This window comes from Pantoea sp. Tr-811 (genome assembly GCF_011752535.1).
Taxonomy (GTDB): Bacteria; Pseudomonadota; Gammaproteobacteria; order Pseudomonadales; family Pseudomonadaceae; genus Aquipseudomonas.
Genome location: NZ_VWXJ01000002.1, coordinates 113,029 through 170,333, shown reverse-complemented (window position 1 = coordinate 170,333; position 57,305 = coordinate 113,029). Strand labels below are relative to the sequence as shown.

The window sequence follows — 57,305 nt, the reverse complement described above, 5'->3', positions numbered from 1 at the left end:
TCTGGCCGTAAAGCCGTCGCCTACCCTGTGCTAATATCCTGCCCCTGTTCACTATTGTCATATGGGTTGCCCATGAAGTTGTCCATGCCGCGTTTCGATCAAGCCCCGGTATTGGTGGTCGGCGATGTCATGCTCGACCGCTACTGGCATGGCGGTACTTCGCGTATTTCGCCGGAAGCGCCGGTGCCGGTGGTCAAGGTCGACCAGATCGAGGATCGCCCCGGCGGCGCGGCCAACGTTGCCTTGAACATCGCCGCCCTCGGCGCGCCGGCGTCGCTGATTGGCGTCACCGGCCAGGACGAGGCCGCCGACAGCCTGGCCAACAGCCTGCAGGCTGCTGGCGTGCGCTCGGTGTTCCAGCGCATCGCGCACCAGCCGACCATCGTCAAGCTGCGGGTCATGAGCCGTCACCAGCAGCTGCTGCGTATCGATTTCGAAGAACCGTTCGCCACCGACCCGCTGTCGCTGGGCGCTGAAGTCGACAACCTGCTCGAAGGCGTCAAGGTGCTGGTGTTGTCCGACTACGGCAAGGGCGCGCTGAAGAACCACCAGAGCCTGATCCAGGCTGCCCGGGCCAAGGGCATTCCGGTTCTGGCCGACCCCAAGGGCAAGGATTTTTCCATCTACCGTGGCGCCAGCCTGATCACCCCGAACCTCAGCGAGTTCGAAACCATCGTTGGCCGCTGTGCCGACGAGGCCGAGCTGGTCGCCAAGGGCCTGCAGCTGCTGCAGGACCTGGACCTGGGGGCCTTGCTGGTCACCCGTGGCGAGCATGGCATGACCCTGCTGCGCAGCGGCCAGCCGGCGCTGCACCTGCCAGCGCGTGCCCGTGAAGTGTTCGATGTGACCGGTGCTGGCGACACGGTGATTTCCACCCTGGCAGCGGCCATTGCTGCCGGCGAGGACTTGCCCCACGCGGTGGCCCTGGCCAACCTGGCTGCCGGTATCGTGGTTGGCAAGCTGGGTACTGCCGCTATCAGTGCACCGGAGCTGCGCCGGGCGATCCAGCGCGAGGAAGGTTCCGAGCGCGGCGTGCTGGGCCTGGAGCAACTGCTGCTGGCCATCGATGATGCGCGGGCGCACAACGAGAAGATCGTGTTCACCAACGGCTGCTTCGACATCCTGCATGCTGGCCATGTGACCTACCTTGAGCAGGCCCGGGCCCAGGGTGACCGCCTGATCGTCGCGGTCAACGACGATGCCTCGGTCAGCCGCCTGAAAGGGCCGGGCCGGCCGATCAACAGCGTTGACCGGCGCATGGCCGTGCTGGCGGGCCTGGGGGCTGTAGACTGGGTCATCAGCTTCCCTGAGGGCACCCCGGAAAACCTGCTGAGCCAGGTTCGCCCGGATGTGCTGGTCAAGGGCGGTGACTACGGTATCGACCAGGTGGTGGGTGCCGACATCGTCAAGGGTTACGGCGGTACGGTGAAAGTGCTGGGCCTGGTGGAGAACAGCTCGACCACGGCGATCGTCGAGAAAATCCGCAAGAACTGAGGTGGGGTTTGGGGCCGCCTTGCGGCCCATCGCGAGCTTTGCTCGCTCCTACCGGGCCGTGCGCGATGCCCGGAATACGCGAATCCCTGGTAGGAGCGAGCAGAGCTCGCGATGGGCTGCAAAGCAGCCCCAGCACCCGCTATTTCTGCAATGACGTCCGGGCCCGCGCCAACAACGCCCGCGCCTTGTCGCCAAAGCGTTGCAGGTGCGTCGCCGGCGTTGCCTTGCGCTCCACCAACCCCTGCTGCTTCACCCAGTCCTTCCAGCGAATCCGCTCATCGGCTACCACCCAGCCTTCCTGAAGGGCAAAACTCTCGGCCAAATGCACCCCTCGGGTACTCGCCGGTACCAACTCATCCTTCTTCAAGGTGTACAGCTCGGCCTGGGGCTGGCCATCCTGCACCGGCATCAGGTACAGGTCGGGCCGCTTGCGGTTCAGCCTTGCTACCAGCTGGTCACCCTCCAGGCGCTCATCGACATGGAACAGGCTGAGCTTCTTGGCTTCTTTGGGCACCTGCAGGCGCATGTCGTAGATCAACTGCAGCGATGCGGTGGGCAAGTGCACATAGGCCCGTGGCCGCTCCAGCAGCATCAGGTTGGCACAATGCACCGGGCGGGCGGCGCCAGACTGTGGCGCGAGCACGAAGGCCAGGTCTTCGCGGTAATGCAGCGCGGACGCATACGGCGCGGGCAGCCAGGTTTCATGGAAGCGGCCGCTCAGCCAGCCTTCCGGTGTTTCCAGCAGGCACTCCTCGGCCACCTCCTGCACGGCAGTGTGCAGCGGCAGGTTGAGCTCCTGGGCGGGCACGTAGCCGGAAATCAGCTTCAGTACCACATCGCCCCGGTCCTGGCGGCGCTGGCGCACCAATACCCAGTAGTCACGGTGCTGCCAATGCAGGGTCAGGCGAACCGAAACCCCCAGGTTGGCCAGTTCGACCACGAAGCGCTGCTTGTCGGGCAGCTGGATGGCGCGGCGGCGCTGCTGGGTTTGGGCGAAATTCAGCGGCATGCCGATGCTCTGGTAGACCAGGCCTTCGGCCGTCGCTTCCACATGCAGGGGCAGTGTCTTGAAGTTGCTCGGGTTCTTGCGGATCAGCGTACGCGGCACGAGGCTCCTCCTTGCGTCGGGGCAGTCACCAGGCCCTCGGCGGAGGGCGGCGGCTCAATGCTGGCCCAGTATGCGGGCGACGGTGGCCACGTTATGGGCCAGGTGCAACGGGTTGATGGTGCCGACGATAGCACTGCTGACGCCTGGGTGGGCGAACAGCAGCTCGAAGCTGGCCTGCACCGGGTCGACACCGGGGGCAAGGCAGATATGCCCGCTGGCCAGGGCCTTCTTCACCAGGATGGCCTTGCCGTGTTCGGCAGCGTAGTCCAGTACCGGGCGTTCCGCCTGCTCGTTGAGGTTGTAGGTGACCATGGCGCAGTCGCCCTGCTCCAAGGCCTTGAGGCCGCCGGCTGCCGTCTTGCCGGACAGGCCATAGCCAAGAATCTTGCCTTCCTGCTTGAGCTCGGCCAGGGTCTGGTAGACCTCCTGTCGCTCCAGGATGGCCAGGTCGTTGCCATCGGAATGCACCAGCACCAGCTCGATGCGGTCGGTTTCCAGGCGGCGCAGGCTGCGCTCCACTGAGCGCCGGGTGTGGGCGGCGCTGAAGTCGAAACTCGATTGGCCGTTGGCGAATTCTTCACCCACCTTGCTAACGATCACCCACTGGTCGCGCTGGCCACGCAGCAACGGGCCCAGGCGCTCTTCGCTGCGGCCATAGGCCGGCGCGGTGTCGATCAGGTTGATGCCCAGCTCGCGGGCCTGTGCCAGCAGCAGGCGGGCTTCGTCGTCATTGGGAATGGTGAAGCCGTTGGGGTACTTCACGCCCTGGTCGCGGCCGAGCTTGACCGTGCCCAGGCCCAGGGGCGATACGCGCAGGCCGGTGCTGCCCAGGGGGCGGTGAAAATCGTGCAGGGTCGGCAGGCTCATGGCAGCAGTTGCTCCCAGGCCGGCACGCCCACGGCTGGGCGTGGCAGGCCGGTGAGGTCTGCCTGGGCGGCCGGGCGAATGCCGTCGCGCTCAAGGTTGGCCAGTACCCGGTCGCTGAAGTCTGGCGCCAGCGCCAGCTTGGTCGGCCAGCCCACCAGCAAGCGTTGCTGCTCGGCGAGGAAGGCGTTGTCTGGGCGCACCAGGCCCGATTGGGCAGGTTCGGCGCGGTCGACACGCAGGGTGGCCCAGCGTACCTGGGCCTGGTCGACCCAGGGCAGCAGGCTGGCAATTTCCTTCTGCGCCGCGGCAATCTGCGCCGCAGGCTCTCGGGCCACGCCATCGGCTTCGGCGATATCGCCGCCCAGGTACCAGACCCACTGGCCGTCGGCGGCCGGGTGGGTGGTGACGGTAACCCGTGGCTTCGGCCCGCCACCCAGGCAATGGGCGTACAGCGGCTTGAGGTTCGGGCCCTTGGCCATGACCATGTGCAGCGGGCGGGTTTGCATCGCCGGCTGCTGCAGGCCCAGGGCGTGCAGCAGGCCTTCGGTGCCGGCACCGGCGCTGAGGACGATGCGCTGGGCGCGAATGTCGCGATCGTCCACGCGCAGGCCGACCAGTTCGTCGCCTTCGCGCAGGGGTTCGATGCGTTCACCGGCCAGCAGGCTGTCGCCGGCCAGTTCGGCCAGGTTGTTCAACAGGCTGGGCACGTCGATGACCAGTTCGGCCAGGCGGTACACCTTGCCCTTGAAGGCGCGGTCCTGCAGGGCAGGCGGCAGTTGCTCGCCCTTGACCTGGTCAACCCGGCCACGCACGGCCTTGCTGGCGAAGAAGCTGGTGAGGTTGCCGGCCAGGGTGCCGGGCGACCACAGATAATGGGCGTCGGACAGCAGGCGGGTGTGGGTCAGGTCCAGTTCGCCGCTGCCGGCCAGGGCCTCGCGCCAGCGGCGGGGCATGTCGGCGATGGCTTCCGAGGCGCCGGTCAGGGCACCGTGCAGGGCGTACTTGGTACCGCCGTGGATGATGCCTTGGGACTTGATGGTCTGTTCGCCACCGAGGCTGGCGCGTTCCACCAGCACCGTCGAGTAGCCCTGGCGGCGCAGCCGGGCATTGAGCCAAAGGCCAGCGACCCCGGCGCCGACGATCAGCACGTCAGTGGAAATGGCGGATGGCATGGCGGTACCTCGAAGACTGGGACAGCTGCCAAGTATACAGGGTCAGGGTTGCTGTTGGCCCGGAGCGCCAGCACCCGCACCGTAATACCCTGTAGGAGCGGCGGTGCGGCGACCCGACTTGCCCCGCGAACACCGGCGCAGCCGGTGCCATCCACCGCGGCGCTTGCTTCGCGGGGCAAGCCCGCTCCTACAGGATTGCCAGTTAAATAGATTGCTCAATGCCCGGCCGTTTTGGAAAACAACTGGATCACCACCACGCCACCGACAATCATCGCCATGCCCAGCATCGCCGGCACATCCAGCTTCTGCCCGTACACCACCAAGGCCGCCACGCTGATCAGGACGATCCCCAGCCCCGACCAGATCGCATAGGCGATACCCACCGGAATACTGCGCACCACCAAGGTCAGCATCCAGAAGGCAATGCCGTAGCCGACCACCATCAACAACAACGGCAACGGCGTGCTCAAGCCCTTTACGGCCTTCATGGAAGCCGTGGCGATGACTTCGGCGCAGATGGCGATGGCGAGGTAGGTGTAGGCATTCATGGCAGGATTCTCCGGTAACTGGGTGGGCATTCTAGACCTAACCTGGATGCGGTAAAGTCATTACCTATCAACTACGGAGATAGCTCAATGGCCGAGCAGTGGAACCTGGAGCAATTGCGCACCTTTCTGCGCGTCGCCGAGCTGCGCTCGTTCTCGGCCGTGGCCCGCGAGCAGCGCAAGGCGCAGTCGGCCATCAGCAACGCCATTGCCCTGCTGGAAACGGACCTGGGTGTCACCCTGTTCGAGCGCAGCAGCGGCCGGCAGCCGAAGCTGACCGAAAACGGCAGTGCGCTGCTCGAAGATGCCCGCGAGCTGTTGCGCCAGTGCGAGCGCCTGGATGGCCGCGCTGCAGCGCTGATGCGCGGGCAGGAAGCCTTGCTGCGGGTGGCGCAGGACGAGGCCATGCCCTACCAGCCGGTGATCGACAGCCTCGACGAGCTGGCCAGCCGCTACCCGTACCTGGAAGTGCAACTGGCCAGCGGCGCCCAGGGCGATGTGGCGCGCAAGCTGGTGGAACGGCGTGCCGACCTTGGGCTGTTCTTCCACCACGAAAGCATCCCCGATTCCCTGGAGCGCCGCGTCCTGGGCAGTGTGGAAATGGTCACCGTGTGCGCCATCGGCCATCCGTTGGCCCGGGAGCTGCGCGTCACCTGCCAGCAGCTGGCCCGCCACCGGCAACTGCTGATTACCCCCCAGCAAAGCGGCTACCCCGGCAGCGAGGCCGCAAGCCCACACGTGTGGCGCGCCGACAGTTTCTATGCCATGGCCGAACTGCTGATGCGCGGCCTGGGCTGGGCCTGGCTGCCGCGCCATGTGGTGCAATACCCGACGTACCAGGCGCAGATGGTCGAGCTCGACAGCGAATGGTGCCCGCCAGCACTGGTGGCCGAGCTTGCCTGGCGCCGCGACGAGCCCCTGGGCCCCGCTGCGCAGTGGCTGGCCGAGCGCTTTGCAGTGCACCTGCGCGCGATCGGGTAAACTCCGCCGCCATGAACAGAACCCTTTATACCTTGCTGTTTCACCTGGGCCTGCCGCTGGTTGCGCTGCGCCTGTACCTGCGTGCGCGCAAGGCGCCGGCCTACGGCCAGCGCATCGGCGAGCGCTTTGCCCGTAACCTGCCGGCCATGCGCCAGGGTGGAATCTGGGTGCATGCGGTGTCGGTCGGTGAGAGCATTGCCGCCGCGCCCATGGTGCGCGCCTTGCTCAAGGCCTACCCGGACCTGCCAATCACCCTGACCTGCATGACCCCAACCGGTTCCGAGCGCATTCGCGCGATGTTCGCAGGCGAACCGCGCATCCAGCACTGCTACCTGCCCTATGACCTGCCGTGGGCCGCGGGGCGCTTCCTCGACCATGTGCGCCCGCGCCTGGGCATCATCATGGAAACCGAGCTGTGGCCCAACCACATCCACCAGTGTGCCCGGCGCGGCATTCCGGTGGCGCTGGCCAATGCGCGGTTGTCTGCCCGCTCGGCACGGGGCTATGCGCGCTTTGCCAAGCTGACCCGGCCAATGCTGGCCGAGATGAGCCTGATTGCCGTGCAAACCGAAACCGAGGCCCAGCGTTTTCGCGACCTCGGCGCCCTGCCTGGGTGCGTGCAGGTCACCGGCTCGATCAAGTTCGACCTCAAGGTCGACGAGCAACTGCTGCCGCTTGCCCGAGCGTTGCGTGGGCAATGGGGCGCGGACAAGCGCCCGGTGTGGATCGCCGCCAGTACCCACGAGGGCGAGGATGCGCTGGTGCTCAAGGCGCATCAGCAACTGTTGCAGGTGCACGCGGATGCGCTGCTGATCCTGGTGCCGCGTCACCCCGAGCGTTTCGATGCCGTGCATGCCCTGTGCAGCCAGCAGTTCGCCACGGTGCGCCGTTCTGCCAGCACACCGGTGGATGGGCAGACGCGGGTGTTGCTGGGCGACACCATGGGCGAGTTGCTGTTTCTCTATGCCCTGGCCGATATCGCTTTCGTTGGCGGCAGCCTGGTGGCCACCGGCGGGCACAACCCGCTGGAACCGGCGGCGCTGGCATTGCCGGTGATCATGGGGCCGCATGTGTTCAACTTCCTTGAAATCAGCGCGATGTTGCGCGAGGCGGGGGCGTTGCAGCAGGTGGATGATGCTGACGGGCTGGCCGAAGCGGTGCGACGGTTGGTCGAGCTGCCGCAAGATGCCCGGCACATGGGCGAGGCGGGCAGGGCGGTGATGCAGGCCAACCAGGGGGCGTTGCAGCGGTTGTTGGATGGGCTGGGTAAGCTGCTCGGCTGAGTGTTTTGATTGTGCTGATGGGCGCCGCTGGCGCGACGCATCGCGAGCTGGCGCTCGCTCCTACCGGGGTTGGGTAAACCTGCAGGAGCGGTGCATCGCGAGCTGGCGCTCGCTCCTACCGGGGTTGGGTAAACCTGTAGGAGCGAGCGCAGCTCGCGAAGTGCCTTTCAGTCAAGGACGGCGCTCGAAGTTCTTGGCCGCCGCCGCCGCCAGGTCCGGTGGCAGGAAATCGCGGTCGGGGTTGTAGTCCGGCTTCAGGTACCGCGCCAGGTCCTGCAGGTCTTGCGGGCTCAAGGTCCCGGCGGCCTGCTTGAGGCTCAGGTTGTCGAGGATGTAGTCATAGCGGCTGTTGTTGTAGTCGCGCACCGAGGTGTACAGCTGGCGCTGGGCATCGAGCACGTCGACGATGTTGCGGGTGCCGACCTGGTAGCCGATTTCGGTAGCCTCCAGCGCGCTCTGGTTGGAAATGATCGACTGCTTGCGTGCCTTGACCTGTTCCACATCGGTGTTCACCGCACGGTGCAGGTTGCGGGTGTTTTCCGTCACCTGGCGGCGCAGGCTCTCACGCTGTTGTTCGCTCTGGCTCAGGCGCTGGTAGGCTTCGCGCACTTGCGAGCTGGTCAGGCCGCCGCTGTAGATCGGGATGTTCAACTGCAGGCCGATGCTGGTCTGCTCCACGTCACCGCTGTAGCGCACATTCTGCTGCGGCGCGGGGTTGGTGAAGCCCAGGCTGTCGTTGTCGCCCTTCTGGTACTTGGCCACCGCATCGAGTGTCGGCGCGTGGCCAGCCTTGCGCTGGCGCAGGGTTTCCTCGGCGGCGGACACGGCGTAGTTGGTGGCCAGCAGGTTGAGGTTCTGGCGCCCGGCGGTTTCCACCCAGGCCTTGGCATCATTGGGTGTCGGCACCTGTACCGGCAGGGTGTGCACCACGCCTTGCAGCGAGTTGTACTCGCGGTTGGTGAGGGTGACCAAGGCCTCGAAGGCGTCCTGCACCTGGCGCTCGGCAATCAGCCGGTTGGCGCGCGCGGTGTCGTAGCTGGCCTGGGACTGCAGCACGTCGGTCTTGTCGGAAAGGCCCACATCGAAGCGTTCGTTGGACTGGTCGAGCTGGCGCTTGAAGGCCGCTTCCTCGGCCTTGGTGGCCGCCAGGCTGTCCTGGGCACGCAGCACCGAGAAATAGCTTTGCGCCGTTTGCAGGATCAGGTTCTGTTCGGTGGCCGACAGTTCCAGGGCGGCCTGTTCGTTCACCGCTTCTGCGGCCTGCAACTGGAACCAGCGGTCGGCGCGGAAGATCGGTTGCGCCAGGGTGGCGCTCCAGGCATTGCCGCTGCGGTTGGAGGTGATCGAAGGCTCGTCCAGTTTGGTGCGCGTGTTCATCATCTCGGCACCGGCCGACAGGTTCGGCAGCAAGCCGGCACGGGCCTGGGGCACCACTTCGCGGCGGGCGCCATAATCGGCGCGTGCGGCTGCAAGATCGGCGTTGTTGTCCACCGCTTCGCGGTAGACGCTGACCAGGTCGGTCTTCACCGTCGAGGGCACATCCGCCGCCCAGGCCGTTGCGTGGTACGCACAAGACACGGCTATCGCCAGTGAGAGTTTGCGCAGCATAGGGGGCAATCCTTGTACGAAAAATAATTACTGAACTGTTGAGTATCGTCCGACGTGCCAGTGTAGTGCCATGGGCCCCCCGGCAACAATCGCCGCGTGCGCCTTTCATCCTGCTGCAAATTACCCGCTTGGCTTTGTCGGCCACTCCAGTCTAGACTGCGCCTGTTCTTGTCGGGGTGCCTTGAAGCAAAGGCTGAGATCGCATAGGTGCGGATCCCGTTGAACCTGATCAGGTTAGCGCCTGCGTAGGGAACAAGATTGCTCGCCTTCCCGGGGAGCCTCTTGTGCCAGGTCCGGGAATGTCTCAGCTGCTTGCAGCTCGTGGCACCTCGTCTTCGGCACTGCACTCGTCCATGGGTGCGTCCACGCCTTTCAGGTTCTCCCCCGACATTCCGCCCGCTAGGAAGCCGTCTGGAGAGCCTGTGATGACCAAACAAGAAAAAGCGATCAACCTCAGCGAATCGGCGCAAGTCGACCAGCAGTCCGTGCAACCGTTCCCGCGTTCGCGAAAAGTCTATGTCGAAGGTTCGCGCCCGGATATCCGCGTGCCCATGCGTGAAATCAGCCTGGACGACACCCCCACCGATTTCGGCGGCGAGTCCAATGCGCCGGTGCTGGTGTACGACACCTCCGGCCCCTACACCGACCCCAACGTGATCATCGATGTGCGCAAGGGCCTGGCCGATGTGCGTTCGGCCTGGATCGAGGCGCGTGGCGACACCGAGCGCCTGGGCGGGCTGAGCTCCGACTTCGGCCAGCAGCGCCTGAACGACGCCGACCTTGCCAAGCTGCGCTTCGCCCACGTGCGCAACCCGCGCCGTGCCAAGGCGGGCGCCAACGTCTCGCAGATGCACTATGCCCGCCAGGGCATCATCACCGCCGAGATGGAATACGTGGCCATCCGCGAGAACATGAAACTGCAGGAAGCCCGCGCCGCTGGTTTGCTTGACGAACAGCACGCCGGCCACAGCTTCGGTGCCAACATTCCGAAGGAAATCACCGCCGAATTCGTGCGCCAGGAAATCGCCCGTGGCCGCGCGATCATTCCGGCTAACATCAACCACCCGGAAGTGGAGCCGATGATCATCGGCCGCAACTTCCTGGTGAAGATCAACGGTAACATCGGCAACAGCGCCCTGGGCTCCTCGATCGAGGAAGAAGTGGCCAAGCTGACCTGGGGTATCCGCTGGGGCTCGGACACGGTCATGGACCTGTCCACCGGCAAGCACATCCATGAAACCCGCGAGTGGATCATCCGCAACTCGCCGGTGCCGATCGGCACCGTGCCGATCTACCAGGCCCTGGAAAAGGTGGGCGGCGTTGCCGAAGACCTCACCTGGGAGCTGTTCCGCGACACCCTGATCGAGCAGGCCGAGCAGGGCGTGGACTACTTCACCATCCACGCCGGCGTGCTGCTGCGTTATGTGCCGCTGACCGCCAAGCGGGTCACCGGCATCGTCAGCCGTGGCGGCTCGATCATGGCCAAGTGGTGCCTGGCGCACCATAAAGAGAACTTCCTGTACACGCACTTCGACGAGATCTGCGAAATCATGAAGGCCTACGACGTCAGCTTCTCGCTGGGCGACGGCCTGCGCCCAGGCTCGATCGCCGATGCCAACGATGCCGCCCAGTTCGGTGAGCTGGAAACCCTTGGCGAGCTGACCAAGATCGCCTGGAAGCACGATGTGCAGTGCATGATCGAAGGCCCCGGCCACGTGCCGATGCAACTGATCAAGGAGAACATGGACAAGCAGCTGGAATGCTGCGACGAGGCGCCGTTCTACACCCTCGGCCCGCTGACCACCGACATCGCCCCCGGTTACGACCACATCACCTCGGGCATCGGTGCGGCGATGATCGGCTGGTTCGGTTGCGCCATGCTTTGCTACGTCACGCCCAAGGAGCACCTGGGCCTGCCGAACAAGGACGATGTGAAGACCGGCATCATCACCTACAAGATCGCCGCCCATGCCGCGGACCTTGCCAAGGGCCACCCGGGCGCGCAAATCCGTGACAACGCGCTGTCCAAGGCGCGCTTCGAGTTCCGTTGGGAAGACCAGTTCAACCTGGGCCTGGACCCGGACACCGCGCGGGCCTTCCATGACGAAACCTTGCCGAAGGAATCGGCCAAGGTCGCGCACTTCTGCTCGATGTGCGGGCCGAAATTCTGCTCGATGAAGATCACCCAGGAAGTGCGCGAGTATGCCGCCAAGATCGAAACCGTGGACGTGACGGTCGAGGCGGGCATGCGTGAGCAGGCCGAACGGTTCCGCCAGGAAGGCAGCCAGCTGTATCACAAGGTTTAACCACGTACTCACTCTGTTGTAGGAGCGGGCTTGCCCCGCGAAAGCGTCAGCGGCGCCAACGCGCTTGGCAGGCTTGACGCCTTCGCGGGGCAAGCCCGCTCCTGCACAGGGGGTGGCAGCAATCAATCATTCTTCCGGCGAACACAACAATGACATCACCCAGCCAATTCTCCCCCGACCACCCGGTCCCCACCCACCAGCGCATCTTCGGCGCCCGTGACCTGTTCTCGCTGTGGTTCTCCCTCGGCATCGGCCTCATGGTGCTGCAGGTCGGCGCCATGCTCGCCCCTGGCCTGGGCCTGGCGAGCGCGGTACTGGCCATCGCCCTGGGTACTGGCGTCGGCGTGCTGCTGCTCGGCGCCGCCGGCGTCATCGGCAGCGACACCGGCCTGTCGGCCATGGGCACCCTGAAGCTCAGCCTGGGCCGCCATGGCGCCCGCCTGCCGGCACTGCTCAACCTGCTGCAACTGGTGGGCTGGGGCGCCTTCGAGATCATCGTCATGCGCGATGCCGCCAGCCTGCTGGGCGCGCGGGCGTTCGGCGAGGACAGCGCCTGGAACAGCCCGATGCTCTGGACCCTGTGCTTCGGCGCGCTGGCCACCGTGCTGGCGGTGAGCGGGCCGCTGGCATTCGTGCGCAAGGTCCTGCGCGCCTGGGGTATCTGGCTGCTGCTGGGCGCCTGCCTGTGGCTGACCTGGAACCTGTTCGCCAAGGCCGACCTGGCCGAGCTGTGGCAGCGCGCCGGGGATGGCTCGATGTCGCTGGCCGTGGGCTTTGACATCGTCATCGCCATGCCGCTGTCGTGGTTGCCGCTGATCGCCGACTATTCGCGCTTCGCCCGCAATGGCGGGCAGGTGTTCGGCGGCACGGTGCTGGGTTACTTCATTGGCAACACCTGGCTGATGAGCCTGGGCGTCGCCTACACCCTGGCCTTCGCTGCCAGTGGCGAAGTCAACGCGCTGCTGTTGGCCCTGGCCGGCGCCGGCATGGGCCTGCCGCTGTTGCTGATCTTGCTGGACGAGTCGGAAAAGGCCTTTGCCGATATCCACTCGGCCGCCGTTTCCACCGGTGTGCTGCTGCCACTGAAGGTCGAGCACCTGGCCTTGGCCATCGGCGTGCTGTGCACCCTGATTGCCTTGCTGGCGCCGCTGGCCCAGTACGAGAACTTCCTGCTGTTGATCGGCTCGGTGTTCGCGCCGCTGTTCGGCGTGGTGCTGATGGACCACTACGTGGTTCGCCGCCGCCGCCTGCCAGCCCAGGTCGATGGCTTGCACTGGCAGGCGCTGCTGGCCTGGGCCGTGGGCGTGGCGGCGTACCACATCATCGCCGCCAAGGCCCCGGAGCTGGGCGCGACCCTGCCGGCACTGCTGCTGGCAGGTGGGCTACACGGGCTGCTGAGCCTCAGCCGCGGCCGGGAAACAGTTCGGGCTTGAGGACGCCGTTCAGGCGTGGGTAGGGGATCTTCAATTCCACGTGGCCCATGGAGTAGGGCGCGATGGCATAGACCTCGTACTTCACCACCACCGCGCCGTACGTCAGGGCGACGTGCGGCGAGCGCTTGAAGGGCCAGGTTTTGACGAACTCGGCGTCCTTGTCCATGCCCACGCTGATCTGCCAGGCGCGGTGCGATTCCTCGACGGTCTTCCAGAACGTCTCTTCCTGGCCCGGCAGCAGCATGTCCTGCAGGGTCAGCACCTTGTCCAGCTTGCGCGAATAGTTGATGAAGCCGCGCCCCGGCATGCCGTGGGCGCCACCGCTGTCGAGGTAGCTGGACAACTCGACGATCACCAGGCCGTCATGCTGCTCGCGTACCTTGGCTTGCAGGTAGCTGCTGTTGCGTTTGTCGGCACTGGCCAGGAACTGCTGCTCATAGGCCTGCAGGGTGGCCGGCGCGGTGCCATGCTGATTGTCTTCGGTCAGCTGCAGCAGGCGCTGCTCGACAATCGCATCGAGCTTGGGCAGGGCCGGAAAATGGACCATGTCGATGTTCACCAACGGGCAGTCCTGTGCGCTGCAGCCGGGTTTGACATGCTCCCAGGCGTCGCGCTTGACCTCCAGCGGGGCCCGGTAGTTGGGCGCGAACAGGCTCTGGCAGGCGCCAAGGGCGAGTGCCAGCACGGCCACGGAGGTCAGTTTGACAAGTGTCATGATGATCCTTGCAGAACAGGGAAAAGTCGGCCTTTGACCGTCTGCGCGGCCTTCGGTTCGCCACTAAGCTAACAGAGAGAAGACGCGCTGTCCCCAGTGGGCGAACGGTTGCCGGAAAGGGGTGAAACGGGCAACCGTGCGGAGTAGGATGGCGCGAAGCGGTAATCAAGCTGTTGCTGTAGCCATGAGGATTTCCATGTCAGACACGTTGAATTCGGTGCCCAAGGCGGTTGAGATCGCCGAGCGGGCCAACTGCTTCAAGGGCTTCTACAAGCTCGACAAGGTGCGCCTGCGCCACGAATTGTTCGCCGGCGGAATGGGCCGCGAGATCAGCCGTGAGCTGTTCGTGCGCCACGATGCCGTCTGCGTGCTGCCCTACGACCCACTGCGCGATGAAGTGGTGTTGATCGAGCAGTTTCGCGTCGGTGCCTTGGGCAAGATCGACAACCCTTGGCTGATCGAGATGGTCGCCGGGCTGATCGACAAGGCCGAGGAGCCCGAGGAAGTTGCCCACCGCGAGGCCGAGGAAGAAGCCGGGCTGAGCATCAGCGCCCTGTGGCCGATCACCCGCTACTTCCCTTCGCCCGGCGGCAGCGACGAATACGTGCACCTGTTCCTGGGCCGCTGCAGCAGTGCAGGCGCCGGCGGCCTGCATGGCCTGGAAGAAGAGGGCGAGGACATCCGCGTGCGCGTGTGGTCGTTCGACGACGCACTGCAGGCGGTGCGCGACGGCCGGATCTGCAATGCGGCAACCATCATCAGCCTGCAATGGCTGGCACTGAACAAAGACGAAGTTCGAGGTATGTGGAAGTGAACCTGCTGCGTGAGCGTTATCGGGTCGACCTGGCCGGGCTGCAAGCCGCCTGCGAGGCCAACTACGCCCGGCTCATGCGCCTGCTGCCCGACATGCGTACCACCCAGAGCTCGCGGCGCATCGGCATGACCCAGGGCGACCAGATGCTTGGTGTGCTGGCGCTCGATGTGCTGCTGGCCTGCCCGTACACCACCACCTTGCGCGTGCGCCAGGAGCACAGCCTGCCCTGGCTGCCGGTGCCGCACCTGGAAGTGCAGGTGTACCACGATGCGCGCATGGCCGAAGTGATCAGCGCCGAACACACCCGGCGCCTGCGCAGCATCTACCCGTACCCCAACGAAGCCATGCACCAGCCGGACGAAAAAGCCCAGCTGAACCTGTTCCTCGGGGAATGGCTCAGCCATTGCCTGGCGTGTGGCCATGAATTGGCCAGTGTGCGCTGAAATGTGAACGGGGTCGGCTTCGGGTGTTTGCTCGAAACCGATCCACCGCCATAATCGGGGCATAAACCGTTCGAGGAGACGGCCGTTGCCGCACCCAGACCCCTTCCCGGCACCCGTGCATGTGGTGCAACTGACCGATGCCCATTTGTTCGCCGACCCGGCAGGCACGCTGCTGGGCCTCAATACCCGTGACAGCCTGCGCCATGTGGTGGCCCAGGTGCGCCGCGAGCAACCACGCATCGACCTGCTGCTGTGCACGGGCGATTTGTCCCAGGATGGCAGCGTGGCGTCCTATGAGGCGTTTCGCGGGCTGACCGCTGAGCTGGCGGTGCCGACTCGCTGGTTGCCGGGTAACCATGATGAAGCCAGGGTGATGGCCCAGCTGGCGCCCGATTTGGTCGAGGCGGTTACTGATGTCGGGGCCTGGCGCGTGGTCATGCTCAATACGGCGGTGCCGGGCGCCACCCATGGGTTTCTCGAGGCGGACCAACTGGCGGCGCTGGACCAGGCGCTGGCCTCTGCAGGCGAGCGGCATTGCCTGGTGTGCTGCCATCATCAGCCGGTGGATATCGGCTGCGCCTGGATTGCGCCGATCGGTTTGCGCAATGCCGATGAACTGCTGCAGCGCCTGCGCAGTTATCCACAGGTCAAGGGTTTGCTCTGGGGGCATATTCACCAGCCGTGGGATGAACAGCAAGGCGGCCTGCGCCTCTTGGCCACGCCGTCGACCTGCATCCAGTTCGCGGCGGGCAGTGAGGACTTCAAGGTCAGCGAAGAGCACCCAGGCTACCGCTGGATGCGCCTGCATGGCGACGGGCGGCTGGAAACCGGGGTGGAGCGGGCCATCGATTTCGAAGTGAAGCTGGACTTCGACAGCCCAGGGTACTGAACTACCCAAAGCGCACACTTTCCCCCTGTAGGAGCGAGCACAGCTCGCGATGGGCTGCGAAGCAGCCCCTGCGTTCTAGGCTGCGAAGCCGAAGAACCCCCGGGGCCGCTGGCGCGCCCCATCGCGAGCTACGCTCGCTCCTACAGGGGCGTGTGTGCAAGCGGGTGTTTGAAGAAATTGTTGCGAGATTGGCCAAACGGCGCCAACACCCGGCGAACACGCTACACTGCGCGTCCCTGCGCCTGCTCCATCGGGCGCGAAGCCACAGATTCCGGGGGCAGCATGTCGGGTTCCATCCTCTATATCCATGGCTTCAACAGCTCGCCGCTGTCCACCAAGGCGCGCCAGCTCGACGCGGTAATGCAGCAACTGGGGCTTTCGGCCCAGTTGCGTGTGCCCGCCTTGCACCACCACCCGCGCCAGGCCATGGCCCAGCTCGAAGCCGCCATTGCCGAACTGGGCGCGCCGCTGCTGGTCGGCAGTTCGCTCGGCGGCTACTATGCCACCTGCCTGGCTGAGCGCCACGGCCTCAAGGCCCTGCTGATCAACCCGGCGGTCGCCCCGCACCAACGCTTCGACGGTTACCTGGGCAGCCAGCGCAACCACTACAGCGGTGAAACTTGGGAGCTGACCCTGGACCACGTGCAGGCCCTGGCCGAACTGCAAGTGCCGGCGCCGGCCGACCCGGGCCGCTATCAAGTGTGGCTGCAAACCGCCGATGAAACCCTGGACTACCGCGACGCCCAGCGCTATTACCAGGCCTGCGCCCTGCGCATCCAGGCCGGTGGCGACCACAGTTACCAGGGCTTCGCCGAACAGCTGCCAGGCCTGCTGGCATTTGCCGGCATTGCGCGGCAGCAGTATGCGGCGCTCGATTTTTCTGTATTTTGACCTTTTTGCATTCACCAGACTGACGACGAGAACCCATGGCCAATCCCAGCGCTAGCGCCTATAACGCAGACGCCATCGAAGTCCTCTCCGGCCTTGACCCGGTGCGCAAGCGCCCGGGCATGTACACCGATACCAGCCGGCCGAACCACCTGGCCCAGGAAGTCATCGACAACAGCGTCGACGAAGCCCTGGCTGGCCATGCCCGCTCGGTGCAGGTCATCCTGCATGCCGACCACTCGCTGGAAGTGAGCGACGATGGTCGCGGCATGCCGGTGGACATCCACCCGGAAGAGGGCGTGTCGGGCGTCGAGTTGATCCTCACCAAGCTGCACGCCGGTGGCAAGTTCTCCAACAAGAACTACCAGTTCTCCGGCGGCCTGCACGGCGTCGGCATTTCGGTGGTCAACGCCCTGTCGACCCAGGTGCGCGTGCGCGTCAAGCGCGACGGCAACGAATACCAGATGACCTTCGCCGACGGCTTCAAGGCCAGCGAGCTGGAAGTGGTCGGCACGGTCGGCAAGCGCAACACCGGCACCAGCGTGTACTTCAGCCCCGACCCGAAATACTTCGACTCGGCAAAATTCTCCATCAGCCGCCTCAAGCACGTGCTCAAGGCCAAGGCTGTGCTGTGCCCGGGCCTGTTGGTCAGCTTCGAGGACAAGGCCAGCGGCGAGAAGGTCGAGTGGCATTACGAAGACGGCCTGCGCTCCTACCTGGTCGACTCGGTCAGCGAGTTCCAGCGCCTGCCCGACGAGCCGTTCTGCGGCAGCCTGGCCGGCAACAAGGAGGCCGTGGACTGGGCCCTGCTGTGGCTGCCCGAAGGCGGTGACAGCGTTCAGGAAAGCTACGTCAACCTGATCCCCACCGCCCAGGGCGGTACCCACGTCAATGGCCTGCGCCAGGGCCTGCTCGACGCCATGCGCGAGTTCTGCGAGTTCCGCAACCTGCTGCCGCGTGGGGTCAAGCTGGCGCCCGAAGACGTCTGGGAACGCATCACCTTCGTGCTGTCGATGAAGATGCAGGAGCCGCAGTTCTCCGGGCAGACCAAAGAGCGCCTGTCGTCCCGCGAGGCCGCAGCGTTCGTTTCCGGGGTGGTCAAGGACGCCTTCAGCCTGTGGCTCAACGCCCACCCCGAGCTGGGCATGCAACTGGCGGAACTGGCCATCAGCAACGCTGGCCGCCGCCTGAAGGCGAGCAAGAAGGTCGAGCGCAAGCGCATCACCCAAGGCCCGGCCTTGCCCGGCAAGCTGGCCGACTGCGCCGGGCAAGACCCCATGCGCGCCGAGCTGTTCCTGGTCGAGGGTGACTCCGCCGGCGGGTCGGCCAAGCAGGCCCGCGACAAGGAGTTCCAGGCGATCCTGCCGCTGCGCGGCAAGATCCTCAACACCTGGGAGGTGGACGGCGGCGAGGTACTGGCCAGCCAGGAGGTGCACAACATCGCCGTGGCCATCGGCGTCGACCCGGGCGCTGCCGACCTGTCGCAGCTGCGCTACGGCAAAATCTGCATCCTCGCCGACGCCGACTCCGACGGCCTGCACATCGCCACCTTGCTCTGCGCCCTGTTCGTGCAGCATTTCCGCCCGTTGGTCGAGGCTGGCCACGTGTATGTCGCCATGCCGCCGCTGTACCGTATCGACCTGGGCAAGGAAATCTACTACGCCCTCGACGAGGCCGAGCGTGACGGCATCCTCGACCGCCTGGTGGCCGAGAAGAAGCGCGGCAAGCCGCAGGTCACTCGATTCAAGGGCCTGGGCGAGATGAACCCGCCGCAGTTGCGCGAAACCACCATGGACCCGAACACCCGGCGCCTGGTTCAGCTGACCCTGGACGACCTGGCAGGCACCACCGAGATCATGGACATGCTGCTGGCCAAGAAGCGCGCTGGCGACCGCAAGAACTGGCTGGAAACCAAAGGTAACCTCGCCGAGGTCCTGGTTTGATCCGTCTGCTGGTCGCAGCCTGCCTGGCGCTGGTTGCCCTGCCGAGCCTGGCGGGCAACTGGCCGGAGCTCAAGCTTCAGTCCGAGCATGTGATCGATGGCATGCGCGGTGGCAACCTGTCTGGGCTGGCTGCGTGCCGCGGCGGGTTGTGGGGCGTTTCCGACCGGGATGACGACCGTATCTACCGCTTCGACCAGCAAAACGACCTGTGGCGCGCCCAACCCCTGACCTTCACCCCGCCCGCACCGCCGGAAAGCGGTTTGCCCTGGGGGCTGAAGTCGCGCAACTGGGCCGTGTCCTACGTGCGCGGCGGGGAGCTGGATTACGAAGGCATCACCTGCGACCAGGCTGGCAACCTCTACCTGGTCAGCGAGGCCCACGCCGGCGTGCTGCAGGTGCCTGTCGAAGGCGAGCCGCAGTGGTTGAAGATCGACCCGGTGATGGTGCGCCAGGCCCGTGCCAGCGGCATGCTGCTGAACTTCAACGCGCTGTTCGAGGGCGTGGCGATCAACCCGGCGGGCGACCGCCTGTGGCTGGCCGCCGAGCGCGAACGCCGTGGCCTGGTGGCCATCGAGCGGCAACAGTCGGTGTGGACCTGCGGGCGCAGCTGCGTGCTGTTGAGCGAAGCCGGGGTCGAAATGCAACCGGCGCAGATGCCTGAAGCCCGCGCCGTGTCACGGGACTTTGCCGACCTGGCCTGGTTCGAAGGCAAGCTGTTCACCCTGGAGCGCAACGCCTATCGCATCTGCCGGCGTGACAGCAGCAGCGGCAAGGTCGAGCGCTGCTGGTCGTTCGCTGCCGATGCGCTGCAGCCCCAGCGCCGCTACAAGCAGCCCTTCGGCCTGGCCGAAGCGCTGGTGATCGACACCAAGGGTGCCTGGATTGGCCTGGACAACAACAACGGCGCCCGCGCCGATGGTGAAACCCGGCCGGTGGTGTACCGCTTCGAGGCGCCCCAGGGCGGCTGGAGCGCCAACCCATGAGCCAGCCACCGGGCAAGCGCGCGGGCAAGGTGCTGATGATCGTCGCCTGGGCGGCGGCGTTGTTCCTTGCCACGCGCTTCTTCGGCCAGTGGGAGGAGCGCGAGCGCAACCCCAACACGGTGGTGCAGTCTTCCCGCGGCGATGGCTACATCGAGGTGCGCCTGCTGGGTAACGGCCAGGGGCATTTCGTGGCTGACGGTGCGATCAACGGCCAGGTGGTGCATTTCATGCTCGACACCGGTGCCACCGACGTGGCGATTCCCGAGGCGATGGCCGCCGACCTGAACCTGGCGCGGGGCAGCCCGGTGGTGCTGAGTACCGCCAATGGCCGCACCGAAGGCTACCGCACCCGGCTCGATACCTTGCAACTGGGCGATATCCGCCTGCAGAACGTGCGCGCCCTGGTGGTGCCGGGCCTGGATGGCCAGACCGTGCTGCTCGGCATGAGCGCCCTGAAACAACTTGAATTTACCCAGCGCGGCGGCACCATGCTGCTGCGCCAGAACCTGAAATGACGAGGCCCGCATGAGCGACTCACTGGAACTCAGCCTCGACGGCGTCGAACGCCGCTCGCTGGCTGACTTCACCGAACAGGCCTACCTCAACTATTCCATGTACGTAATCATGGACCGGGCCCTGCCGCACATCGGCGACGGCCTGAAGCCGGTGCAGCGACGCATCGTCTACGCCATGAGCGAGTTGGGGCTCGATGCCGATGCCAAGCACAAGAAGTCCGCGCGTACCGTGGGCGACGTGCTCGGCAAGTTCCACCCCCACGGCGATTCGGCCTGCTACGAAGCCATGGTGCTGATGGCGCAGCCGTTCAGCTACCGCTACACCCTGGTCGATGGCCAGGGCAACTGGGGTGCGCCGGACGATCCGAAGTCGTTCGCTGCCATGCGTTACACCGAGGCGCGCCTGTCGCGCTACTCGGAAGTGCTGCTCAGCGAAGTGGGCCAGGGCACCGTCGACTGGGTGCCGAACTTCGACGGCACCCTGCAGGAGCCGGCCGTGCTGCCGGCGCGCCTGCCGAATATCCTGCTCAACGGCACCACTGGCATCGCCGTGGGCATGGCCACCGACGTGCCGCCGCATAACCTGCGGGAAGTCGCCAGCGCCTGCGTGCGCCTGCTCGATGAGCCCAAGGCCACCATCGAGCAGCTGTGCGAGCACATCCAGGGCCCGGACTACCCGACCGAGGCCGAGATCGTCACCCCGCGTGCCGAAATCCAGAAAATCTACGAAACCGGCCGCGGCTCGATCCGCATGCGCGCCGTGTACCGCGTCGAGGATGGCGATGTCGTCGTCACCGCGCTGCCGCACCAGGTTTCCGGGGCCAAGGTGCTGGAGCAGATCGCCGCGCAGATGCAGGCCAAGAAGCTGCCGATGGTGGCCGACCTGCGTGATGAGTCCGACCACGAGAACCCCTGCCGCATCGTCATCATCCCGCGCTCCAACCGGGTGGATGCCGATGAGCTGATGCAACACCTGTTCGCCACCACCGACCTTGAAAGCAGCTACCGGGTCAACGTCAACATCATTGGCCTGGATGGCCGGCCGCAGCTGAAAAACCTGCGGGCCTTGTTGCTGGAATGGCTGGAGTTTCGTACCAATACCGTTCGTCGTCGCCTGCAGCACCGCCTGGACAAGGTCGAACGGCGCCTGCACCTGTTGGAAGGTTTGCTCACCGCGTTCCTCAACCTCGATGAAGTGATCCATATCATTCGCACCGAGGAGCACCCCAAGCAGGCGTTGATCGAGCGCTTCGAACTGACCGAAATCCAGGCCGACTACATCCTCGAAACCCGCCTGCGCCAGTTGGCGCGCCTGGAAGAGATGAAGATCCGCGGCGAGCAGGATGAACTGCTCAAGGAGCAGGCCAAGCTGCAAGCGCTGCTGGGCAGCGACGCCAAGCTGCGCAAGCTGGTGCGCAGCGAACTGATCAAGGACGCCGAAACCTATGGCGACGACCGCCGCTCGCCGATCGTCGAGCGCGCCGAAGCCAAGGCCCTGTCGGAAAACGAACTGATGCCGACCGAGCCGGTGACCGTGGTGCTGTCGGAAAAGGGCTGGGTGCGCTGCGCCAAGGGCCACGACATCGACGCCACGGGCCTGTCGTACAAGGCCGGCGACGGCTTCAAGGCTGCAGCCGCCGGGCGTTCCAACCAGTTTGCGGTACTGATCGACTCCACCGGCCGCAGTTATTCGGTGGCCGCCCATAGCCTGCCGTCGGCCCGTGGCCAGGGCGAGCCGTTGACTGGCCGCCTGACCCCACCGCCAGGCGCCACCTTCGAGTGCGTGCTGCTGCCCGATGATGACGCGCTGTACGTGGTGGCCTCGGACGCGGGCTATGGCTTCGTGGTCAAGGGCGAGGACCTGCAGGCCAAGAACAAGGCCGGCAAAGGCCTGCTCAGCCTGCCCAACGGCGCCAAGGTCATGACCCCGCGCCCGGTGGCCAACCGCGAGCAGGACTGGCTGGCCGCCGTGACCACCGAGGGGCGCTTGCTGGTATTCAAGGTTTCCGACCTGCCACAGCTGGGCAAAGGCAAGGGCAACAAGATCATCGGTGTGCCCGGTGATCGGGTGGCCAGCCGTGAAGAATTTGTCACGGATCTTGCGGTGATCGGCGAGGGCGGGACCCTTGTATTGCAGGCCGGCAAGCGTACCCTGTCCCTTAAAGGCGATGACCTTGAGCATTACAAGGGTGAACGTGGCCGACGCGGCAGCAAGCTGCCACGGGGCTTCCAGCGCGTCGACGGGCTGCAGGTAGAGATGCCGGGATAAACCGACGAAATGTCTGGAACGGCAATTTCAGCGCCGTTCCGGGCAGAAATGCTGGAGTCGGGCCGATATTTCGCGGATGATAGTGCTCCTGTGGTGCCGGCGTGGCCGTGTGCCCGATTGAATTGTTATCAGTATCACTGCGGTTTGCCTGGTAGCGACCGCCTGGATGGGTTGAATGAAATTCCTGCGCCTTCCATTTGCGCTGTTGATGACGGGTTTGCTGGGGCTGGGCGGGTGCAGCATGCATCAGCCAGTGGCCCTGTACCAACTCGACAGCGGTGATCCTGGCCAGCCTTCGCAGAGTGCGGGCATGGCCGTGGTGCTTGGCCCTGTGTCGGTGGCCGATTACCTGCAGCGCGAAACCTTCCTGCAGCGTCAGGCCGATGGCAGCCTGAGTTCGGCGACCGACGGTCGTTGGGCCGGCAGCCTCTCGTCAGACATCGACCAGTTGCTGGTGCGTCAGTTGGCCTGGCGCCTGGACAGCCAGCGCGTGGTTCTGGCACCGGCGAGCACGGGCTTTACGCCTGACGTTCAGGTGTTGCTGTCGATCACCCGCCTGGACTCTGGCAAGAACCAGCCGGCGATCCTCGACGCCCAATGGCGCCTGCTCGACCGCCGTGGCCATGTGCGCGACAACCGCATCGTTCACCTGGAACAGGCGCACGAAGGCAGCGAGTCGGCGCAGGTTCAGGCCCAAGGGCAGTTGCTGCAAAAGCTGGCTGAACAGCTGAGCACGGCGGTCAAGCCGCTGGCCAACCAGCCGGTGATTGCCGAAGAGCCACCGAAGAAGCCGGCAGCGCCTGTTCAGGTGAAGAAGGAACCGGAGAAGTCGAAGATTCCAATGGCGTCGCCGATTCGCACCGATATGGAAGTCTATCGGTTCTGATCGAGCCTCCAGATACAAAAAAGCCCGCGAACATGCGGGCTTTTTTGTGGGCGCCGCGAGCGGCGCCATCGCGAGCTGCGCTCGCTCCTACCGGATTAGCGCAGGATCTGGAACTTTGTTCAGAGCCTGGTAGGAGCGAGCGTAGCTCGCGATAGCGATATCAGCCCCAGCACAAATCCCGAACACGCAAGTGGCGATATCAGACCCGGCGCTCGTGCATCCGTGCCAATTGGCGCTCCAGCATCGACGGATAGGGCTCCATCAACCGCTCCACGCAGCACGCGCCCTCGGGGCTGGCAATCGGGCGAATACGGGCACGCTTGCGGATCAGGTCGTCGTCGCTGATCTGCCGCTCCACCAGCAGCAGGTTGCGGCTGTGCTGCGACAATGCCAGGGCATCCTGGGCCTTTTCGGCCATCAGCAAATCAACCTGCTCCAGCCCCTGCAGGTCGTCGCCCAAGGCCAGGCCCAGCTGCAGCTGCAGGGTAATGCCACTGTCGGCCACCTCGATCTGCAGGGCATGGCCCAGGGCGCGCAGCAGCTCGCCGCAGCAGATGGCGTTGGTCAGGTAGTCCTCGCCACATTCACGGCTGTGGAACAGCACCAGGGTGCTGCCGTCGTTGAGGGTATGGATTTCGCCTTCGTACAGCGACGCGGCCTGCTCCAGGCAGCCGCGGTAGCGCTCCAGCAGCTCGGTCAGGCGCGTACGCGGCAGGCGCCGCAGTTGCTCCTGGGAGCCCAGCTGTACCGCCAGCACGGCGGTGTTCTGTGGTTCGTCGGACTCGACCACGGCGGGCTTGGCCGCAGGCTGCTCGTCGTCGTCCAGCAGCCCGGCGAAGGCCTCGTCGTCGGCCTCGTCCGCCTGCACCACGGCCTTGGCGCGCTGGGCAAGGCGGGCAGGGGCTTCGTCATGGGCCTCTTCGAAGTCGTCCTCGTACTCCTCTTCCTCCTCCGGCTCAGGCTCTGGCGGAGGCGGCGGGGCCAGGCGCGCATGCAACTGGCGGGCGATATCGCCGATCTCATCCTGGCGGTCGGTGGCCGGGGTGTAGGGGTGTGGATCACGCAGCCAGACCCGCAGTTGCAGCAGCGGCAAGGTGATGTGACGGCCCTGGCGCAGGCTCAGGCTCAAGGCCAGTGCCAGCAGGATGGCGGCCAGGATGCCCATGCTTTGCAGGCTGATCAGCATCGGTTGCTGGAACTGGCTCATGTCCAGGCTGATACGCAGCTGACCGGCGGTCACGTCCTGGAAGGTGATCTTGGTCTGGTACAGGCCCTCGGCCTCGCCCAGCAGGCCATTGCGCGGGCGCTGGCCGGCCTCGGCGAGGATGCGGTTGTCCACGCTGTAGATCGCCGCATGGGCCACCAGCGGGTTCTTCACCAGGTTACCCAGCAACACGTTGAGGCTGAGGATATCGTTGGACACCAGCAGCTCGGTCGCCGAGGTTGCCGTCTGGATGGTCAGGCTCTGGCCAAGGGCGTCGGCCTGCTCGTGCATGGCCTGCTTGAACTGCAGGCCCATCACGCAGGCATAGATCACCAGCGCCAGCGCCACCAGGAAAATGTTGGTGCTGGCGATGCGCAGTGCCAGGGGAACGCGACGTTGGCGCAGGGCACGGAAGATCATCACGAAGAAATTGTCGGTCTTTACGGGCGTGGGCCGGTTCACAGAGCGCGGCTCTTAATGGCATAAAAGTGTTGCGCAGTATAGCGAGCCGTGTTTTGTCGGCAAAGTATCGTTGGCGCCCGATGGTCATGGAAAATCGGTAGAATGCGCATTTTTCATCGAAGTCGGAGCCAGGTTGTGCGCGAAATCGTTCTGATCAACATCACCGGTGAGGACCGTCCGGGTCTGACCGCCGCCATTACCGGCGTCCTGCTCCAGGGCGGTGTGAACATCCTCGACATCGGTTTGGCCGTGATGCACGGCACCCTGTCGTTCGGCATCCTGGTCGACATTCCGGACAACGAAGTGGCCACCAGCCTGCTGCAGAGCGTGCAGTCCAAGGCCCACGAGCTGAACCTGCAGGCCCGCTACACGCCGATTTCCGAGGCCGATTACCAGCATTGGGCCGATGGCCAGGGCGAGCCACGCCACATCGTTACCCTGCTCAGCCGCAAGATCACTCCCGAGCAGCTGCAGCGGGTGAGTGCGATCATCAGCCAGTATGGCCTGACCATCGAGCGTATCGAGCGCCTGTCGGCCCGCGTGGCCCTGGGTGCACCGAGCGAGAAGGGCAAGGCGGCGCTGGAAATTTCCGTGCGCGGCGTGCCTAGCGATGCCCAGGCGCTGCGTGCCGAGTTCTTTGCGCTGGCCGAGGCACTGAACATCGACATCGCCTTCCAGAAGGACGACCTGTTCCGCCGCAACCGCCGCCTGGCGGTGTTCGACATGGACTCGACGTTGATCGAGGCCGAGGTCATCGACGAACTGGCCAAGGCAGCCGGCGTGGGCGAGCAGGTGGCGGCCATCACCGAGCGCGCCATGCGCGGTGAGCTGGACTTCCGCGCCAGCTTCAAGGAGCGCATGGCGCTGCTTAAGGGCCTGGATGTCAGCGTGCTGGACCAGATCGGCGCTTCCCTGCGCCTGACCGAAGGCGCCGAGAACCTGTTCGCCGAGCTCAAGCGCCTGGGTTACAAGACCGCCATCCTGTCCGGCGGCTTCACCTACTTTGCCCGCCAGGTGCAGGCACGCCTGGGCATCGACTACGTGTTCGCCAACGAACTGGAAGTGGTGGATGGCAAGGTCACTGGCGTGGCCGTGGAGCCCATCGTCGACGCCCAGCGCAAGGCCGACCTGCTCCAGCAACTGGCCAACGAAGAAGGCCTGCAACTGGACCAGACGATTGCCGTGGGCGATGGTGCCAACGACCTGCCGATGCTGTCGTTGGCGGGCCTGGGCGTGGCTTTCCGTGCCAAGCCGCTGGTGCGCCAGTCGGCCAAGCAGGCCATTTCGACCCTGGGGCTCGATGGCGTGCTGTACCTGCTGGGGCTTCGCGATCGCGATACCCGTCACTGATTGGTGGCTGCTTTGGCGGCCCTATCGCGACCTGCGGTCGCTCCTACGGGGGTGGTGTATTCCTGTAGGAGCGACCGCAGGTCGCGATGGGGCCCTAAAATTACTGCTACTAGGCCAATTGCGAACTGTTCTAAGTTAGCTGCAAACACCGATCTACGCTTGGACCCGTACGGCTCACCCATCGACCGTACTGGCCCGGGGGGAGTCCCCGTGGCCATCAACTTCAAGGAGAAGAAGTTCATGTCCAAGTACGCAGTGGAAAATCAATGGGGCGGTAACTCGGCACCTTGGCATCCCGGTGGAATCTGGGTGCTGGGCGGCCGGGACAACCAGAAGGTGGTGTCGGTCGACGTCAAATCCAATGACGGCGGCCAGACCCTGCAAGGGGTCATGACCTATGCCGGCGAAGGACCGATCGGCTTCCAGGGCAAGCGCATCGCGCAGAACCGTTACCAGGTGCAGAACCAGTGGGGTGGCAACAGCGCCCCTTGGCACCCGGGTGGCGAATGGGTGATCGGCGGGCGCGACAACCAGAATGTCGTTGCCCTGACCGTGAAATCCGACGATGGCGGCCTCACGCTCAACGGGACCAACACCTACATCGATGAGGGCCCGATCGGTTTCCGCAGCCTTCTAGGCTGACGGCCCGCCGAACAGGCACCTCCCGGCCACAAGCCGGGAGGTGCTGAAGGGTCAGGCCTGTTGCGCCCCGGCAAGGAACTCGCCCATGCGCACCGCCGAGCCTGCACCCAGCGACTCGGCCCATTTCACCTGCTCTGGCCCGAACAGCACGATCGCCGTGGAACCCAGCTTGAAGCGCCCCAGTTCGGCGCCTTTTTCCAGGTGAATCGGCGCGCGGCTTTGTTCGTCGTAGCGGAAGGTCTTGAGCTCACGCTTGGGCGGGGTCACAAGGCCGGCCCACACGGTTTCGACAGAGGCGACGATCATCGCCCCCACCAGCACCACGGCCATTGGCCCACGCTCGGTATCGAACAGGCACACCACGCGCTCGTTACGGGCGAACAGCTCCGGCACGTTTTCGGCGGTGGTCTGGTTGACCGAGAACAGCCGGCCCGGCACATAGACCATCTCGCGCAGGGTGCCGGCCAGCGGCATGTGTACGCGGTGGTAATCCTTGGGCGACAGGTAGATGGTGGCGAATTCGCCGCCCATGAACGGCGCAGCCAGCGCCGGGTCACCGCCCAGCAACTCCAGCGCGCTGAAACTGTGGCCCTTGGCCTGGAAGATACGGCCGTGCTCGATCGGGCCCAGCTGGCTGACGGCGCCGTCGGCCGGGCAGAGGATCGCCCCAGGGGTTTCGTCCAGCGGGCGCGCGCCTGGCTTGAGGGCGCGAGTGAAGAAGGCGTTGAAGTGCTCGTAGGCGGTGAGGTCTTCGACCAGCGCCTCGCTCATGTTCACCTGGTAGCGCTTGGCGAACCAGGCGGTGAAGGCGTTCTTGAACCAGCGCGCGCGGCACTCGGCGATGCAGCCGGCCAGCCGCGACAGCAGGTGATGCGGCAGCAGGTACTGGCTGATGATGAACAGACGGGATTTCATGCAGGTTCCTTAGACTTCTACAGGCGTGTCCGGGTGGTTGCCCCATTCGCTCCACGAACCGGCGTAGGCCTTGATGCGTGGGTAGCCGAGGGCCTTGGCCACCAGGTAGGTGAAACCGGAGCGGCGGTGGGTTTGGCAGTGGGTGATCACTTCCTTGTCGGGGGTGATGCCCAGTTGCTGCAGTACCTCGGCGATGTCTGCGCGGATGCGCAGGTGGTCGTTGAGGTCCATGCCGGCGGTCCATTCGAAATTGACGGCGCCGGGAATGTGCCCGGCCTTGGCCGCCAGCACTTTCTCGCCGTTGAATTCCTGTGGGCCACGGGCGTCCCAGATAACCAGGTCATCGGCGCCCAGGCGGCTCTGCAGGTACTCCCGGGTGGCGGTGGGTTCGCCGTGCACGTGCAGGTGCACCGGGGCATTGCCTGGCGTGGGCACGTCGGTGGAGAGCTGGTCCGATGGCCAGGCCTGGATGCCGCCGTTGAGGTAGTGGTAGCGGGTGTGGCCGATGACGTCGAGCAGCCAGATGAAACGGCCGGCCCAGCCGCCGCCTTCATCGTCGTACACCACGTACACCGCATCGTCACGGTGGCCGAGTTCGCTGAACAGCTTTTCCAGCTCCGCCTGGGCCGGCAGCAGGCCGGGTGCCGGAGGCTGGCCAAGCTGGGTGCGCTTGCCTTCGACGAAGCGGGCGCCGCTGATATGGCCGCTGACATAGCGGTTGGCACTGCTCAGGTCGACCAGAATCAGCTGGGGCGAAGCCAGGCGCGGCAGCAAGTCCGCGGCTTCGATCACCAGGGGCAGGCCGGAAAAGTCAGACATCCACGTTCTCCAGTGTGGAAAGAGAGCCGATTGTAGCGCAAGCCTCAGGCACTGCGGTTGGCAAACACGGCCAAGGCGCGCTCAAGGCATTGCGAGGTTTTTCCAAAGGCCTGCACGCTGACATCGGCCAGCGGCTTGCCGCCCTGGTCGGCCACCGCCAGCATCAGCACCTGGTCACCGACTGCCAGCGAACGCAGCAGCAGGTGCTCGCTGCGAAACAGCGCACGCAGGGGCGCCGGCAGCAGGGCCGAGAACTGGGCGTGGTTGTCTGGCGTCAGGCGCAGCTGGCCGGCCTTGCTCATCAGCTTTTGCAGCAACCGGTTCTGCTCGATGGCCAGGGCGATGCCCCCGGCCTCCTTGGGCAGCCCGGCGATCTGCTGCACGCGCAGGTAATCGCAGGCCTTGTCCAGGCTCAGCAGCATGATGCGCTGCATGCCGCAGGCTTCCAGGGCTTCGCGCGCGTGGGTGGCCAGGTGCACGGCGTTGGTGAACGGGCTGGGCTGGGCCAGCAGCTCCTGGCACAGGGTGCGCCAGCGGCCCAGCGCCTCACTGGAGGGGGGCGGTGGGGTGAGCATGTCCGGGTGCGGGCGGCGCTGGTCCCAGGGCCAGATCAATGCCTCGGCGGGGTGGAACAGGGCATGTCGGGCATGGCGGCGGGCACTGGCGGCGGCCTGCTGGTGAACCTGCTGCTGCACGTCTTCCAGCGACGTTTGCAGGTACAGCGCGGTCAGCAGCTGCCAGCGCAGCATGTGCGGGTTGTCCCAGCCCACTTGCGCGGCCAGGGCCAGGTTGTTGGCCAGCAGCACGGTATTGGCCGGCTCGTTGAACCAGCGGCGCAGGCCAGGCTCTTCGTCCAGGCGGTGCTGCTGGTTGAGCAGGTCTTCGTCGCGGGCGATGCTCAGCACCAAGGCCAGCTGGTCGCGCTCCTCAAGCAGCAGGCGGTAGCCCTGGGTGACCCAGCGGGGCAGGCGCCAGTGCTCGGCCATGGCCTGGCACAGGGCGAAGATACGCACGCCGAACAGTTCCTGTTCCACGTCGGCGGCCACCTCACCTTTATGGATAACCCGTAGCTCCCAGGCATCCAGCAGTTTCGGGTGGGCCAGGGCCAGTGGCCACAGGGGGGCGAGAAACAGCAGGCTGCCCCAGTGAATTTCCTGCCACAGGCGCGCCAGGCGGCTGGCGAACAGGCCGCTGGCCTGCTGCGCGGCGTGCTGGCTGATCAGCAGGAACTGGCGCAACACGGGCGGAATGTCGTCTTCCGGCACCGAAGGCAGGCGCATCAGCAGTTCCTTGCTGCGCACCAGCCCCAGGCGGTTGAGGGCGATTTCCAGGCTTTCGGCCGGGTCGGCCTGGCTGGCATTGGCCGGGTGGTTGGCCTCGCGCATCACCGACAGCACCAGGGCGGGGCTATCCTGCATCAGTTCGGCGATGTCACGCAGCGAACGGCGGCTATCATTGATGGCGCTCAGAACCCGGTCGTAACTGTGCTTGGGCACCGGCACGCGCAGGCCGTCCAGCTGCTTGATCCAGGCTTCTAGCGTATGCGGAGTCTGAGTGGGCACCTTGGTTTCCATTGGCATTTTGACATCAGTCCGAACTGGCTTTTCGCTTTGAGTGGCTATAGTCTGGCGCAGTTCTGCCGATAAGTAGAAGAAGAGTTTTAAGGCTCCCGTCCCTCACCCTGACCACGACAGCAAGTGCTTTGAACCTATGGCTAAAATTATCGGCATCATCGTCGTATTCGCGAGCGTGCTCGGCGGATATGTGCTCTCCCACGGCAAGATCGCGGCGCTGATCCAGCCATTCGAAGTGCTGATCATCGGCGGTGCGGCCTTTGGCGCCTTCATGCAGGCCAACCCCGGCTACATGACCATGCACGTGGTCAAGAAGTCGATGAAGATGTTTGGCTCGCGCTTCACCCACACCTTCTACCTGGAGGTGCTGGGCCTGGTGTACGAGATCCTCAACAAGAGCCGCCGCGAAGGCATGATGGCGATCGAGAGCGATATCGAAGACGCCGCGGCCAGCCCGATCTTCGCCAAGTACCCGGCAGTGCTGGGTGATGAGCGCATGACCGCATTCATTTGTGACTACCTGCGCATCATGTCCACCGGCAACATGGCCCCGCACGAGCTCGAAGGCTTGTTCGACATGGAGCTGCTGAGCATGAAGGAAGAGCTGGAGCACCCCTCCCACGCGGTGACCGGCATCGCCGACGGCATGCCCGGCTTCGGTATTGTCGCGGCGGTACTGGGTATCGTGGTGACCATGGCGTCGCTCGGTGACGGCGACCAGAAGGCCATCGGCATGCACGTGGGTGCGGCGCTGGTGGGTACCTTCTTCGGTATTCTCGCCGCCTACGGCTTCTTCGGCCCGCTGGCCAAGTGCCTGGAGCACGATGCCAAGGAAGAACTCAACCTCTATGAGTCGATCAAGGCCTCGCTGGTGGCTTCGGCCTCTGGCATGCCGCCTTCGCTGGCCGTCGAATTCGGGCGCAAGGTGCTGTACCCCAAGCATCGCCCAAGCTTCGCCGAACTGGAACAAGCGGTTCGCGGTCGCTGAGTCATGGAAAACAATCAGCCGATAATCATCAAGCGCGTCAAGCGCTTTGGCGGCGGCCACCACGGCGGCGCCTGGAAGATCGCCTTCGCCGACTTCGCCACGGCGATGATGGCGTTCTTCCTGGTGTTGTGGTTGTTGTCCACGGCCACGCCCGAGCAGAAAATCGCCATTGCTGGCTACTTCAAGGACCCGATCGGCTTCTCCGAAAGCGGCACGCCCTACATCATCGACCTGGGCGGCTCGCCGCAGCTGGCGCCGGAAAAGACCATCAACCCGGAAATGAAGTCCGAACCTACGCCTGACACCAGCATCCAGCTGGACAAGGACAAGGTCGAAACCATGGCCGAGCAGGTTGAGCAAGAGCGCCTGCAACTGCTGTTGCAAGAGTTGAAGGACAAGGTCGAGGAAAACCCGCAGCTGCAGAAGTTCAAGGACCAGATCCTGTTCGAGATCACCCAGGACGGCCTGCGCATCCAGATCATGGATAACGACAAGCGGCCGATGTTCGACATCGGCAGTGCGCGCCTGCAGCCGTACTTCGAGGACATCCTGCTGGCCATGGCCGACACCATCAAGGCGGTGCCGAACAAGATCAGCATCAGCGGCCACACCGATGCCAAGCCGTATGCCGGCAGCGGCGAGTTCGGCAACTGGGAGCTCTCGGCCAACCGCGCCAACGCCGCGCGCCGTGCGCTGCTGGCCGGTGGCTACCCGGACGGCCAGGTGGCGCGGGTGGTGGGCTATGCCTCGTCGTCGCTGTTCGACAAGCAGGACCCGTTCAACCCGGTGAACCGTCGTATCGACATCATCGTCCTGACCAAGAAGGCCCAGCAGAACATCGAAGGCGAGCAGGGCACGCCGAAGGCTCCGGACCAGCCCGCCCAGCCGGCGGCGCCTGCCGGGGCTGGGGCGGCGGCACCGGCTACGCCGGCAGCACCGGGGGCCGGCGACACGCCGATGCAGCCGCGGGAGCTGCGCCAGAAGCTGAATATCTTCGAGGATGGGACCTTGAAGATGGATGAGCAGAAGGACCAGTAACCGCTGGGGTCGCGTTGCGGCCCAAGCGCGACCTGCGGTCGCTCCTACGGGGGGATGGGTGTTCCCCCGTAGGTTGCGACAGGCCCTCAAAACCCCCGCCTGATCTTGGCCTTGAGGTCGGCATGAAAGAAATCTGCATTGTCCCGGTCGGCGCAGGTTCCGCGCGCCGTGGGCAACACCATCGCCCGCTGGAACGTGCATTCATCGTGGTAGGCCCGCACGAACAGGTCGATATGCGCCCGTTCCCGCATCACCGGCCAGCGGCTCAGAAAGCCCGTTAGCGGCTCGTCCCCGGCGCGGTAGAAGCATACCCGCCGGTTGGCCATCACCGCCGCCCCCAACAGCCACGCCGTCCACCAATCCTCGCCCGCCGCTGCCGGCAACAGGCCGATCCAGTGGGTGGCATCGCTCATCTGCTGGCAGCCGTTGCCATAAAGGTCGTCATGGGTCTGGCCGTCGGCGTCGAACAGAACAAGCTGCGCGGTGATGCCTTCGAGCAGCAGGCGCTCGTTGAGGATGAAGGCGTCGAGCCGCGCCTCCTGGCAGTAGCTGATGAACACCGGCATTGGCGTTGCCCTCCCTGAAGTGAAGCCATGACCTTCAGGGAAAGCGCGGGAAGGGGCAATAGATGACGGAAAATCCGGAGCGGCCCTACATGCTGCGGTAAAAATTCCTACAAATTAATAGCTGTCTTCCGGCAAGCTGGCGATGATCGAGCGATAGCTGCTCATCCGTTGCGGCTTGATCCGGCCATCCTCCAGTGCCTTGAGCAAGGCGCACCCCGGTTCGCGGTCATGCTTGCAGTCACGGAAGCGGCAGGTGCCGAACAGGTCGCGGAATTCGATGAAGCCGTCTTCCACGTCGGCGCGGCTGACGTGGCCCAGGCCGAATTCACGGATGCCGGGCGAGTCGATCAGGTCGCCGCCATTGGGGAAGTGGTAGAGGCGCGCGGTAGTGGTGGTGTGGGTGCCTTGGCCAGACCATTCGGACAGGTCGCCGACGCGGGTGCCGGCGTCGGGCAGCAGGCTGTTGACCAGCGACGACTTGCCCACGCCCGACTGGCCGACGAACACGCTGATGTGGCCGTCGAGCATCTGCTGCAGGCGCTGCATGCCATCGCCATGGTGCGCCGACACTTCCAGCAACGGGTAGCCGAGCTCGCGGTACACCTCAAGCAGGGCATGCAGGCCCGGGCCGTTGTCGTCGTCGATCAGGTCGGCCTTGTTCAGCAGCAACAATGGGCGGATACCGGCGTGCTCGGCGGCCACCAGGTAACGGTCGATCAGGTTCGGGTGCGGCTCGGGGGCCGGGGCGAACACGATCACGATCAGGTCGACGTTGGCCGCCACCGGCTTGAGCTGGCCGTGGTTGTTCGGCCGGCACAGCTCGGTGCTGCGCGGCATCTGCGCGACGATCACGCCGATGCCTTGGTTGCCGGCCCGCCAAACCACCCGGTCGCCGGTTACCAGCGCCGGCAGGTTGGCCCGCAGGTGGCAGCGGAATACCTGGCCTGCCACCTCGCCGTCCTGTGCCTCGACCTCGACCTGCACGCCGAAGTGGGCAATCACCAGGCCCAGCTGCTCCGGCCCCAGGTCGCCGCCCTCCAGCTCCTGCAGCACGTGCTGTTCGCGTTTGGCGGCGCGAGCGGCGCGTTCGTTCTGGATTTTTTCGATACGCCAGTTCTGGCGCCGATTGAGCTGGCGTTTGGCCATGGACCTTCCAAGGTGGGGCAAGTTGAAAACGGCAGGCAGTTTAGCACGCCCGCCCGCCGACCATTCTGGTTACCTTTGCGCCGCGCATGCGCAGGCCAGCATCGCTAGGCTACTATGACGGCCTATACGAGGAGCCCTTCATGCAGAACCCACAGAACCTGATCTGGATCGATCTGGAAATGACCGGCCTGGACCCGGACCACGACGTCATCATCGAGATGGCCACCATCGTCACCGACAGCGAGCTGAACACCCTGGCCGAAGGCCCGGTGATCGCCATTCACCACAGTGACGAGGTGCTGGCGCGCATGGACGAGTGGAATACCCGTACCCATGGCGCCTCGGGCCTGACCCAGCGCGTGCGCGAGAGCACGATCAGCATGGCCGAGGCCGAGGCGCAGACCATCGCTTTCCTCGAACAATGGGTGCCCAAGGGCAAGTCGCCGATCTGCGGCAACAGCATCTGCCAGGACCGCCGCTTCCTGTACCGCCACATGCGCGGCCTGGAAAACTACTTCCACTACCGCAACCTCGATGTGTCCACGCTCAAGGAGCTGGCCGCGCGCTGGGCGCCGGATGTACGCGACAGCTTCAAGAAGGGCAGCACCCACCTGGCGCTGGACGATATCCGCGAGTCGATCGCCGAGCTGCGTCACTACCGCGAGCACTTCATCAAGGTGTGAGCCGAAAGGGCGCAGATATTCCGCTTGCGCCCCCTTTTGGTGCCAGGGGCAACTGGTTAGACTGCGCGCCTTTCCCGCACGGACCTGCGCCATGTTGTTGATGCTCTACCTGATTGCCATCACCGCCGAAGCCATGACCGGTGCCTTGTCTGCCGGGCGCCGCGGCATGGACTGGTTCGGCGTGGTGCTGATCGCCTGCGTCACTGCCCTGGGCGGTGGTTCGGTGCGTGACGTGTTGCTCGGGCACTACCCACTGACCTGGGTAAAACACCCGGAATACCTGGTGCTGACCAGTTTCGCTGCGTTGCTGACGATTTTCATCGCGCCGATGATGCGCCGCTTGCGTTCGCTGTTCCTGGTGCTCGATGCCCTGGGGCTGGTGGCCTTTACCCTGATTGGCTGCATGACGGCGCTGGAAATGGGCCAGGGCATGCTGGTGGCGTCGATCAGCGGGGTGATTACCGGGGTGTTCGGCGGAATCCTGCGGGATATCTTCTGCAACGATATCCCGCTGGTGTTCCGCCGCGAGCTGTATGCCAGCGTGTCGTTCGCGGCGGCCTGGTTCTACCTGGGTTGCGTGTATTTCAAGGTCCCGGCCGAGCAGGCGATGTTGCTGACCTTGTTTGGCGGGTTCCTGGTGCGCTTGCTGGCGATTCGCTTTCATTGGGAAATGCCCAAGTTTCATTACAACGACCAGCAATGATCGCCACTGCGCTGTCGCGCAGGTGCAGTGCCATCAGTCACGCCGCAATGCGTGAGTGCCCCTAAATGCGATACGCGAACTCCGGCGCTTGACCTACCTGGGTTGCCGATCAAGCGCCCATCTCCAGGCCAGCACCGCCCCCGGTAGGAGCGAGCGCAGCTCGCGATGGGGCGCGCAGCGGCCCCAGGGTTTCAGCCTCGCGGCTCATAGTGCTGGGGCTGCTTTGCAGCCCATCGCGAGCTGCGCTCGCTCCTACAGAAATACCCGTAAAATCAGAGAGATACGATCTGTTCCATAGGGGCGGGTGTGCAAGCTTCTGGCAGTCGAGGCGGCGTCGTTACTCAACCCCATGGCGCTCCAGCGCCCACTGCACATGCTCGCGCACCAGCGCCGACTCATCTTCGCGCCGCGCCTTCAACGCCTCGACCACCGGAATCGTCGACGGCGCATTGCCAAGGCCCACCGCCAGGTTGCGCAAGAACCGCTCATACCCCGCCCGCCGCAGCGGCCCGCCCTCGGTCTTGCGCAGGAACGTGCGCTCATCCCACAGGAACATCTCGGCAAGCTCGGCATTTTCCAGCCCGTGCCGCGGCTGGAAGTCGCTTTCCTTGCTGTGATTGGCAAAGCGGTTCCACGGGCAAACGATCTGGCAGTCGTCGCAGCCAAACACCCGGTTGCCCATCATCGAGCGCAACTCCAGCGGAATCGGCCCGCGCAGCTCGATGGTCAGGTAGGAAATGCAACGCCGGGCATCCAGCACGTACGGCCCTACGAAAGCCTGGGTCGGGCAGATGTCCAAGCACGCCTGGCAACGCCCGCAATGCTCGCTGGTGTGCGCGCCGTCCACCGGCAGCGGCAGGTCGACGAACAGCTCGGCCAGGAAGAAGTAGCTGCCGGCCTTGCGGTTGAGCAGCAGGGTGTTCTTGCCGATCCAGCCCAGCCCGGCCTGCTCGGCCAAGGCCTTTTCCAGCACCGGGGCACTGTCGACGAAGGCGCGGTAGCCAAACGGGCCGATGGCCTCCTGGATACGGTCGGCCAGGAACTGCACGCGCTTGCGCACCAGCTTGTGGTAGTCACGGCCCAGGGCATAGCGCGAGATGTAGGCTTTCTCGGGCTGGGCCAGGCGCTGGGCCATCTGGGTGTCGCCGGGCAGGTAGTCCATGCGCAGCGACACCACCCGCACCGTGCCGGGAATCAACTGCTCGGGGTGGGCGCGCTTGCTGCCGTGGGCGCCGAGGTATTCCATTTCGCCCTGGTAGCCGGCGTCGAGCCAGCGCTGCAGGTGCTGTTCGTGCTCGCCAAGGTCTACCCCGGCGATGCCGACGTGGGCAAAACCGAGGTCTTGGCCCCAGATCTTGATGGATTGGGCCAGTTGGGCGAGGTCAGGTGTACAAGCGGACATGGATGGGCAAGGCAATACGGGCTCAGGTGCGTATAATTCTGCCAGACATTGGAGCCTTTGCCCCCATGCCGCAGACCAAACACCCCAGCCATGCCCCGCAATTGCTCAGCAGCGTGACCGTCGCGCACCTGCCGGGCCGGCCGGCGCATGCCCACAAGGGCGACTTCGGCCATGTGCTGGTGGTCGGCGGCGACCTGGGCACGGGTGGCGCCGTGCTGCTCAGCGCCGAGGCTGCGCTGCGTTGCGGCGCCGGGCTGGTCAGCGTGGCCACCCGCCCCGAGCACGTGGCCGCCAGCCTGGCGCGGTTGCCCGAGGTCATGTGCCTGGGCGTGGTGTCTGCCAACCAGCTGATGGGCCCGCTGGAGCGCGCTTCGGTGCTGGTGGTGGGCCCGGGCCTGGGCCAGGCCGCCTGGGGGCGCAGCCTGTTGTCGGCGGTGGCCAATGCCGAGCGCCCGCAAGTGTGGGATGCCGATGCATTGAACCTGTTGGCGCGCGCGCCGTTGGCCCTGCCCAGTGGTAGCATCCTTACCCCGCACCCGGGCGAGGCGGCGCGGCTGCTGGGCATTTCCACCGAAGCGGTGCAGGCCGACCGCCCGGGCGCTGCGCGCAAACTGGCGCGCCGGCACAACAGCGTGTGCGTGCTCAAGGGCGCCGGCACCCTGGTGGCGGGCCCGAGCGGCCAACTGGCATTGTGCGAGCGCGGCCACCCGGCCATGGCCGGTGCGGGCCTGGGCGATGTGCTGGCTGGCGTGTTGGCGGCGCTGCTGGCCCAGGGGCTGGACGCCTGGAGCGCGGCGTGCCTTGGGGTATGGCTGCATGCCTGCGCCGGCGAGCGCCTGGGCGTCAAGGGTAGAGGCCTGGCGGCCAGCGATCTGGCCCCGGTCATTCGAGAATTGTTGGAGGAGCACTCAGCGTGTCTGGCTTAACCCTGTTTCTGGCCGATGAAGCGGCCACGGTCGAATTCGGCAGCAAAATGGCCGAGGTGACCGGCGGTCGTGGCGTGATTTTCCTGGAAGGCGACCTGGGGGCGGGCAAGACCACCCTGTCCCGTGGCTTGATTCGCGGCCTGGGCCATACTGGTGCAGTGAAAAGTCCGACTTTCACCGTGGTTGAACCCTACGAAATCGGTGAAATTCGCGCCTTCCATTTCGACCTGTATCGCTTGGTCGACCCGGAAGAGCTGGAGTTCATGGGTATTCGCGACTATTTCGAAGGCGATCCGCTGTGCCTGTTCGAGTGGCCGCAAAAGGGTGCGGGCGTTTTGCCAAAGCCTGACCTGACCATTACCATAAGCCCCCAAGCGAGCGGCCGCTCGCTTGTCCTTTCGCCGCAGGGGGCTCGCGGCGAGGCCTGGTGCGTGGCACTGGCCGAACACTATAAACAGTAAGTGGGGTAGGTATGCGCATACGCGCACTGGTCGCTGTCGTTGGGCTGCTGCTGACAGCGGTGACCGTTGACGCTCTGGCCGTCACGCAAGTCAAGAGCATGCGCCTGTGGCGCGCACCGGACAACACGCGGCTGGTCTTCGACCTGTCTGGCCCCGTGCAGCATAGCGTGTTCACCCTGAGCGCACCTGATCGCCTGGTCATCGACATCAACGGTGCGACCCTGGGCGCGCCGTTGAACGTGTCCACCTCGAACACGCCGATCACCAGCGTGCGCTCTGCCCAGCGCACACCGACCGACCTGCGTGTGGTGGTCGACCTGAAAAAATCGGTCACGCCGAAAAGCTTCACCCTGGCGCCCAATGCCCAGTATGGCAACCGCCTGGTGGTCGACCTGTACGACCAGGAAGCCGATGCCGTTGCCGCCACTGCGCCGACGCCACCGCCCACCCCGGTGCCAACCCCGGCGACCACGCCTGCCGTGCCGGTGAGCCCTGCCCAGCCTGCGATCAAGCTGCCGCCAGTGCCCAGTGGCAAGCGTGACATCGTGGTGGCCATCGATGCTGGCCACGGTGGTGAAGACCCGGGTGCGTCCGGCTCCAGCGGCCAGCATGAAAAAGACATCGTGCTGCAGATCGCCAAGGAACTGCAGCGCCAGATCAACACCGAGAAAGGCTACCGCGCCGAACTGACCCGCACCGGCGACTATTTCATCCCGCTGCGCAAGCGCACCGAAATCGCCCGCAAGAAGGGCGCCGACCTGTTCATTTCGATTCACGCCGACGCAGCGCCCTCGCGCGCCGCCTTTGGCGCTTCGGTGTTCGCCCTGTCCGACCGTGGCGCCACCTCCGAGACGGCGCGCTGGCTGGCCGACACGGAAAACCGTTCCGACCTGATCGGCGGTGCCGGCAATGTCAGCCTCGACGACAAGGACCGCATGCTCGCCGGCGTGCTGCTCGACCTGTCGATGACCGCTACCCTCAGCTCCAGCCTGAACGTTGGGCAGAAGGTGCTGGGCAACATGGGCCGGGTGACCTCGCTGCACAAGCAACGGGTCGAGCAGGCAGGCTTCATGGTGTTGAAATCCCCGGACATTCCGTCGATTCTCGTCGAAACCGGGTTCATCTCTAACAACAGCGAAGCGGCCAAGCTGGCCTCTACCAGCCACCAGCAAGCCCTGGCCCGTTCCATTCATACCGGTGTGCGCCAGTACTTCCAGCAGAACCCGCCGCCTGGCACCTACATCGCCTGGCTGCGCGACAGCGGCAAGATCGCCCAGGGCCCGCGTGAGCACACCGTGCGCCCAGGTGAGACGCTGGCCATGCTCGCGGTGCGCTACCAGGTCAGCGTGGCCAGCCTGCGCAGCACCAACAGCCTCAAGACCGACGAGCTGAAAGTCGGCCAGCACCTCGACATTCCTGCCACCACGTTGGCCGCGCAATGAGTGGTGGCTCGCGCATCCAGCTGCTTAGCCCGCGGCTGGCCAACCAGATTGCCGCCGGTGAGGTGGTCGAGCGCCCGGCATCGGTGGCCAAGGAATTGCTGGAAAACAGCCTGGACTCGGGCGCCCGGCGCATCGACGTGGAGGTCGAGCAGGGCGGGGTGAAGCTGTTGCGGGTGCGCGACGACGGCAGCGGCATTTCGGCCGACGACCTGCCGCTGGCCCTGGCCCGGCACGCCACCAGCAAGATTCGCGAACTCGAAGACCTCGAAGGGGTGCTGAGCCTGGGCTTTCGCGGCGAGGCGCTGGCGTCGATCAGCTCGGTCGCGCGCCTGACCCTGACCTCGCGAACCGCCAGTGCCAGCGAAGCCTGGCAGGTGGAAACCGAAGGCCGCGACATGACCCCGCGCGTGCAGCCTGCCGCGCACCCGGTCGGCACCTCGGTGGAAGTGCGTGACCTGTTCTTCAATACCCCGGCCCGGCGCAAGTTCCTCAAGGCCGAGAAAACCGAATTCGACCACCTGCAGGAAGTGATCCGGCGCCTGGCATTGGCCCGTTTCGATGTCGGCTTCCACCTGCGCCACAACGGCAAGAGCATCCTCAGCCTGCACGAGGCCCATGACGAGACGGCCCGTGCGCGGCGTGTCGGCGCCATCTGCGGCGCAGGCTTCATGGAGCAGGCATTGCCGATCGATGTCGAGCGCAACGGCCTGCGCCTGTGGGGCTGGGTTGGCCTGCCGACCTTCTCGCGCAGCCAGGCAGACTTGCAGTACTTCTTCGTCAACGGCCGTGCGGTACGCGACAAGCTGGTGGCCCACGCCGTGCGCCAGGCCTACCGCGACGTGCTGTTCAACGGCCGGCACCCGACCTTCGTGCTGTTCCTGGAGCTTGAGCCCAACGGCGTCGACGTCAACGTGCACCCCACCAAGCACGAAGTGCGCTTCCGCGAAGGGCGCTCGGTGCACGACTTCCTCTATGGCACCTTGCACCGGGCCCTGGCCGACGTGCGCCCGGAAGACCAGTTGCCTGCGCCTGCTGCCGTGCCCGAGGCCATGCGGCCGACCGGCCAGCAGGTTGGTGAGTTCGGGCCGCAGGGCGAAATGCGCCTGGCCTCGCCGGTGCTGGAGCAGCCCCAGGCCCCGCAACACTCGATTTCCAACGGCGGCAGCGGTGCCGGCTACCAGTACCAGTACACCCCGCGCCCCTCGCAGCCATTGCCGGCCGCCGAGGCCCAGGCGGTGTACCGCGAGTTCTACAAGCCGCTGGCCGAGGGTGCGCCAGCGCCTGCGGCGCTGCCGGAAAGCCAGGGCGATATCCCGCCCCTGGGCTATGCGCTGGCGCAGCTCAAGGGCATCTACATCCTGGCCGAGAACGCCGCCGGGCTGGTGCTGGTGGACATGCACGCTGCCCATGAGCGCATCATGTACGAGCGGCTCAAGGTGGCCATGGCCAGCGAAGGCCTCAGCGGCCAGCCGCTGCTGGTGCCGGAAACCCTGGCCCTGAGCCAGCGCGAGGCCGATTGCGCCGAAGAGCACGCCCAGTGGTTCCAGCGCCTGGGCTTCGAGCTGCAGCGCCTGGGCCCGGAAACCCTGGCCATCCGCCAGATTCCCGCCCTGCTCAAGCAGGCCGAGGCCAACCGCCTGGTGCAGGACGTGCTGGCCGACCTGATGGAATACGGCACCAGCGACCGTATCCAGGCGCACCTCAACGAACTGCTCGGCACCATGGCCTGCCACGGTGCGGTGCGCGCCAACCGGCGCCTGGCCATCCCCGAGATGAACGCCCTGCTGCGCGACATGGAAAACACCGAGCGCAGCGGCCAATGCAACCACGGCCGTCCCACCTGGACCCAGATGGGCCTGGACGACCTGGACAAACTATTCCTGCGCGGTCGATGACATGAGCGGCAAGCCCCCTGCGATATTCCTCATGGGCCCCACGGCGGCCGGCAAGACCGACCTGGCCATCGAACTGACCAAGGTGCTGCCGTGCGAGCTGATCAGTGTCGATTCGGCGCTGGTCTACCGCGGCATGGACATCGGCTCGGCCAAACCCTCGAAAGAGCTGCTGGCGGCCCATCCGCACCGCCTGATCGACATCCGCGACCCGGCTGAGAGCTATTCAGCCGCGCAGTTTCGCGCCGACGCCCTGGAGGCCATGGACGAGATCACGGCGCGCGGCAAGATCCCGCTGCTGGTGGGCGGCACCATGCTCTACTACAAGGCGTTGGTCGATGGCCTGGCGGACATGCCGGCGGCCGACGCCGCGGTGCGCGCCGAGCTGGAGGCCGAGGCCGAGGCCTTGGGCCTGGCCGAGCTGCACCGGCAACTGGCCGAGGTTGACCCGCAATCGGCGGCGCGCATCCACCCCAACGACCCCCAGCGGCTGATCCGTGCGCTGGAGGTGTACCGGGTGAGCGGCCAGAGCATGACGGCCCATCGCCAACGGCAATTGGCCGAAAGTAGCGGCGCAGACGCAGGCGGCGGCGGGCATTTGCCCTATACTGTCGCGAGTTTGGCGATTGCCCCGGCGGATCGTCACATTCTGCACCAGCGAATTGCGTTACGATTTGCCCAGATGTTGGAACAGGGCTTCATCGACGAGGTCCGATCGCTGCGCGCCAGAAGTGACTTGCACGCCGGGCTGCCGTCTATACGGGCAGTGGGGTATCGGCAAGCCTGGGACTACCTCGATGGCAAGCTGACTGAGAATGAGATGCGTGAACGCGGTATCATTGCCACTCGGCAGTTGGCCAAGCGGCAGTTCACCTGGTTGCGTGGCTGGCCTGACGTGCATTGGCTCGACAGCCTGGCCTGCGACAATCTGTCCCGCACCTTGAAATACCTGGGAACCGTCTCCATATTGAGCTGAGTCCCTGCTGATAGCCGTCTATTCTTGCGATGGGACGGCCTAACTTATCGTTTTCTTTGATTTTCTATTATTGATCCTTACAGGAGTGCGGCATATGTCAAAAGGGCATTCGCTACAAGACCCTTACTTGAACACCTTGAGAAAAGAAAAGGTCCCGGTTTCGATCTACCTGGTCAACGGCATCAAACTGCAGGGCTCGATCGAATCGTTCGACCAGTTCGTGGTTCTGCTGAAGAACACCGTCAGCCAGATGGTCTACAAGCACGCCATTTCGACCGTGGTTCCAGCCCGTCCGGTCCGCCTGCCAAGCCCGTCCGATTCCGAGCACGGCGACAGCGAGCCAGGCAACGCCTGATAGGAGCCTGCATTGTTCTTTGAGCGCCACGGTGGTGGTGAGCGGGCGTTGCTCGTTCACTTGGAAGGTCAGAACCCTGAGGCGCGCGAAGACCCGCAGGAGTTTCAGGAACTGGCATTGTCGGCCGGTGCCGACATTGTTTCGCTGGTCACGGTGGGCAGGCATCAGCCTACCGCCAAATACCTGATTGGCAGCGGCAAGGTCGAGGAATTGCGCGACCTGGTCAAAGCCGAACAGGTAGACCTGGTGATTTTCAATCACACCCTCACGCCCAGTCAGGAACGCAACCTCGAACGTGTCTTCGAGTGTCGCGTGCTCGACCGTACCGGGCTGATCCTCGATATCTTCGCCCAACGGGCGCGTACCCATGAAGGCAAGCTGCAGGTCGAACTGGCCCAGCTTGAGCACATGAGCACGCGGCTGGTGCGCGGCTGGACCCACCTTGAGCGTCAGAAGGGTGGTATCGGCATGCGCGGCCCGGGTGAAACCCAGCTGGAAACCGACCGCCGTCTGTTGCGGGTGCGCCTGCGCCAGATCAAGTCGCGCCTGGAGAAGGTTCGCAGCCAGCGCGAGCAGGCCCGCCGTGGCCGCAAGCGCGCCGACATCCCTTCGGTGTCGCTGGTGGGTTACACCAACGCCGGCAAGTCCACGCTGTTCAACGCCCTGACCGCTTCCGAGGTGTATGCCGCGGACCAGCTGTTCGCCACCCTCGACCCAACCCTGCGCCGGCTCGAACTGGCCGACCTTGGGCCGATCGTGCTGGCCGACACCGTGGGCTTCATTCGTCACCTGCCGCACAAGCTGGTCGAGGCATTTCGGGCTACGCTCGAAGAGTCGAGCAATTCCGACCTGCTGCTGCATGTGATCGACGCCCATGAGCCGGAACGCATGGAGCAGATCGAGCAGGTGCTGGCGGTATTGAGCGAGATCGGCGCCGAAGGCTTGCCGATCCTTGAGGTGTATAACAAACTCGACCTGCTTGAGGATGTCGAGCCGCAGATTCAGCGCAATGCCGATGGCAAGCCGGAACGGGTCTGGGTGTCGGCACGCGATGGGCGTGGCCTGGAGCTGGTCGGCCAGGCGATTGCCGAGTTGCTGGGGGATGATCTGTATGTCGGTACCCTGTGTCTGGAGCAGCGTTTTGCCCGCTTGCGCGCGCAATTCTTTGCCTTGGGTGCCGTGCAGAGTGAGGAGCATGACGAAGAAGGGCGCAGCCTGCTGAGTGTTCGCCTGCCCAGGGTCGAGTTGAATCGCCTGGTCAGCCGTGAAGGCATGGAGCCGCAAGTGTTTGTCGAGCAACACACTTTGCAATAAATGCCCGGCGAGGTCGCCGGGCAGCAGTGGCAGGCATTCTGTAGCATTGGACGGCGCGCCGTGGGCGCGTCTTTGCTTTATCAGATGGAGAGCGCTATGGCTTGGAACGAGCCGGGTGGCAACTCGAACAATCAGGACCCCTGGGGCGGCCGTCGCGGTGGCGGCGGTGGTGGCGACAAGAAGGGTCCGCCAGATCTGGACGAGGCCTTCCGCAAGCTGCAGGACAGCCTGAACGGCATGTTCGGCAGCGGCAAGAAACGTGGCGGCGGTGACCGCAATGTCGGCAAGGGTGGCGGCTACGGCCTGCTGGGCATCGGCCTGGCGGTGCTTGCTGCCATCTGGCTGTACAGCGCCGTGTACGTGGTCGACGAGCAGGAGCAGGCCGTGGTGCTGCGCTTCGGCAAGTACTATGAGACGGTCGGTCCCGGCCTGAACATCTACTTCCCGCCAATCGATCGCAAGTACATGGAAAACGTCACGCGCGAGCGTGCCTACACCAAGCAGGGTCAGATGCTCACCGAAGACGAGAACATCGTCGAGGTTCCGCTGACCGTCCAGTACAAGATCAGCAACCTGCAGGACTTCGTGCTCAACGTCGACCAGCCTGAGGTCAGCCTGCAGCACGCGACCGACAGCGCCCTGCGCCACGTGGTGGGTTCCACCTCGATGGACCAGGTGTTGACCGAAGGCCGCGAGCAGATGGCCGTGGACATCCGCGAACGCCTGCAGCGCTTCCTCGACAACTACCGTACCGGTATCACCGTCACCCAGGTGAACGTGCAGAGCGCGGCAGCCCCGCGTGAAGTGCAGGAAGCCTTCGACGACGTGATCCGCGCCCGCGAAGATGAACAGCGTGCCCGCAACCAGGCCGAGTCCTACGCCAATGGCGTGGTGCCGGAAGCCCGTGGTCAGGCCCAGCGCATCATCGAGGATGCCAACGGTTACCGCGACGAAGTCATTGCCCGCGCCAAGGGTGAGGCCGACCGCTTCACCAAGCTGGTTGCCGAGTACCGCAAGGCCCCTGACGTGACCCGTCAGCGCCTTTACCTGGAAACCATGCAAGAGGTCTACAGCAACACGAGCAAGGTGCTGGTCACAGCCAAGGACGGGCAGAACAACCTGCTCTACCTGCCGCTGGACAAGATGGTCGAAGGCAGCCGCAGCGCCTCCGCACCTGGCAGCAGCGTTTCGCCGTCGGTCAATGACGCGGCCTCGCGTGCCTCGCAGGACCTGCAACAGCAACAACAGCCACTGCGCACCAGGGAGAGCCGCTGATGAGCAATAGATCGCTGATCGCCCTGATCGCCGCCGTGGTCCTGGCCATCGTCGCCTGGAACAGCTTCTACATCGTGTCCCAGACCGAGCGCGCGGTACTGCTGCGCTTCGGTAAGGTGGTCCAGGCGGATGTCCAGCCGGGCCTGCACGTGAAGATTCCCTACGTGAACCAGGTACGCAAGTTCGACGCCCGCCTGATGACCCTCGACGCCCCGACCCAGCGGTTCCTGACCCTGGAGAAGAAAGCGGTGATGGTCGATGCCTACGCCAAGTGGCGGGTCAAGGATGCCGAGCGTTTCTACACCGCCACGTCCGGCATGAAGCAGATCGCCGACGAGCGTCTGTCGCGTCGCCTGGAAAGCGGCCTGCGTGACCAGTTCGGCAAGCGCACCCTGCACGAGGTGGTTTCCGGTGAACGTGACGCGCTGATGGCTGACATCACCGCATCGCTGAACCGCATGGCCAACAAGGAGCTGGGTATCGAGGTGGTCGACGTGCGCGTCAAGGCCATCGACCTGCCCAAGGAAGTCAACCGCAGCGTGTTCGACCGCATGAGCACCGAGCGGGAACGTGAAGCCCGCGAGCACCGCGCCAAGGGTAACGAGCTGGCTGAAGGTATTCGCGCCGATGCCGACCGTCAGCGCCGTGTACTGCTGGCCGAGGCTTACCGCGAAGCGGAAGAAACCCGCGGTGATGGCGACGCCCAGTCGGCTGCCATCTACGCCAAGGCCTATGGCCAGGACGCTGATTTCTATGCGTTCTACCGTAGCCTGCAGGCCTACCGCGAAAGCTTCTCGAACAAGAGCGACGTGCTGGTACTGGATGCGAAGAACGAGTTCTTCCGCTTCCTGGACAAGAGCAAGCCGTGACGCTCAGGCCCTGATTTTCAGGCAGCGGCGCCCCGCCTGGCAGCTAAAACACCAGGCGGGGTGCATCCTGAATGAAAAGGGGTGTATGATGAGGCAGCCGGGAAATTTCCCGGCTTTTTTGCGTCTGCAAGGTTGATTGGCAAACCGCCAGTTGACGGTTTGGTCAGGTCGCAAGGCAATTCGAGGGTATCGGGTACGGTGGCTGCGCTGGGATCAGTGCTGCCCGCTGCTGTGCGCGATACCGGCTTTACTGACGGCTGGCCAGCTGGCAAGCCGCCCGGACCAGAGGGGAAATGGCGTAATGGCAACGGTAGACCGCTGGCTGCTGCCAGATGGCATCGAGGAAGTACTGCCACCTGAGGCTGCGCGCATCGAGATCGCGCGCCGCCAGGTGTTGGACCTGTTCCAGAGTTGGGGTTACGAGCTGGTCGTCACCCCGCATATCGAGTACCTGGAGTCGCTGCTCACCGGCGCCGGCCAGGACCTGGATCAGCGCACCTTCAAGGTGGTCGACCCGCAGTCGGGCCGCCTGATGGGCTTCCGCGCCGACTTCACTCCGCAGGTGGCGCGCATCGACGCCCACACCCTGCGCCGTGAAGGCCCGAGCCGCCTGTGCTACGCCGGCAGCGTGCTGCATGCCCAGCCGCGTGCACTGTCTACCTCGCGCAGCCCGATCCAGCTCGGCGCCGAACTGTACGGCGACGCCAGCCCCACCAGCGATGTCGAGGTCATCAGCCTGATGCTCGCCACGCTGCAGCTGGCCGATGTGCCGGATGTACACATGGACCTCGGCCATGTCGGTATCTACCGCGGCCTGGCCCGTGCCGCCGGGCTGTCCGGTGCGGTCGAGCAACAGTTGTTCGACGCCCTGCAGCGCAAGGCCGTCGATGAAGTGCAGGCGCTGACCGCCGACCTGCCGAAGGACCTGGGCAACATGCTGCGCGCCCTGGTCGAGCTGTGCGGTGGCCGTGAAGTGCTGGCCGAGGCCCGTGTGCGCCTGGGCCGTGCCCCGGCCAGCGTGCTGGCGGCACTGGACGACCTGCTGGCGATCGCTGATCGCCTGGCTGCGCGCTACCCGGAGCTGCCGCTGTACTTCGACCTCGGCGAGCTGCGCGGTTACCACTATCACACCGGCGTGGTGTTCGCCGTGTTCGTTCCGGGCGAGGGTCAATCCATCGCCCAGGGCGGCCGTTACGACGACATCGGCGCCGACTTTGGCCGGGCACGCCCGGCCACCGGTTTCTCCACGGATTTGAAGACCCTGGTCACACTGGGGCGAGCGGAGGTCGTATTGCCTGCTGGCGGCATCTGGATGCCCGACAGCGGTGACGCGGCCCTCTGGCAGCAGGTCTGCCAGTTGCGCAACGAGGGCCAGCGTGTGGTCCAGGCCCTGCCTGGCCAGCCGTTGAGTGCTGCTCTCGAGGCGGATTGTGATCGGCAATTGATTCAGCAAGACGGGCGCTGGCAGGTTCTGCCGCTGGCCCAGTGAGTTTCTGCGTCGGCAGTAGGCCGGCAACCAAGTTTGCGTGAATGAGGACCAATGTAATGGGTAAGAATGTCGTCGTCCTGGGCACCCAGTGGGGTGATGAGGGCAAAGGCAAGATCGTCGATCTGCTGACCGAACATGCTGCCGCCGTAGTGCGCTACCAGGGTGGCCACAACGCGGGCCACACCCTGGTGATCAACGGTGAAAAAACCGTTCTGCACCTGATTCCGTCCGGCATCCTGCGTGAGGGCGTACAGTGCCTGATCGGCAACGGCGTGGTCGTTGCCCCGGATGCCCTGATGCGTGAAATCACCAAGCTGGAAGAGAAGGGCGTACCGGTGCGCGAGCGCCTGCGCATCTCCCCAGCTGCGCCGCTGATCCTGTCGTACCACGTGGCCCTGGACCAGGCCCGTGAAAAAGCCCGTGGCGAAGCCAAGATCGGCACCACTGGTCGTGGTATCGGCCCCGCTTACGAAGACAAGGTTGCACGCCGCGGCCTGCGCGTTGGCGACCTGTTCCACCGCGAGCGTTTCGCTGCCAAGCTCGGTGAGCTGCTGGATTACCACAACTTCCAGCTGGTGAACTACTACAAAGAGCCGGCCATCGACTTCCAGCAAACCCTGGACGAGTGCATGGCCTATGCCGAGCAGCTCAAGCCGATGATGCTCGACGTCACCGCCGAACTGCACAACCTGCGCCGCGCCGGCAAGGACATCATGTTCGAAGGTGCCCAGGGCTCGCTGCTGGACATCGACCACGGGACCTACCCGTACGTCACCAGCTCCAACACCACCGCTGGCGGTATCTCCACCGGTTCCGGCGTTGGCCCGATGTACCTGGACTACATCCTGGGCATCACCAAGGCCTACACCACCCGCGTAGGTTCCGGCCCGTTCCCGACCGAGCTGTTCGACGAAACCGGTGCCACCCTGGCCAAGCGCGGCCATGAGTTCGGCTCCACCACCGGCCGTGCCCGCCGTTGCGGCTGGTTCGATGCCGTCATCCTGCGTCGCGCCATCGACGTCAACAGCATCTCGGGCATCTGCCTGACCAAGCTGGACGTGCTGGACGGCCTGGAAACCATCAACATCTGCGTGGGCTACAAGAACGAGAACGGCGCTGTGATCGACGCGCCTTCCGATGCCGACAGCTACATCGGCCTGGAGCCGGTGTACGAAGAGATGCCAGGCTGGAGCGAGTCGACCCTGGGCGCGAAAACCCTGGAAGAGCTGCCGCAAGCTGCGCGTGACTACATCAAGCGCATCGAAGTGCTGGTCGGCGCGCCGATCGACATCATCTCCACCGGCCCGGACCGCAACGAAACCATCGTGCTGCGTCACCCGTTCGCCTGATCTGCCCTCCAGGCTGATCTGACGCCGTGGCCCTGAAAGGGGCTGCGGCGTTTTCATTTGCCGCCGGCCCTCTCGGTTGTAGGAGCGGGCTTGCCCCGCGAAAGGGCCGGCCCAGGCAACCCAATTGCTGAACCTTGGCACATCTCCCCGCTGCCCCCGGCACAACCCTTGCTGTAATAAGCTTCTGTAGATGCCATCAAAATAGTGGCGCCAGAAAACACGAGGGTTACACCGTGTCTGCCATCCTCTCACTGTTACGAAGCCGCCTCTTGCGGCCTGTGTTTGTTGCCCTGGGTATCGCCCTTTTGGTGCAGGTGCTGGTTGCCGTTGCGCTGACCCGCAGCACGGTCACGGCCCTGGAGGCCGAACTTGGCGAGCGCCTGGGCAATGACAGCCGCCAGCTCGCCAGCGAGCTGGATCAGGCCGGGCAAGACGTGCGCGGGGGCCTTGAAAGCCTTTCCAGCAGTACCCGCCAGCGCCTGAGCGCCGGCCTTTCCAGCCGCCTGCAGGACGAACAGCGGCAACTGCGCGCAACCCTGGAGCAAAACCTCAAGGAGTCGGCCAACGACATGGCCGAACTGCTGGCCTCGGTGGCGCCGCGGGCCATCTGGGATAACGACGTACCCACCCTGTCCGACTTCGCCCGCCGCGCCCAGCGCAACCCCAATGTGCTGTTCGTGATCTACGACGACGCCCAGGGCCAGCACCTGACCCGATACCTGAACCGGCAGAACCCGATCAACCAGGCGCTGATCGACAAAGGCCAGGGTGAGCGGGCGCTGGACAAGGTGCTGGAGGCGGCGCGTCGCGACCCCTCGGTGTATTTCGTCGAGGCCTCGATCAGCCCCAATGGTGCCGAGATCGGCAAGGTCCTGATGGGGGTGTCCACTGCCGCCGTTGAGCAGCAGTTGCAGGCACTGGACCAGCGCTTCAATGCCTTGATCGCCAACGGCGAGCAACTGGTGGGCGACAGCCTGGGTGCGGCCTCCGCCGACAGCGGCAAGGCCCTGCGCGAGCGCCTGGGTGCGGCCCAGGCCAGTGCTTCAGCCATGCAGGCCAACACCGCCCAGACCGTGCGCGACGCCGCCGCCGAGCTGCGCTGGCGCATTGGCCTGGGCCTGGTGGTGGTCGGCCTGGGTGTGCTGTTGGTGGTGGCCGTGGTGCTGGGCCGTCGGGTGCTGAGCAAGTTGCGCCTGCTGATTGCGGCGCTCGACGACCTGGCCGCTGGCGAGGGCGACCTGACCAAGCGGGTGCGGTTGGACAGCCGCGACGAAATCGGCGACATGGCCTCGGCGGTCAACCGCTTCGTCGACAAGCTGCAGCCCATCGTTCGCGAGGCCGGCGAGGTGGCCCAGCGCACCGGCGTCGAGATCGGTGCCATGGCCCAGCGCAACGCCGGCGCCGATGCCGCCGCCGCGCTGCAGCGCGATGAGGTGGCGGCCAGCCTGCGCGACCTTTCGAGCATGGCCGATGAAGCCCAGGCCGAGAGCCATGCGATGCAGGCAGCCTTGCAGCAAGTGGTGGATATTCGCCAGGCCACCGACGAGAACAGTCGCTCCTCGACGCAGCTGGCCAGCCTGATCGAGAACCTTGCCGGCCAAGTGGAAACCGGCTCCCAGGTCATCGAACGGCTGGCCAAGCAGAGCGAGCAGATCGAAGTGGTGCTGACGGTTATCCACGGTATTGCCGAGCAGACCAACCTGCTGGCGCTCAATGCCGCCATCGAAGCCGCGAGGGCAGGCGAGACGGGGCGTGGCTTTGCCGTGGTGGCCGACGAGGTGCGGGCGCTGGCGAGCAAGACGCAGAGCTCAACCGGGGATATCCAGGCGCACATTGCAGCGCTGCAGAAGGGCGCCAAGGAAGCGGTGGCGACCATTGGCCAGGCCGGGGTGAAGGCCAGCGAAGGGTTGCTGGTGCTGCGCGAAAACGAGCGCCGCCAGCAGTCGGTGCAGGCGGCGGTGGAGCAGGTGCATGCAGCAATCGGCCTGGCCACCCGTGCCGCCGAGCAGCAGGCCCATGGTGCGCAGGCCGTGCGTGGGCGGGTGGAAACCATCCATGCCCAGGCCGAGCGCTCGGCCGAGGTGGTGATGCAGACCACGGCCAGCAGCAAGGTGCTGGATGACCTGGCTGCTCAGTTGCGCGCCAGCCTGGGGCAGTTCAGGGCTTAGGTGCGGTGGGTGGCACCGGCTTTGCCGGTGTTCGCGGGGCGAGCCCGCTCCTACAGGGGTTTGCTATGCTGGCGGCGATACATGACCAAGGGAGTTGTTCATGACCGCACGATGGGTCGCCGCCAAGGCCGATCTGGATTTCCTTCACTGTGACGGCGTTACCTTGCCGGCCTCGATGAGCGCCCTGCAGGCCTATTGCGCGATGACCTCGCAGGTTCCAGGCTGGTTGGCCAAGGCCTTTCGCCTGCGCGATATCATTTCGCGGCGTTTCAATGTGGCCGAGATCGGCGGCTTTTCTCCCCGCACGCCTGAGCAGGTGCCGAGCGTGGGCGAGCGGCTGGACTTCTTCACCGTCGAGTTCATCAGCGACCAGCAATTGGTCCTGACCTCGCGCGATACGCACCTGGCGGTGATGGTTTGCATGGATGTGCTGGCGCGGCAGCTGAGCGTGACCACTTCGGTGCGTTGCTTCAACACCTTTGGCCGCGCCTACATGGTGCCCGTGGGGCTGGCGCATGGGCCTATCGTCAAGCGCATGTTGCGTAATATCGAGCGGGTGTGAGGCAGAGCGCCGCGTGTGCGGCGCATCGCGAGCTTTGCTCGCTCCTACGGGAGATTTGCACCGCCCTGGTAGGAGCGAGCGCAGCTCGCGAAGCGCCGCACGAGCGGCGCCCGGTCTCAAGCCTTGTTCAAATACATCCGTGTTGTCAGCAGGTACACCGGCAGCCCCGACACCACGATCAGCAGTGCCGCATAAGGCGCCGCCGCCGCGAACTCGACGTTGGCGGTATGTGCCCACACCTCGGTGGCCAGTGTGGTCATGCCCGTCGGGCTGAGCAACAGGGTGGCGGTGAGCTCCTTCATGGCGTCGAGGAACACCAGGGCGAAGGCCGCCGCCAGGGCCGGGAAGATGATCGGCAGGGTGACTCGGCAGAACGCTGCAAAGCTGCTGGCACCCAAGGTGCGCGCGGCCTCTTCGAGGGTTGGCGAGGCCTTGTTCAGTGCCGTGCGCACCGGCGCCTGGGCCAGCGGCAGGAACAGCAGCGCATAGGCCAGCAGCAACAGCGCCGTGGTCTGGTACAGCGCCGGCACATAGTGCAGCGAGAACACCACCAGGGTCAGGGCGATCACCAGGCCGGGCAGGGCATGCAGCAGGTACGGCAGGCGCTCGGCCCAGATCGCCAGGCGGCCCTTGTAGCGCACCACCAGGAAGCTGACCGGCAGCGCCAGCAGCACGCAGAAGCCCGCGCCGCCCAGCGACACCGACAGCGAGGTCAGCAGCGCCTTGCCGATGGCCGCCACCGGGAAGGCCGCCGATGAGCCCACGCTCAGCCAGTAGCCCAGCATGGCCAGGGGAATGCCGCTACCCAGTATCGCCAGGCCCAGGCAGAACAGCTGCGCCAATGGCATCCAGCCGCGCAGGCGTACCGGCTGGCCACGGCGTGCTACGCCCTGGCCGATCCGCACATGGCGGGCCTTGCCGCGTACCCGCAGCTCCAGCCACAACATCAGCAGGCACAGTGCCAACAGCACCGCCGACAGCATCGCGGCGTTGGCGTTGCTGAACTCCAGCTCGAACTGCTGGTAGATCGCCGTGGTGAAGGTTTGCAGGCCGAGAATCGACAGGGCGCCGAACTCGACCAGCATGTGCAGGGCGATCAGCAGTGCGCCGCCCAGCATCGACGGCCACAGCAGCGGCAGGGTGATCTTGCGGAACACGCCCCAGCGGCTGTAGCCCAGGGTGCGCGCCGACTCTTCCAGCGAGGTGTCGAGGTTACGCAGGGTGGCCGCCACGGGCAGGAACACCAGCGGGTACTTGGACAGCGCCATCACCATGATCGCGCCGCCCAGGCCCTCGAAGTCCGAGCTCAGCGACACCCAGGTAAAGCTGCTGACGAACGACGGCACGGCGAACGGCAGGCACAGCACCACGCCCCACAGGCGGCGGCCTGGCAGGTTGCTGCGTTCCAGCAGCCAGGCCAGGGCCAGGCCCACCACCATGCATGCCAGGGTTACCCCGGCCATCAGCATCAAGGTGTTGCGCAGCAACCCCCAGACGAATGGCCGCCACAGCAGGTACAGGGCTTCGCGCCAGCCGGCTTCCCAGGCTTTCATGGCCACGTACAACAGCGGCAGCAAGCTCATGGCTACCAGGAACAGCACAGGCAGCAGCACCCAGATCGAGGGGCGCTTGCGGCGCGGCACGAAGCGTACCGGCACCGGCTCGGACAGGGCGGCGGTCATCAGAGCAAGCCGACCTCGCGTTCAAGCTCCAGGGCTTCCTCGGCGTTACCGAGGTCAGCCGGCGAGATCTTCGGCGGGCGCAGGTCTTCGAACGGCTTCAGCCCACGGTCGGACACCATGCCTTTGTGCAGTGGGTACTCGGCGGTGGTCTGGGTGATCACGCGCTGGCCTTCTTCGCTGGCCATCCAGTTGAGCAGGGCCTGGGCTTCCTTCGGGTGCTTGCTGGCCTTGACCGCAGCAGCGCCGGAAATGGTCACCAGGTTGCCGGCGTCGCCGTCGGCCAGGTAGTACAGCTTGGAATCGAGCTTGCCGCGCTCGCGCTCCAGGGCGTACCAGTAGTAGTTGTTGACCAGCACCGCGGCGACTTCACCTTTTTCCACGGCCTTCAGGGCAACCATGTTGTTGGTGTAGGTCTTGCCGAAGGCCTTCAGGCCGGTCAGCCATTCCTCGGTGGCTTCACGCCCGTGCATCTTCAGGATGGCCACGGCCTGTTCCTGGAAGGCGCCGCTGGTCGGCACGTAGCCAACGCGGCCGTCCCACTCAGGGCCGGCGAAGTCCATGACGGTGGTAGGCAGGTCTTTCTCGTCGATCTTCTTGGGGTTGAACACCACCACGCGGGTGCGTGCGGTCACGCCCATCCAGGTGCCATTGGCGCCGACGTATTCCTTGGGCAGCATGTTCAGGGTGGCGTCGTCGATCTTGGCCAGCAGGCCCAGCTCACCCAGGTTGTTCAGCGGTGGCGACTCTTCGGTGTAGATGATGTCGGCCGGCGAGCGGGCGCCTTCCTCGATGATCTGGCTGGCCAGCTGGTTGCTGCTGCCCTTGCGGATATTGATGTGGATACCGGTCTTGGCCTCGTAGGCCTTGGCGATGGCTTCGCCGATTTCCTTGTGCTGGCCGTTGTACATGGTCAGCGTGACCGGTTCGTCTGCCAGGGCGGCCGGAGCGCCGATCACCAGGCTCAGAACTGCGGCAGCCAGGGTGCGCATCAGCGGTTGCGGGCGGATCGTCATGCGGGTACTTCCTCGCTTACGGCTACATATTCGGAAACAATGGTAAACGAAATCGTTTCTCAAGTGGCCGGGTGACGAGAAATTCATGGGCAGATCGCCTGTAGGAGCGAGCGCAGCTCGCGAAGCGCCGCGCGAGCTGCGCTCGATCCCACAGGCGCCGAAGCGGTCACGCCAAGCGAGGAGGGGATACAAAAAACGCAGGCAAGAAAAAACCCACTAGCAAGCTAGTGGGTTTTTGTATGGTGCCCAGGAGAAGACTCGAACTTCCACGACCGTTAAGTCACTGATACCTGAAACCAGCGCGTCTACCAATTCCGCCACCTGGGCAAAGCTTTGCATCATCTGGAGAAAGCGACAAACGTTCACTTTCACACAGTAGTAACAGATCCTTGGTCATCTGTTACTTGAAATATTTGGTGCCCAGGAGAAGACTCGAACTTCCACGGCCGTTAAGCCACTGATACCTGAAACCAGCGCGTCTACCAATTCCGCCACCTGGGCACACATTCGAGATAAAAGATGCTTTACAGCGCCGCTCATCTCTACTACAACTTCGGGCTTGTCCGTCGTTGTGGTGCGCACTATACGGGCGGTCCGGGGGGCTGTAAACCCCCCAAGCAAAAAAAATTTCAAAAAATTCAACTTGTTGATTCCGCTGGCCTATTCCCCTTCTCTATAGAGCACGGCGGGGGCTGTCCAAGGCTGACATTTCCGGTTTCAATACGCACATGCCAGAATTCCTATCTATATACCCCAAGGTGAACCCCTTCTGATGGCCGATTGGCAATCCCTCGATCCCGAGGCCGCTCGCGAAGCGGAAAAATACGACAACCCTATTCCCAGCCGTGAGCTGATCCTGCAGCGCCTCGCCGACCGTGGCGAACCGGCCGCGCGCGAGGAGCTGGCGGCCGAGTTCGGTCTTCACGAGGAAGACCAGATCGAAGCCCTGCGCCGTCGCCTGCGCGCCATGGAACGTGACGGCCAGCTTATCTATACCCGGCGTGGCACCTATGCCCCGGTAGACAAGCTGGACCTGATCTGTGGCCGTGTCTCCGGCCACCGCGACGGTTTCGGTTTCCTGATCCCGGATGACGGCAGCGACGACCTGTTCCTCAGCCCATCGCAGATGCGCCTGGTGTTCGACGGCGACCGCGGCCTGGCCCGGGTGTCCGGCGTCGACCGCCGTGGCCGCCGCGAAGGCGTGCTGGTGGAAGTCATCTCCCGCGCCCACGAAAGCGTGGTTGGCCGCTACTTCGAAGAAGGCGGCATCGGCTATGTGACCCCGGACAACCCGAAGATCCAGCAGGAAGTGCTGGTGACTGCCGGGCGCAACGGCGGCGCCAAGATCGGCCAGTTCGTCGAGATCAAGATCACCCACTGGCCCACCCCACGCTTCCAGCCCCAGGGTGATGTGGTCGAGGTGATCGGCAACTACATGGCCCCAGGCATGGAAATCGACGTTGCCCTGCGCAGCTACGACATCCCCCACGTCTGGCCCAAGGATGTAATCAAGGAAGCGCGCAAGTTCCGCTCCGAAGTTGAAGAGAAGGACAAGGAAAAGCGCGTCGACCTGCGCCACCTGCCGTTCGTCACCATCGACGGCGAGGACGCCCGCGACTTCGACGACGCCGTCTACTGCGAACCCCTGGGCAAGCTGCGCCTGTTCTCCGGCGGCTGGCGCCTTTATGTGGCCATCGCCGACGTGTCCAGCTATGTGCGCCTGGGTTCGGCCCTGGACGTCGAGGCCCAGCAGCGTGGTAACTCGGTGTACTTCCCCGAGCGCGTGGTGCCGATGCTGCCCGAGGAGCTGTCCAACGGCCTGTGCTCGCTGAACCCGCACGTCGATCGCCTGGCCATGGTTTGCGAAATGACCATGAACAAGGCCGGCCAGATGGTCGACTACCAGTTCTACGAAGGCGTGATCCACTCCCACGCCCGCCTGACCTACAACAAGGTCAGCAGCATGCTCGAACATGCCCGTACCCGCGAGGGCAAGGCCCTGCGCGAGGAGTACAAGGAGGTCGTGCCGGACTTGAAGAACCTGTACAACCTGTACAAGGTGCTGGTCGATGCCCGCCACACCCGCGGCGCCATCGACTTCGAAACCCAGGAAACCCGGATCATCTTCGGCGACCAGCGCAAGATCGCGGAAATCCGCCCGACCGTGCGCAACGACGCCCACAAGCTGATCGAGGAATGCATGCTGGCGGCCAACGTCGCCACCGCCGAGTTCCTGCAAAAACACGGCGTGCCCGCCCTGTACCGTGTGCATGACGGCCCGCCGCCAGAGCGCCTGGAAAAACTGCGCGCCTTCCTCGGTGAGCTGGGGCTGACCCTGCACAAGGGCAAGGACCCCTCGCCCAAGGACTACCAGGCCCTGCTGGCGAGCATCGCCGGGCGCCCGGATTTCCACCTGATCCAGACGGTGATGCTGCGCTCGCTGAGCCAGGCGGTGTACAGCACCGACAACAACGGCCACTTCGGCCTGAACTACGAGGCGTACACCCACTTTACCTCGCCGATCCGTCGTTACCCGGACTTGCTGGTGCACCGCGCGATCCGCAGCATCATCCGCTCCAAGGTCGATACCCCGCACGTCAAGCGTGCCGGCGCCATGAGCATTCCCAAGGCGCGTATCTACCCCTATGACGTGAACACCCTCGACCAGCTGGGCGAGCAGTGCTCGATGACCGAGCGCCGTGCCGACGAGGCCACCCGTGACGTGGTCAACTGGCTCAAGTGCGAGTTCATGAAGGACCGCGTGGGCGAAACCTTCCCGGGCGTAATCACTGCGGTAACCGGTTTTGGCCTGTTCGTCGAGCTGACCGACATCTACGTCGAAGGCCTGGTGCACGTCAGTGCGCTGCCGGGCGACTACTACCACTTCGACCCTGTGCA

The 57,305-nt window shown here is 65.0% G+C and carries 49 protein-coding genes, 2 tRNA genes and 1 riboswitch (1 of these 52 running past the window's edge); of the genes, 34 read left to right on the top strand and 17 right to left on the bottom strand.

Annotated elements, in window-relative coordinates; all coding sequences use genetic code 11:
* Positions 1-72: 72 nt before the first annotated feature.
* Positions 73-1,494 carry a bifunctional D-glycero-beta-D-manno-heptose-7-phosphate kinase/D-glycero-beta-D-manno-heptose 1-phosphate adenylyltransferase HldE gene (gene hldE / locus F3J44_RS03360; RefSeq protein WP_167067108.1) on the top strand — a complete coding sequence of 474 codons (1,422 nt, stop codon included), beginning with the start codon at positions 73-75 and terminating at the stop codon, positions 1,492-1,494.
* Between the two features lie 139 nt (positions 1,495-1,633).
* Here the strand turns inward: hldE and F3J44_RS03355 are convergent, their stop codons facing one another.
* The 4 genes from F3J44_RS03355 to F3J44_RS03340 form a co-directional block, all read right to left on the bottom strand.
* Positions 1,634-2,602 carry a metal ABC transporter ATPase gene (locus F3J44_RS03355; protein WP_167270636.1) on the bottom strand — a complete coding sequence of 323 codons (969 nt, stop codon included), beginning with the start codon at positions 2,600-2,602 and terminating at the stop codon, positions 1,634-1,636.
* 54 nt (positions 2,603-2,656) lie between these two features.
* The gene (locus F3J44_RS03350) at positions 2,657-3,469 is read right to left on the bottom strand and encodes an aldo/keto reductase (RefSeq protein WP_167270634.1); all 813 of its coding nucleotides are present in this window, start codon (positions 3,467-3,469) and stop codon (positions 2,657-2,659) included.
* A complete protein-coding gene (locus F3J44_RS03345; RefSeq protein WP_167270632.1) occupies positions 3,466-4,641 on the bottom strand; it encodes an FAD-binding oxidoreductase in 1,176 nt (391 codons plus the stop codon). Before F3J44_RS03345 ends, F3J44_RS03350 begins: the two co-directional genes overlap by 4 nt.
* Positions 4,642-4,856: 215 nt before the next feature.
* On the bottom strand, positions 4,857-5,189 hold the full coding sequence (locus tag F3J44_RS03340; RefSeq protein WP_054887895.1) for a multidrug efflux SMR transporter: 333 nt from the start codon (positions 5,187-5,189) through the stop codon (positions 4,857-4,859).
* An 87-nt stretch (positions 5,190-5,276) separates the two neighbouring features.
* Between F3J44_RS03340 and F3J44_RS03335 the strand changes: the two genes are divergently transcribed.
* Entirely contained in the window at positions 5,277-6,167 is an 891-nt protein-coding gene (locus F3J44_RS03335) for a LysR family transcriptional regulator (protein WP_167270630.1), read from the top strand.
* A gap of 11 nt (positions 6,168-6,178) precedes the next feature.
* Positions 6,179-7,450 (top strand): lipid IV(A) 3-deoxy-D-manno-octulosonic acid transferase, encoded by a 1,272-nt coding sequence (gene waaA, locus F3J44_RS03330; RefSeq protein ID WP_167270628.1) that lies wholly within the window; start codon positions 6,179-6,181, stop codon positions 7,448-7,450.
* Positions 7,451-7,621: 171 nt separating this feature from the next.
* Here waaA and F3J44_RS03325 read toward each other — a convergent pair whose 3' ends face one another.
* A complete protein-coding gene (locus F3J44_RS03325; RefSeq protein WP_167067090.1) occupies positions 7,622-9,058 on the bottom strand; it encodes a TolC family outer membrane protein in 1,437 nt (478 codons plus the stop codon).
* A gap of 162 nt (positions 9,059-9,220) precedes the next feature.
* A riboswitch (TPP riboswitch) is annotated at positions 9,221-9,327 on the top strand.
* A gap of 156 nt (positions 9,328-9,483) precedes the next feature.
* Here F3J44_RS03325 and thiC point away from each other — a divergent pair.
* Together thiC and cytX are read left to right on the top strand one after the other, a co-directional pair.
* Complete coding sequence (gene thiC, locus F3J44_RS03320; RefSeq protein ID WP_167270626.1) at positions 9,484-11,364, top strand: phosphomethylpyrimidine synthase ThiC; 1,881 nt, start codon at positions 9,484-9,486, stop codon at positions 11,362-11,364.
* 149 nt (positions 11,365-11,513) lie between these two features.
* The gene (gene cytX / locus F3J44_RS03315; RefSeq protein ID WP_167270624.1) at positions 11,514-12,797 is read left to right on the top strand and encodes a putative hydroxymethylpyrimidine transporter CytX; all 1,284 of its coding nucleotides are present in this window, start codon (positions 11,514-11,516) and stop codon (positions 12,795-12,797) included.
* On the opposite strand, the gene F3J44_RS03310 is transcribed toward cytX, so the two are convergent.
* Positions 12,766-13,512, bottom strand: coding sequence for an RsiV family protein (locus tag F3J44_RS03310; RefSeq protein ID WP_167270622.1), 747 nt, complete (start codon positions 13,510-13,512; stop codon positions 12,766-12,768). The two genes, cytX and F3J44_RS03310, sit on opposite strands and share 32 nt — an antisense overlap.
* 196 nt (positions 13,513-13,708) lie before the next feature.
* Between F3J44_RS03310 and F3J44_RS03305 the strand changes: the two genes are divergently transcribed.
* The 9 genes from F3J44_RS03305 (at position 13,709) to F3J44_RS03265 (ending at position 23,142) form a co-directional block, all read left to right on the top strand.
* Positions 13,709-14,326 (top strand): NUDIX domain-containing protein, encoded by a 618-nt coding sequence (locus tag F3J44_RS03305; protein ID WP_167067078.1) that lies wholly within the window; start codon positions 13,709-13,711, stop codon positions 14,324-14,326.
* A complete protein-coding gene (locus F3J44_RS03300) occupies positions 14,323-14,769 on the top strand; it encodes a DUF1249 domain-containing protein (RefSeq protein ID WP_370526437.1) in 447 nt (148 codons plus the stop codon). The genes F3J44_RS03305 and F3J44_RS03300 overlap by 4 nt, the downstream gene beginning before the upstream one ends.
* 85 nt (positions 14,770-14,854) lie before the next feature.
* A complete protein-coding gene (gene cpdA / locus F3J44_RS03295) occupies positions 14,855-15,658 on the top strand; it encodes a 3',5'-cyclic-AMP phosphodiesterase (RefSeq protein WP_167067072.1) in 804 nt (267 codons plus the stop codon).
* A gap of 282 nt (positions 15,659-15,940) precedes the next feature.
* The gene (locus tag F3J44_RS03290) at positions 15,941-16,549 is read left to right on the top strand and encodes a YqiA/YcfP family alpha/beta fold hydrolase (RefSeq protein ID WP_167067070.1); all 609 of its coding nucleotides are present in this window, start codon (positions 15,941-15,943) and stop codon (positions 16,547-16,549) included.
* 35 nt (positions 16,550-16,584) lie between these two features.
* Positions 16,585-18,489, top strand: coding sequence for a DNA topoisomerase IV subunit B (gene parE, locus F3J44_RS03285; protein ID WP_167067067.1), 1,905 nt, complete (start codon positions 16,585-16,587; stop codon positions 18,487-18,489).
* On the top strand, positions 18,486-19,472 hold the full coding sequence (locus F3J44_RS03280; RefSeq protein WP_167270621.1) for an esterase-like activity of phytase family protein: 987 nt from the start codon (positions 18,486-18,488) through the stop codon (positions 19,470-19,472). Before parE ends, F3J44_RS03280 begins: the two co-directional genes overlap by 4 nt.
* Positions 19,469-19,987 (top strand): TIGR02281 family clan AA aspartic protease, encoded by a 519-nt coding sequence (locus F3J44_RS03275; protein WP_167067061.1) that lies wholly within the window; start codon positions 19,469-19,471, stop codon positions 19,985-19,987. Before F3J44_RS03280 ends, F3J44_RS03275 begins: the two co-directional genes overlap by 4 nt.
* 10 nt (positions 19,988-19,997) lie before the next feature.
* Positions 19,998-22,256, top strand: a complete 2,259-nt coding sequence (gene parC, locus F3J44_RS03270) for a DNA topoisomerase IV subunit A (protein ID WP_167067058.1) — start codon at positions 19,998-20,000, stop codon at positions 22,254-22,256.
* Positions 22,257-22,431: 175 nt separating this feature from the next.
* On the top strand, positions 22,432-23,142 hold the full coding sequence (locus F3J44_RS03265) for a membrane integrity-associated transporter subunit PqiC (protein ID WP_167270620.1): 711 nt from the start codon (positions 22,432-22,434) through the stop codon (positions 23,140-23,142).
* Between the two features lie 199 nt (positions 23,143-23,341).
* Here F3J44_RS03265 and F3J44_RS03260 read toward each other — a convergent pair whose 3' ends face one another.
* Complete coding sequence (locus F3J44_RS03260; RefSeq protein ID WP_167067052.1) at positions 23,342-24,808, bottom strand: histidine kinase; 1,467 nt, start codon at positions 24,806-24,808, stop codon at positions 23,342-23,344.
* A gap of 135 nt (positions 24,809-24,943) precedes the next feature.
* Here F3J44_RS03260 and serB point away from each other — a divergent pair, with 135 nt between their 5' ends.
* Positions 24,944-26,158, top strand: a complete 1,215-nt coding sequence (serB, locus tag F3J44_RS03255) for a phosphoserine phosphatase SerB (protein WP_167270619.1) — start codon at positions 24,944-24,946, stop codon at positions 26,156-26,158.
* A 210-nt stretch (positions 26,159-26,368) separates the two neighbouring features.
* Positions 26,369-26,800 carry a hypothetical protein gene (locus F3J44_RS03250; RefSeq protein ID WP_205299653.1) on the top strand — a complete coding sequence of 144 codons (432 nt, stop codon included), beginning with the start codon at positions 26,369-26,371 and terminating at the stop codon, positions 26,798-26,800.
* A gap of 51 nt (positions 26,801-26,851) precedes the next feature.
* Here F3J44_RS03250 and asd read toward each other — a convergent pair whose 3' ends face one another.
* From asd to F3J44_RS03235, 3 genes are read right to left on the bottom strand one after another with little or no spacing between them, the layout of a single operon-like run.
* The gene (asd, locus tag F3J44_RS03245; RefSeq protein ID WP_167067046.1) at positions 26,852-27,715 is read right to left on the bottom strand and encodes an archaetidylserine decarboxylase; all 864 of its coding nucleotides are present in this window, start codon (positions 27,713-27,715) and stop codon (positions 26,852-26,854) included.
* Positions 27,716-27,724: 9 nt separating this feature from the next.
* Positions 27,725-28,534, bottom strand: a complete 810-nt coding sequence (locus F3J44_RS03240) for a rhodanese-like domain-containing protein (protein WP_167067043.1) — start codon at positions 28,532-28,534, stop codon at positions 27,725-27,727.
* A 44-nt stretch (positions 28,535-28,578) separates the two neighbouring features.
* Positions 28,579-30,096 (bottom strand): HDOD domain-containing protein, encoded by a 1,518-nt coding sequence (locus F3J44_RS03235; protein ID WP_205299652.1) that lies wholly within the window; start codon positions 30,094-30,096, stop codon positions 28,579-28,581.
* Positions 30,097-30,244: 148 nt separating this feature from the next.
* Here F3J44_RS03235 and motA point away from each other — a divergent pair, with 148 nt between their 5' ends.
* Together motA and motB are read left to right on the top strand one after the other, a co-directional pair.
* Positions 30,245-31,096: a flagellar motor stator protein MotA gene (gene motA / locus F3J44_RS03230; protein ID WP_167067036.1), complete on the top strand. Its 852-nt coding sequence runs from the start codon at positions 30,245-30,247 to the stop codon at positions 31,094-31,096.
* Positions 31,097-31,099: 3 nt separating this feature from the next.
* Entirely contained in the window at positions 31,100-32,134 is a 1,035-nt protein-coding gene (motB, locus tag F3J44_RS03225) for a flagellar motor protein MotB (RefSeq protein ID WP_167270617.1), read from the top strand.
* Positions 32,135-32,220: 86 nt separating this feature from the next.
* Here motB and F3J44_RS03220 read toward each other — a convergent pair whose 3' ends face one another.
* Both F3J44_RS03220 and rsgA read right to left on the bottom strand, forming a co-directional pair.
* On the bottom strand, positions 32,221-32,700 hold the full coding sequence (locus F3J44_RS03220; protein ID WP_167067030.1) for a molecular chaperone Tir: 480 nt from the start codon (positions 32,698-32,700) through the stop codon (positions 32,221-32,223).
* 114 nt (positions 32,701-32,814) lie between these two features.
* The gene (gene rsgA / locus F3J44_RS03215; RefSeq protein ID WP_167067027.1) at positions 32,815-33,846 is read right to left on the bottom strand and encodes a small ribosomal subunit biogenesis GTPase RsgA; all 1,032 of its coding nucleotides are present in this window, start codon (positions 33,844-33,846) and stop codon (positions 32,815-32,817) included.
* Between the two features lie 140 nt (positions 33,847-33,986).
* On the opposite strand from rsgA, the gene orn reads away from it, so the two are divergent.
* Together orn and F3J44_RS03205 are read left to right on the top strand one after the other, a co-directional pair.
* Entirely contained in the window at positions 33,987-34,529 is a 543-nt protein-coding gene (gene orn / locus F3J44_RS03210) for an oligoribonuclease (protein ID WP_167067024.1), read from the top strand.
* 91 nt (positions 34,530-34,620) lie between these two features.
* On the top strand, positions 34,621-35,232 hold the full coding sequence (locus F3J44_RS03205) for a trimeric intracellular cation channel family protein (RefSeq protein WP_003249516.1): 612 nt from the start codon (positions 34,621-34,623) through the stop codon (positions 35,230-35,232).
* A 337-nt stretch (positions 35,233-35,569) separates the two neighbouring features.
* Here F3J44_RS03205 and queG read toward each other — a convergent pair whose 3' ends face one another.
* On the bottom strand, positions 35,570-36,634 hold the full coding sequence (gene queG / locus F3J44_RS03200; protein ID WP_167270616.1) for a tRNA epoxyqueuosine(34) reductase QueG: 1,065 nt from the start codon (positions 36,632-36,634) through the stop codon (positions 35,570-35,572).
* Between the two features lie 65 nt (positions 36,635-36,699).
* Here queG and F3J44_RS03195 point away from each other — a divergent pair, with 65 nt between their 5' ends.
* From F3J44_RS03195 to F3J44_RS03135, 13 genes are all read left to right on the top strand, one after another.
* The gene (locus F3J44_RS03195) at positions 36,700-37,560 is read left to right on the top strand and encodes an NAD(P)H-hydrate dehydratase (protein WP_167270614.1); all 861 of its coding nucleotides are present in this window, start codon (positions 36,700-36,702) and stop codon (positions 37,558-37,560) included.
* Positions 37,548-38,021, top strand: a complete 474-nt coding sequence (gene tsaE / locus F3J44_RS03190) for a tRNA (adenosine(37)-N6)-threonylcarbamoyltransferase complex ATPase subunit type 1 TsaE (RefSeq protein ID WP_167067015.1) — start codon at positions 37,548-37,550, stop codon at positions 38,019-38,021. Before F3J44_RS03195 ends, tsaE begins: the two co-directional genes overlap by 13 nt.
* Before the next feature lie 11 nt (positions 38,022-38,032).
* Complete coding sequence (locus F3J44_RS03185; RefSeq protein ID WP_167270612.1) at positions 38,033-39,463, top strand: N-acetylmuramoyl-L-alanine amidase; 1,431 nt, start codon at positions 38,033-38,035, stop codon at positions 39,461-39,463.
* Positions 39,460-41,358: a DNA mismatch repair endonuclease MutL gene (mutL, locus tag F3J44_RS03180; protein ID WP_167067009.1), complete on the top strand. Its 1,899-nt coding sequence runs from the start codon at positions 39,460-39,462 to the stop codon at positions 41,356-41,358. The genes F3J44_RS03185 and mutL overlap by 4 nt, the downstream gene beginning before the upstream one ends.
* A gap of 1 nt (position 41,359) precedes the next feature.
* Positions 41,360-42,331, top strand: coding sequence for a tRNA (adenosine(37)-N6)-dimethylallyltransferase MiaA (gene miaA / locus F3J44_RS03175; protein ID WP_167270610.1), 972 nt, complete (start codon positions 41,360-41,362; stop codon positions 42,329-42,331).
* A 94-nt stretch (positions 42,332-42,425) separates the two neighbouring features.
* Positions 42,426-42,686: an RNA chaperone Hfq gene (hfq, locus tag F3J44_RS03170; protein WP_003258160.1), complete on the top strand. Its 261-nt coding sequence runs from the start codon at positions 42,426-42,428 to the stop codon at positions 42,684-42,686.
* A 12-nt stretch (positions 42,687-42,698) separates the two neighbouring features.
* A complete protein-coding gene (hflX, locus tag F3J44_RS03165; protein ID WP_167270608.1) occupies positions 42,699-44,000 on the top strand; it encodes a ribosome rescue GTPase HflX in 1,302 nt (433 codons plus the stop codon).
* A gap of 96 nt (positions 44,001-44,096) precedes the next feature.
* Entirely contained in the window at positions 44,097-45,275 is a 1,179-nt protein-coding gene (gene hflK / locus F3J44_RS03160) for an FtsH protease activity modulator HflK (protein WP_167067000.1), read from the top strand.
* Entirely contained in the window at positions 45,275-46,144 is an 870-nt protein-coding gene (gene hflC / locus F3J44_RS03155) for a protease modulator HflC (protein WP_167066997.1), read from the top strand. The genes hflK and hflC overlap by 1 nt, the downstream gene beginning before the upstream one ends.
* Before the next feature lie 301 nt (positions 46,145-46,445).
* Positions 46,446-47,633, top strand: a complete 1,188-nt coding sequence (locus tag F3J44_RS03150; protein WP_167066993.1) for an ATP phosphoribosyltransferase regulatory subunit — start codon at positions 46,446-46,448, stop codon at positions 47,631-47,633.
* Positions 47,634-47,689: 56 nt separating this feature from the next.
* The gene (locus F3J44_RS03145) at positions 47,690-48,982 is read left to right on the top strand and encodes an adenylosuccinate synthase (protein ID WP_138219144.1); all 1,293 of its coding nucleotides are present in this window, start codon (positions 47,690-47,692) and stop codon (positions 48,980-48,982) included.
* Between the two features lie 278 nt (positions 48,983-49,260).
* On the top strand, positions 49,261-51,150 hold the full coding sequence (locus F3J44_RS03140) for a methyl-accepting chemotaxis protein (RefSeq protein ID WP_370526700.1): 1,890 nt from the start codon (positions 49,261-49,263) through the stop codon (positions 51,148-51,150).
* Between the two features lie 100 nt (positions 51,151-51,250).
* Positions 51,251-51,712 carry a DUF2867 domain-containing protein gene (locus F3J44_RS03135; RefSeq protein WP_167270604.1) on the top strand — a complete coding sequence of 154 codons (462 nt, stop codon included), beginning with the start codon at positions 51,251-51,253 and terminating at the stop codon, positions 51,710-51,712.
* 116 nt (positions 51,713-51,828) lie between these two features.
* Here the strand turns inward: F3J44_RS03135 and F3J44_RS03130 are convergent, their stop codons facing one another.
* The 4 genes from F3J44_RS03130 to F3J44_RS03115 all read right to left on the bottom strand — a co-directional run bounded on the left by F3J44_RS03130 (position 51,829) and on the right by F3J44_RS03115 (position 54,908).
* The gene (locus tag F3J44_RS03130) at positions 51,829-53,394 is read right to left on the bottom strand and encodes an iron ABC transporter permease (RefSeq protein WP_167066984.1); all 1,566 of its coding nucleotides are present in this window, start codon (positions 53,392-53,394) and stop codon (positions 51,829-51,831) included.
* Positions 53,394-54,407 carry an extracellular solute-binding protein gene (locus F3J44_RS03125; protein ID WP_167066981.1) on the bottom strand — a complete coding sequence of 338 codons (1,014 nt, stop codon included), beginning with the start codon at positions 54,405-54,407 and terminating at the stop codon, positions 53,394-53,396. Before F3J44_RS03125 ends, F3J44_RS03130 begins: the two co-directional genes overlap by 1 nt.
* A 240-nt stretch (positions 54,408-54,647) precedes the next feature.
* A tRNA-Leu gene (locus F3J44_RS03120) sits at positions 54,648-54,734 on the bottom strand.
* A gap of 87 nt (positions 54,735-54,821) precedes the next feature.
* A tRNA-Leu gene (locus F3J44_RS03115) sits at positions 54,822-54,908 on the bottom strand.
* A gap of 271 nt (positions 54,909-55,179) precedes the next feature.
* On the opposite strand from F3J44_RS03115, the gene rnr reads away from it, so the two are divergent.
* Positions 55,180-57,305, top strand: the 5' portion of a protein-coding gene (rnr, locus tag F3J44_RS03110) for a ribonuclease R (RefSeq protein WP_167066978.1). It continues 454 nt past the right edge of the window; 2,126 of the gene's 2,580 nt are visible here — the first part of the coding sequence; it begins with the start codon at positions 55,180-55,182; its stop codon lies off the right edge, out of view.

Excerpts from the sequence above, each read along its gene's own strand:
- hldE (WP_167067108.1), top strand. The coding sequence starts at position 73 with ATGAAGTTGTCCATGCCGCGTTTCGATCAAGCCCCGGTATTGGTGGTC.
- F3J44_RS03350 (WP_167270634.1), bottom strand. The coding sequence starts at position 3,469 with ATGAGCCTGCCGACCCTGCACGATTTTCACCGCCCCCTGGGCAGCACC.
- F3J44_RS03345 (WP_167270632.1), bottom strand. The coding sequence starts at position 4,641 with ATGCCATCCGCCATTTCCACTGACGTGCTGATCGTCGGCGCCGGGGTC.
- F3J44_RS03340 (WP_054887895.1), bottom strand. The coding sequence starts at position 5,189 with ATGAATGCCTACACCTACCTCGCCATCGCCATCTGCGCCGAAGTCATC.
- F3J44_RS03335 (WP_167270630.1), top strand. The coding sequence starts at position 5,277 with ATGGCCGAGCAGTGGAACCTGGAGCAATTGCGCACCTTTCTGCGCGTC.
- waaA (WP_167270628.1), top strand. The coding sequence starts at position 6,179 with ATGAACAGAACCCTTTATACCTTGCTGTTTCACCTGGGCCTGCCGCTG.
- F3J44_RS03325 (WP_167067090.1), bottom strand. The coding sequence starts at position 9,058 with ATGCTGCGCAAACTCTCACTGGCGATAGCCGTGTCTTGTGCGTACCAC.
- thiC (WP_167270626.1), top strand. The coding sequence starts at position 9,484 with ATGACCAAACAAGAAAAAGCGATCAACCTCAGCGAATCGGCGCAAGTC.
- cytX (WP_167270624.1), top strand. The coding sequence starts at position 11,514 with ATGACATCACCCAGCCAATTCTCCCCCGACCACCCGGTCCCCACCCAC.
- F3J44_RS03310 (WP_167270622.1), bottom strand. The coding sequence starts at position 13,512 with ATGACACTTGTCAAACTGACCTCCGTGGCCGTGCTGGCACTCGCCCTT.
- F3J44_RS03305 (WP_167067078.1), top strand. The coding sequence starts at position 13,709 with ATGTCAGACACGTTGAATTCGGTGCCCAAGGCGGTTGAGATCGCCGAG.
- F3J44_RS03290 (WP_167067070.1), top strand. The coding sequence starts at position 15,941 with ATGTCGGGTTCCATCCTCTATATCCATGGCTTCAACAGCTCGCCGCTG.
- parE (WP_167067067.1), top strand. The coding sequence starts at position 16,585 with ATGGCCAATCCCAGCGCTAGCGCCTATAACGCAGACGCCATCGAAGTC.
- F3J44_RS03275 (WP_167067061.1), top strand. The coding sequence starts at position 19,469 with ATGAGCCAGCCACCGGGCAAGCGCGCGGGCAAGGTGCTGATGATCGTC.
- parC (WP_167067058.1), top strand. The coding sequence starts at position 19,998 with ATGAGCGACTCACTGGAACTCAGCCTCGACGGCGTCGAACGCCGCTCG.
- F3J44_RS03265 (WP_167270620.1), top strand. The coding sequence starts at position 22,432 with ATGAAATTCCTGCGCCTTCCATTTGCGCTGTTGATGACGGGTTTGCTG.
- asd (WP_167067046.1), bottom strand. The coding sequence starts at position 27,715 with ATGAAATCCCGTCTGTTCATCATCAGCCAGTACCTGCTGCCGCATCAC.
- F3J44_RS03240 (WP_167067043.1), bottom strand. The coding sequence starts at position 28,534 with ATGTCTGACTTTTCCGGCCTGCCCCTGGTGATCGAAGCCGCGGACTTG.
- motA (WP_167067036.1), top strand. The coding sequence starts at position 30,245 with ATGGCTAAAATTATCGGCATCATCGTCGTATTCGCGAGCGTGCTCGGC.
- motB (WP_167270617.1), top strand. The coding sequence starts at position 31,100 with ATGGAAAACAATCAGCCGATAATCATCAAGCGCGTCAAGCGCTTTGGC.
- F3J44_RS03220 (WP_167067030.1), bottom strand. The coding sequence starts at position 32,700 with ATGCCGGTGTTCATCAGCTACTGCCAGGAGGCGCGGCTCGACGCCTTC.
- rsgA (WP_167067027.1), bottom strand. The coding sequence starts at position 33,846 with ATGGCCAAACGCCAGCTCAATCGGCGCCAGAACTGGCGTATCGAAAAA.
- orn (WP_167067024.1), top strand. The coding sequence starts at position 33,987 with ATGCAGAACCCACAGAACCTGATCTGGATCGATCTGGAAATGACCGGC.
- F3J44_RS03205 (WP_003249516.1), top strand. The coding sequence starts at position 34,621 with ATGTTGTTGATGCTCTACCTGATTGCCATCACCGCCGAAGCCATGACC.
- queG (WP_167270616.1), bottom strand. The coding sequence starts at position 36,634 with ATGTCCGCTTGTACACCTGACCTCGCCCAACTGGCCCAATCCATCAAG.
- F3J44_RS03195 (WP_167270614.1), top strand. The coding sequence starts at position 36,700 with ATGCCGCAGACCAAACACCCCAGCCATGCCCCGCAATTGCTCAGCAGC.
- F3J44_RS03185 (WP_167270612.1), top strand. The coding sequence starts at position 38,033 with ATGCGCATACGCGCACTGGTCGCTGTCGTTGGGCTGCTGCTGACAGCG.
- mutL (WP_167067009.1), top strand. The coding sequence starts at position 39,460 with ATGAGTGGTGGCTCGCGCATCCAGCTGCTTAGCCCGCGGCTGGCCAAC.
- miaA (WP_167270610.1), top strand. The coding sequence starts at position 41,360 with ATGAGCGGCAAGCCCCCTGCGATATTCCTCATGGGCCCCACGGCGGCC.
- hfq (WP_003258160.1), top strand. The coding sequence starts at position 42,426 with ATGTCAAAAGGGCATTCGCTACAAGACCCTTACTTGAACACCTTGAGA.
- hflK (WP_167067000.1), top strand. The coding sequence starts at position 44,097 with ATGGCTTGGAACGAGCCGGGTGGCAACTCGAACAATCAGGACCCCTGG.
- hflC (WP_167066997.1), top strand. The coding sequence starts at position 45,275 with ATGAGCAATAGATCGCTGATCGCCCTGATCGCCGCCGTGGTCCTGGCC.
- F3J44_RS03150 (WP_167066993.1), top strand. The coding sequence starts at position 46,446 with ATGGCAACGGTAGACCGCTGGCTGCTGCCAGATGGCATCGAGGAAGTA.
- F3J44_RS03145 (WP_138219144.1), top strand. The coding sequence starts at position 47,690 with ATGGGTAAGAATGTCGTCGTCCTGGGCACCCAGTGGGGTGATGAGGGC.
- F3J44_RS03135 (WP_167270604.1), top strand. The coding sequence starts at position 51,251 with ATGACCGCACGATGGGTCGCCGCCAAGGCCGATCTGGATTTCCTTCAC.
- F3J44_RS03130 (WP_167066984.1), bottom strand. The coding sequence starts at position 53,394 with ATGACCGCCGCCCTGTCCGAGCCGGTGCCGGTACGCTTCGTGCCGCGC.
- F3J44_RS03125 (WP_167066981.1), bottom strand. The coding sequence starts at position 54,407 with ATGACGATCCGCCCGCAACCGCTGATGCGCACCCTGGCTGCCGCAGTT.